The organism is Streptomyces anulatus (genome assembly GCF_000721175.1).
Classification (GTDB): Bacteria; Actinomycetota; Actinomycetes; order Streptomycetales; family Streptomycetaceae; genus Streptomyces; species Streptomyces anulatus_C.
The window spans coordinates 168,446-210,120 of the sequence record NZ_JOEZ01000005.1; the positions used below are offsets into that span (position 1 = coordinate 168,446).

Annotated in this window: 40 protein-coding genes (1 of these 40 cut by a window edge); 19 read left to right on the forward strand and 21 right to left on the reverse strand. The window is 72.3% G+C overall.

Annotated elements, in window-relative coordinates; all coding sequences use genetic code 11:
* The 4 genes from IG90_RS0107305 to IG90_RS0107320 all read right to left on the reverse strand — a co-directional run.
* A protein-coding gene (locus IG90_RS0107305) for an ATP-binding protein (RefSeq protein WP_030579311.1) crosses the window boundary here: on the reverse strand, positions 1 to 383 show its 5' portion. 115 nt of this gene lie to the left of the window's left edge; 383 of the gene's 498 nt are visible here — the first part of the coding sequence; the start codon lies at positions 381 to 383; the stop codon falls past the left edge of the window.
* 407 nt (positions 384 to 790) lie between these two features.
* On the reverse strand, positions 791 to 1,786 hold the full coding sequence (locus IG90_RS0107310; protein WP_030579314.1) for an acyl-CoA dehydrogenase family protein: 996 nt from the start codon (positions 1,784 to 1,786) through the stop codon (positions 791 to 793).
* 7 nt (positions 1,787 to 1,793) lie between these two features.
* Entirely contained in the window at positions 1,794 to 2,948 is a 1,155-nt protein-coding gene (locus IG90_RS0107315; RefSeq protein ID WP_030579316.1) for an acyl-CoA dehydrogenase family protein, read from the reverse strand.
* 11 nt (positions 2,949 to 2,959) lie between these two features.
* On the reverse strand, positions 2,960 to 4,153 hold the full coding sequence (locus tag IG90_RS0107320; protein WP_030579320.1) for an amidohydrolase family protein: 1,194 nt from the start codon (positions 4,151 to 4,153) through the stop codon (positions 2,960 to 2,962).
* Between the two features lie 179 nt (positions 4,154 to 4,332).
* On the opposite strand from IG90_RS0107320, the gene IG90_RS0107325 reads away from it, so the two are divergent.
* Entirely contained in the window at positions 4,333 to 5,886 is a 1,554-nt protein-coding gene (locus tag IG90_RS0107325) for a class I adenylate-forming enzyme family protein (protein ID WP_411572616.1), read from the forward strand.
* Between the two features lie 48 nt (positions 5,887 to 5,934).
* Here IG90_RS0107325 and IG90_RS0107330 read toward each other — a convergent pair whose 3' ends face one another.
* Entirely contained in the window at positions 5,935 to 6,456 is a 522-nt protein-coding gene (locus IG90_RS0107330) for an EF-hand domain-containing protein (RefSeq protein ID WP_030579327.1), read from the reverse strand.
* Positions 6,457 to 6,585: 129 nt separating this feature from the next.
* Entirely contained in the window at positions 6,586 to 6,960 is a 375-nt protein-coding gene (locus IG90_RS0107335; RefSeq protein WP_030579330.1) for an STAS domain-containing protein, read from the reverse strand.
* A 330-nt stretch (positions 6,961 to 7,290) separates the two neighbouring features.
* On the opposite strand from IG90_RS0107335, the gene IG90_RS0107340 reads away from it, so the two are divergent.
* Complete coding sequence (locus IG90_RS0107340) at positions 7,291 to 7,884, forward strand: sigma-70 family RNA polymerase sigma factor (protein ID WP_030579334.1); 594 nt, start codon at positions 7,291 to 7,293, stop codon at positions 7,882 to 7,884.
* Positions 7,881 to 9,248: a zf-HC2 domain-containing protein gene (locus IG90_RS0107345; RefSeq protein WP_030579337.1), complete on the forward strand. Its 1,368-nt coding sequence runs from the start codon at positions 7,881 to 7,883 to the stop codon at positions 9,246 to 9,248. The genes IG90_RS0107340 and IG90_RS0107345 overlap by 4 nt, the downstream gene beginning before the upstream one ends.
* 192 nt (positions 9,249 to 9,440) lie before the next feature.
* Here the strand turns inward: IG90_RS0107345 and purU are convergent, their stop codons facing one another.
* Together purU and IG90_RS0107355 are read right to left on the reverse strand one after the other, a co-directional pair.
* Positions 9,441 to 10,343 carry a formyltetrahydrofolate deformylase gene (gene purU, locus IG90_RS0107350; RefSeq protein ID WP_030579340.1) on the reverse strand — a complete coding sequence of 301 codons (903 nt, stop codon included), beginning with the start codon at positions 10,341 to 10,343 and terminating at the stop codon, positions 9,441 to 9,443.
* Positions 10,344 to 10,371: 28 nt separating this feature from the next.
* On the reverse strand, positions 10,372 to 10,818 hold the full coding sequence (locus IG90_RS0107355) for an SCO4402 family protein (protein WP_030579343.1): 447 nt from the start codon (positions 10,816 to 10,818) through the stop codon (positions 10,372 to 10,374).
* Between the two features lie 174 nt (positions 10,819 to 10,992).
* Here IG90_RS0107355 and IG90_RS0107360 point away from each other — a divergent pair, with 174 nt between their 5' ends.
* Positions 10,993 to 12,264 (forward strand): ABC transporter substrate-binding protein, encoded by a 1,272-nt coding sequence (locus IG90_RS0107360; RefSeq protein WP_030579347.1) that lies wholly within the window; start codon positions 10,993 to 10,995, stop codon positions 12,262 to 12,264.
* A gap of 113 nt (positions 12,265 to 12,377) precedes the next feature.
* On the opposite strand, the gene IG90_RS43350 is transcribed toward IG90_RS0107360, so the two are convergent.
* Together IG90_RS43350 and IG90_RS0107370 are read right to left on the reverse strand one after the other, a co-directional pair.
* Positions 12,378 to 13,937: a hypothetical protein gene (locus IG90_RS43350; RefSeq protein ID WP_030579350.1), complete on the reverse strand. Its 1,560-nt coding sequence runs from the start codon at positions 13,935 to 13,937 to the stop codon at positions 12,378 to 12,380.
* 188 nt (positions 13,938 to 14,125) lie between these two features.
* Complete coding sequence (locus IG90_RS0107370) at positions 14,126 to 15,508, reverse strand: NsdA family TPR-like regulatory protein (RefSeq protein WP_030579353.1); 1,383 nt, start codon at positions 15,506 to 15,508, stop codon at positions 14,126 to 14,128.
* A 290-nt stretch (positions 15,509 to 15,798) separates the two neighbouring features.
* On the opposite strand from IG90_RS0107370, the gene IG90_RS0107375 reads away from it, so the two are divergent.
* The 3 genes from IG90_RS0107375 (at position 15,799) to IG90_RS0107385 (ending at position 19,021) form a co-directional block, all read left to right on the forward strand.
* Positions 15,799 to 16,485 (forward strand): bifunctional DNA primase/polymerase, encoded by a 687-nt coding sequence (locus IG90_RS0107375; protein WP_030579355.1) that lies wholly within the window; start codon positions 15,799 to 15,801, stop codon positions 16,483 to 16,485.
* 74 nt (positions 16,486 to 16,559) lie between these two features.
* Positions 16,560 to 17,387: an ABC transporter ATP-binding protein gene (locus tag IG90_RS0107380; protein ID WP_030579357.1), complete on the forward strand. Its 828-nt coding sequence runs from the start codon at positions 16,560 to 16,562 to the stop codon at positions 17,385 to 17,387.
* Positions 17,384 to 19,021 (forward strand): hypothetical protein, encoded by a 1,638-nt coding sequence (locus IG90_RS0107385; protein ID WP_030579360.1) that lies wholly within the window; start codon positions 17,384 to 17,386, stop codon positions 19,019 to 19,021. Before IG90_RS0107380 ends, IG90_RS0107385 begins: the two co-directional genes overlap by 4 nt.
* 92 nt (positions 19,022 to 19,113) lie before the next feature.
* Here the strand turns inward: IG90_RS0107385 and IG90_RS0107390 are convergent, their stop codons facing one another.
* Complete coding sequence (locus IG90_RS0107390; protein ID WP_030579363.1) at positions 19,114 to 20,007, reverse strand: alpha/beta fold hydrolase; 894 nt, start codon at positions 20,005 to 20,007, stop codon at positions 19,114 to 19,116.
* 623 nt (positions 20,008 to 20,630) lie between these two features.
* Complete coding sequence (locus IG90_RS0107395) at positions 20,631 to 21,323, reverse strand: iron-dependent transcriptional repressor DtxR (RefSeq protein WP_030579366.1); 693 nt, start codon at positions 21,321 to 21,323, stop codon at positions 20,631 to 20,633.
* Between the two features lie 244 nt (positions 21,324 to 21,567).
* Here IG90_RS0107395 and IG90_RS0107400 point away from each other — a divergent pair, with 244 nt between their 5' ends.
* A complete protein-coding gene (locus tag IG90_RS0107400) occupies positions 21,568 to 22,323 on the forward strand; it encodes an SIS domain-containing protein (RefSeq protein WP_030579370.1) in 756 nt (251 codons plus the stop codon).
* Between the two features lie 407 nt (positions 22,324 to 22,730).
* Here IG90_RS0107400 and IG90_RS0107405 read toward each other — a convergent pair whose 3' ends face one another.
* Positions 22,731 to 24,155 (reverse strand): PAS domain-containing protein, encoded by a 1,425-nt coding sequence (locus IG90_RS0107405; RefSeq protein WP_030579373.1) that lies wholly within the window; start codon positions 24,153 to 24,155, stop codon positions 22,731 to 22,733.
* A 367-nt stretch (positions 24,156 to 24,522) separates the two neighbouring features.
* Between IG90_RS0107405 and IG90_RS0107410 the strand changes: the two genes are divergently transcribed.
* Positions 24,523 to 25,887 (forward strand): phytase, encoded by a 1,365-nt coding sequence (locus IG90_RS0107410; RefSeq protein WP_030579376.1) that lies wholly within the window; start codon positions 24,523 to 24,525, stop codon positions 25,885 to 25,887.
* Between the two features lie 271 nt (positions 25,888 to 26,158).
* Here the strand turns inward: IG90_RS0107410 and pdxH are convergent, their stop codons facing one another.
* A complete protein-coding gene (gene pdxH, locus IG90_RS0107415; protein WP_030579379.1) occupies positions 26,159 to 26,803 on the reverse strand; it encodes a pyridoxamine 5'-phosphate oxidase in 645 nt (214 codons plus the stop codon).
* Positions 26,804 to 27,201: 398 nt separating this feature from the next.
* Between pdxH and IG90_RS0107425 the strand changes: the two genes are divergently transcribed.
* Complete coding sequence (locus IG90_RS0107425) at positions 27,202 to 28,305, forward strand: citrate synthase 2 (RefSeq protein WP_030579381.1); 1,104 nt, start codon at positions 27,202 to 27,204, stop codon at positions 28,303 to 28,305.
* A gap of 93 nt (positions 28,306 to 28,398) precedes the next feature.
* A complete protein-coding gene (locus IG90_RS0107430) occupies positions 28,399 to 28,953 on the forward strand; it encodes a VOC family protein (protein WP_030579386.1) in 555 nt (184 codons plus the stop codon).
* 65 nt (positions 28,954 to 29,018) lie between these two features.
* Here the strand turns inward: IG90_RS0107430 and IG90_RS0107435 are convergent, their stop codons facing one another.
* Positions 29,019 to 30,140, reverse strand: coding sequence for a sensor histidine kinase (locus IG90_RS0107435; RefSeq protein ID WP_030579389.1), 1,122 nt, complete (start codon positions 30,138 to 30,140; stop codon positions 29,019 to 29,021).
* Positions 30,141 to 30,146: 6 nt separating this feature from the next.
* Positions 30,147 to 31,004 carry a response regulator transcription factor gene (locus tag IG90_RS0107440; protein WP_051860037.1) on the reverse strand — a complete coding sequence of 286 codons (858 nt, stop codon included), beginning with the start codon at positions 31,002 to 31,004 and terminating at the stop codon, positions 30,147 to 30,149.
* Between the two features lie 415 nt (positions 31,005 to 31,419).
* On the opposite strand from IG90_RS0107440, the gene IG90_RS0107445 reads away from it, so the two are divergent.
* Entirely contained in the window at positions 31,420 to 32,010 is a 591-nt protein-coding gene (locus IG90_RS0107445) for a DM13 domain-containing protein (RefSeq protein ID WP_063739478.1), read from the forward strand.
* 74 nt (positions 32,011 to 32,084) lie between these two features.
* Here IG90_RS0107445 and IG90_RS0107450 read toward each other — a convergent pair whose 3' ends face one another.
* Complete coding sequence (locus tag IG90_RS0107450) at positions 32,085 to 32,741, reverse strand: class I SAM-dependent methyltransferase (RefSeq protein WP_030579397.1); 657 nt, start codon at positions 32,739 to 32,741, stop codon at positions 32,085 to 32,087.
* A 119-nt stretch (positions 32,742 to 32,860) separates the two neighbouring features.
* Between IG90_RS0107450 and IG90_RS0107455 the strand changes: the two genes are divergently transcribed.
* The 3 genes from IG90_RS0107455 to IG90_RS0107470 all read left to right on the forward strand — a co-directional run bounded on the left by IG90_RS0107455 (position 32,861) and on the right by IG90_RS0107470 (position 35,715).
* Positions 32,861 to 33,499: a helix-turn-helix domain-containing protein gene (locus IG90_RS0107455; protein WP_030579400.1), complete on the forward strand. Its 639-nt coding sequence runs from the start codon at positions 32,861 to 32,863 to the stop codon at positions 33,497 to 33,499.
* Positions 33,486 to 34,214, forward strand: coding sequence for a nucleoside/nucleotide kinase family protein (locus tag IG90_RS0107460; protein ID WP_030579403.1), 729 nt, complete (start codon positions 33,486 to 33,488; stop codon positions 34,212 to 34,214). Before IG90_RS0107455 ends, IG90_RS0107460 begins: the two co-directional genes overlap by 14 nt.
* Positions 34,215 to 34,539: 325 nt before the next feature.
* Positions 34,540 to 35,715 carry an alanine--tRNA ligase-related protein gene (locus IG90_RS0107470; protein WP_030579406.1) on the forward strand — a complete coding sequence of 392 codons (1,176 nt, stop codon included), beginning with the start codon at positions 34,540 to 34,542 and terminating at the stop codon, positions 35,713 to 35,715.
* 68 nt (positions 35,716 to 35,783) lie between these two features.
* Here the strand turns inward: IG90_RS0107470 and IG90_RS0107475 are convergent, their stop codons facing one another.
* Complete coding sequence (locus IG90_RS0107475; RefSeq protein ID WP_030579409.1) at positions 35,784 to 36,905, reverse strand: NADAR family protein; 1,122 nt, start codon at positions 36,903 to 36,905, stop codon at positions 35,784 to 35,786.
* Between the two features lie 73 nt (positions 36,906 to 36,978).
* Here IG90_RS0107475 and IG90_RS0107480 point away from each other — a divergent pair, with 73 nt between their 5' ends.
* Positions 36,979 to 37,374, forward strand: coding sequence for a GNAT family N-acetyltransferase (locus IG90_RS0107480; RefSeq protein ID WP_030579411.1), 396 nt, complete (start codon positions 36,979 to 36,981; stop codon positions 37,372 to 37,374).
* Positions 37,375 to 37,446: 72 nt separating this feature from the next.
* On the opposite strand, the gene IG90_RS0107485 is transcribed toward IG90_RS0107480, so the two are convergent.
* The 3 genes from IG90_RS0107485 to IG90_RS44710 all read right to left on the reverse strand — a co-directional run bounded on the left by IG90_RS0107485 (position 37,447) and on the right by IG90_RS44710 (position 39,481).
* Complete coding sequence (locus IG90_RS0107485; RefSeq protein ID WP_030579414.1) at positions 37,447 to 38,550, reverse strand: methyltransferase domain-containing protein; 1,104 nt, start codon at positions 38,548 to 38,550, stop codon at positions 37,447 to 37,449.
* Entirely contained in the window at positions 38,547 to 38,678 is a 132-nt protein-coding gene (locus tag IG90_RS46645) for a hypothetical protein (RefSeq protein ID WP_267958688.1), read from the reverse strand. The genes IG90_RS0107485 and IG90_RS46645 overlap by 4 nt, the downstream gene beginning before the upstream one ends.
* 650 nt (positions 38,679 to 39,328) lie before the next feature.
* Entirely contained in the window at positions 39,329 to 39,481 is a 153-nt protein-coding gene (locus IG90_RS44710) for a hypothetical protein (RefSeq protein ID WP_167344986.1), read from the reverse strand.
* 172 nt (positions 39,482 to 39,653) lie between these two features.
* On the opposite strand from IG90_RS44710, the gene IG90_RS0107505 reads away from it, so the two are divergent.
* From IG90_RS0107505 to IG90_RS0107515, 3 genes are all read left to right on the forward strand, one after another.
* Entirely contained in the window at positions 39,654 to 40,232 is a 579-nt protein-coding gene (locus IG90_RS0107505; protein WP_051860036.1) for a hypothetical protein, read from the forward strand.
* A 2-nt stretch (positions 40,233 to 40,234) separates the two neighbouring features.
* Positions 40,235 to 40,549, forward strand: a complete 315-nt coding sequence (locus tag IG90_RS0107510) for a 4a-hydroxytetrahydrobiopterin dehydratase (protein WP_030579423.1) — start codon at positions 40,235 to 40,237, stop codon at positions 40,547 to 40,549.
* Between the two features lie 162 nt (positions 40,550 to 40,711).
* Positions 40,712 to 41,272, forward strand: a complete 561-nt coding sequence (locus IG90_RS0107515; protein ID WP_030579425.1) for an HD domain-containing protein — start codon at positions 40,712 to 40,714, stop codon at positions 41,270 to 41,272.
* The last annotated feature ends 403 nt before the right edge of the window (positions 41,273 to 41,675 follow it).

The window sequence follows — 41,675 nt, forward strand, 5'->3', positions numbered from 1 at the left end:
ATCTGCTTCCCGGCGCCCTCCGGCAGCCAGCCCCAGCGGTCCGCGAGGCCGTCCACCAGCTCCAGGCCCCTGCCGCCGGTCTCGTCGCCCTCCGCGTGCCGCTGGAGCGGCGGGCAGTCACTGGCGTCCGCGACCTCGACCCGGACGGTCCCGGCCGCGCCCGAGGACCCGGCCCCGCCGAAGAGCATCCGCAGCACGGCGGGACAGCCCGTGTGGACGACGGCGTTGGTGACGAGCTCCGAGATCAGCAGGATGAGCGTCTCGGCGAGCGGCTCGTCATCCTCTATCCCGGAACCGACCAGACGGGACCGCGCCCACCTACGGGCCCGCCCCACCTCCGCGGGATCCGGACCGACCTCCAGCTGAACCTGAAGCACCTGCACCGCTCACACCATCCGAACCGGCGGACACATCGCCTCGCGCCTTCTCAGGGTCACGGAACGTGATTCCCTTACATGACAGCATGGTTGACGTACAGTCACCGCAACAAGCGCTTCGGGCATATTCCATCGCGAAGGAGTACGCGTGGTGCATACTGTGCGACGCACGCTGCGGGGAGTCGAACAGGAGCGCGCAGAGACTGCGAGAATCGCTTCCCGGGCAGGCCCGGCACCTCTCCGGCGAGAGCCCTCGCCCCGGACCGGAGCCGCCGCACAGGCCGCCCCCGGATCGCCCGGTTCCAGAACCACTCGCATCCCACGGAGCGTACCGGAGCCGGGCCCCGACTCCACCCGGTGACGAATCACGCAAAGGACACAAGCCGGTATCGACGCCGCACGGCTGCGCTGTGTCACCCTCCACCCCCTGCTTCCCGGGCCCCCGGGCCGGGCGCCGCCGAGCCGCCGGGCAGCGGCCGCGCGGCCCCCAGACCGGCGGCCAGGAGCTCCTCCGCCGCCGCCCGGCCGAGCAGGCTCGCGGACCGGAGCCAGGCCCGTTTCAGGTGGAGGTGGACATCTGCCTCCCAGGTGAAGCCCATCCCACCGTGGATCTGGAGGCAGTCGCGGGCGTTGCGTACGGCAGCGTCGTCGGCGAGCAGCTTGGCCGCCGCGATCTCCACCGGGTCTCCGGTCACGGCGGCCGCGTAGACGGCGGCGCGGGCCGGTTCGGTGCGGGCGAGCATGTCGGCGCAGAGATGTTTGACCGCCTGGAACGATCCGATGGGCGATCCGAACTGCTCGCGTTCCCCGGCGTGTTGAACGGCCGTCTCGGTGGTCCGGGCGGCGCTGCCGAGCTGTTCGGCAGCAGTGAGAAGCGCCCCCTCGTACCGGAGTGCGCCGGGGTACGCCTCCGCGGCTGCCGCACGCCCCTCCACCTGGTGCAGCGGCGTGAGCGGGTCCATCGACCGTACGGGCCGGGCGGCGGCGACGAAGGCGCGCAGTTCCTCCCCGGTGAGGGCGTCGGCGCCCACCAGCACCGCGTCCGCCGCCGCCAGGTGCGCCACCGGCAGGCCCCCGTCCACGGCCGTCACCACCGCCTCGCCCTCGGCGGCGCCCCTCACCAGGCCCGCCGCGAGGTGGGTGGCGACCAGAGGGCCCGGCAGCAGGGCCCGGCCCGCCTCCTCGAAGAGCAGGACCGCCTCGGGCAGCCCGAGGCCCACCCCGCCCGCCTCCTCCGGCAGCCGCAGCGCGAAGAAGCCGGCCGCGCCCAGTTCCCGCCACAGGGCCCGGTCCGGGGCCCCGCCCCGGTCCACCGCCGCCCGCAGCCGGTCCCGGTCGAACACCGCGTCGAGCAGGTCGCGCATGCCGGACCGCAGGGCCCGCTGGTCGTCGGAGAGCTGGAAGTCCACGGCGGCCTCAGCGCCCCTTCGGCAGGCCGAGGATGCGCTCGGCGACGATGTTCCGCTGGATCTGGGAGGTGCCCGCGGCGATGGTGTAGGAGAGGGAGGAGAGCCGGTCCAGGACCCATTCCCGGTCGACGTCGAACGCGTCCGCGCCCAGCACCTCGGCCGCCGCCTCGTACAGCTCCTGGCGGGCCCCGGAGTAGCGCAGCTTGAAGACGGAGCCGCCGGTGCCGGGGACTCCGCCCGTACGCTCCGACTCCGCCACGTTCCACTGGGTGAGCCGCCACAGGGCCCGGAACTCGGCGTTGAGCCCGCCCAGCCGCCGGCGCAGCACCGCGTCGTCCCACTTCCCGTTGCGCCGGGCCTCGTCGGCGAGCGCGTCCAGGGTGCGGCGGCAGGCGACGACCTCGCCGACGAAGGCCGTACCGCGTTCGAAGGAGAGGGTGACCATGGTGACCCGCCAGCCGTCGTTCTCCGCACCCACGCGGTGGGAGACCGGCACCCGGACCTCGTCGAGGAACATCTCGGCGAACTCCGTGGACCCGGCGAGCGTGCGCAGCGGCCGGACCGTGATGCCGGGGGCGTCCATCGGCATCGCCAGCCAGCTGATCCCCCGGTGTTTCGGCGCTTCCGGATCCGTCCGCACGAGCAGCTCGCACCAGTCGGCGACCTCGGCGTGCGAGGTCCAGATCTTGCTGCCGCTGACCACGTAGCCGTCGCCGTCGCGCACGGCCCGGGTCCGTAAGCCGGCGAGGTCGGAGCCCGCGTCCGGCTCGCTGAACCCCTGGCACCAGATCTCGTCGCCGCGCAGCACCGGGGGCAGCCAGCGGGCCCGCTGGCCGGCCGTGCCCTCGGCGGCGATCGTCGGCCCGGCGTGCAGCAGTCCGACGAAGTTGGCCCCGACGTAGGGCGCCCCGGCCTTCTCCGTCTCCTCCAGGTAGATCAGGTGCTGAGTGGGGGTGGCGCCCTGCCCGCCCGCGTCGGCCGGCCAGTGCAGGCCCGCGTACCCGGCGTCGTACAGCATCCGCTGCCAGGTGGTGTCGTACTCCCGGCGCGCGGGCCAGTCGTCGGGCGGCGGCTTCGGGGGCAGGCCGGGGAGCACGGCGGCCAGCCACTCCCGCAGCCGCCGCCGGAACTCCTCCTCGGCGTCCGTGTACGCGAGGTCCACGGGTCCGCCGCCTACTTGTCCAGGTCCAGGCCGAGCATCCGGATCGCGTTTCCGCGCATCAGTTTGTGGACGGTCTCCTCGTCCAGTCCCCCGACGTGGTCGAGGGCGACCTCCTTGGTGTGCGGGAAGGTCGAGTCCACGTGCGGGTAGTCGGTCTCGAAGGTCGCGTTGTCGCGGCCGACGACGTCCAGCGACGCGATGCCGTGCTTGTCGCGGAAGAAGCAGCAGAACATCTGCCGGTAGTAGTACGTGGACGGCGGCTCCGGGATCAGATCGCGCACCCCGCCCCAGGCCCGGTGCTCCTCCCAGACGTCGTCGGCGCGCTCCAGGGCGTACGGGATCCACCCCATCTGGCCCTCGCTGTACGCCAGTTTCAGCGCCGGGAACCTCACCAGCACCCCGCTGAAGAGGAAGTCCATCATCGAGGCCATGGCGTTGTTGAAGGAGAGCGACGCCTGCACGGCGGGGGGTGCGTCCGGGGAGGCGGCGGGCATCTGGGAGCTGGAGCCGATGTGCATGTTGACGACCGTGCCGGTCTCCTGGCAGACGGCGAAGAACGGGTCCCAGTAGCCGGTGTGGATGGACGGGAGCCCCAGGTGGGTGGGGATCTCGGAGAAGGTGACCGCGCGCACGCCCCGCGCCGCGTTCCGCCTGATCTCCGCGACCGCGAGGCCGATGTCCCAGAGCGGGATGATGCAGAGCGGGATGAGCCGGCCGCCGCTGTCGCCGCACCACTCCTCGACCATCCAGTCGTTGTAGGCGCGCACGCAGGCGAGGGCGACCTCCTTGTCGTGCGCCTCGGCGAAGGTCTGCCCGCAGAAGCGCGGGAAGGTCGGGAAGCAGAGGGAGGCCTCGACGTGGTTGAGGTCCATGTCCTTGAGGCGCTCGGCCGGGTCCCAGCAGCCGGGCCGCATCTCGGCCCGGGTGATCCCTTCCAGCGTCATGTCGTCCCGGTCGAAGCCGACGGCGGCGATGTTCCGCTTGTACGGGAACTTCAGGTCCTCGTAGATCCACCAGTCGGTGGGCGGCCCGTCCGGGTCCATGGTGATGACGTACTTCCCGCCCGTGTACGCCAGCTCCCCGATGCCCGCGGTGAGCGGCTGCGGCCCGCGCTCGCGGTACCTCGCGGGCAGCCAGGTGGAGAAGAGGTGCGCGGGCTCGATCACATGGTCGTCGACGCTGACGATCCGAGGCAGTTCCGTCATGGTGTCGTCCCCTCCGGCGCACCCGGCGAGGTCCCGGGCGCGGGCACTTTCTGATGACCCGTCAGATTTGCTTGCGGGACTCAGGCTAGCCCCGCACCCCTGGACCGACAAGGCGCCGAGCCCTACGCTCTCCGCACTATCTGACTATTCGTCAGTTCGGAGGGACCGCCGTGAACGACGTGACCGCGACCGCCCACGCCCTGGGCGCCTCCCGCACCTTCTGGGAGCTGATCGAACGCCGCGCCGCCCTCACCCCCGACCGCCGGGTCCTGCTCCAGGAGGACCGGACCCTGACCTTCGGCGACCTGCGGGACCGCGCCGAGCGGGTCGCCGCCGGGCTGTACGGGATGGGCGTGCGGGCGGGCAGCGTGGTGGCCTGGCAGCTGCCGACCCGGCTGGAGACGGCCCTGCTCTCCTTCGCCCTGACCCGGCTCGGGGCCGTGCAGACGCCGGTCATCCCGTTCTACCGGGACCGCGAGGTCCGGTTCGCGCTGCGCGAGTCCGGGGCCGCGTTCTTCGCCGTGCCCGGCGTGTGGCGCGGCTTCGACCACACGGCGATGGCCGAGCGGATCGCCGGGGAACCCACCGGCCCACCCCAGGTCTTCGAGGCGTACGACACCCTCCCCGACGGCGATCCGGCGGTCCTGCCTCCCCCGCCCGCCCCCTCGACCGGCGAGGAGGTCCGCTGGATCTACTGGACCTCGGGCACGACCTCCGACCCCAAGGGCGTCCTGCACACCGACCGTTCCCTGATCGCGGGCGGCTCGTGCCTGGCCCACGCCCTGAAGCTCTCGGCCGCCGACGTGGGCTCGATGGCGTTCCCGTACGCCCATGTCGCCGGGCCCGACTACACGGTGATGCTGCTGCTGTACGGGTTCCCCGCGGTGATGTTCGAGCAGTTCGCGCTGCCGGACGCGCTGGCGGAGTACCGGCGTCACGGGGTGACCGTGGCGGGCGGGTCGACGGCGTTCTACGCGATGTTCCTGGCCGAGCAGCGCAGGGCCCCGGACCGGCCGCTCATCCCCTCCCTCCGCCTCCTCGCGGGCGGCGGGGCGCCGAAGCCGCCGGAGCTCCACCACGCGGTGGTCCGGGAGATGGGGGTCCAGCTCACTCACGGCTACGGCATGACCGAGGTCCCGATGATCACCATGGGCGCCCCGGACGACACGGCGGAGAACCTGGCCACCACGGAGGGCCGGCCGCCCGCGGGCATGGAGATCCGGATCACCGACGAGCAGGGCAGAGGGCTCCCGAACGGCGTGGAGGGCGAGGTACGGCTGCGCGGCGAGGCGGTCTGTCGCGGCTATCTGGACGCCGAGGCCTCGGCAGCCGCCTTCGACGCCGAGGGGTTCCTGATCACCGGCGACCTGGGCCGGGTCCAGGAGAGCGGGCACCTCACGCTCACCGGGCGCCTGAAGGACATCATCATCCGCAAGGGCGAGAACATCTCCGCCAAGGAGATCGAGGACCTGCTCCACACCCACCCCGCCGTCGCCGACGCGGCGGTGATCGGCCTGCCCGACCCGGAGCGCGGCGAACGGGTCTGCGCGGTGATCGAACAGCCCGCCGGGGCGACCGCGCCGACCCTGGCACAGCTCACCGACCACCTCCGCGCCCACGGCCTGTCCACGCACAAACTGCCCGAGCAACTGGAAGTGCTGGACGAGCTGCCCCGCAACGAGACGCTGCGCAAGGTGCTCAAGTACCGGCTGCGGGAACGGTTCGGCGGGTGAGGCGGGCGTCACGGGGGCGGCGCGCCGCCCCCGTGACGCCCGGGATTCCTAAGCGTCCGGCTCGATCACCGTGAAGTACACGGCGAACGCCGCCACCACATCGCTCTCCGCCACCAGCCCGTCCCGGTCCGTGTCCAGGCTCTGGGCGGCGATGCTCGCGATCTCGGCACCGGCCCCGAGGACCCGGAGCGCCCGCTCCACGTCCGCCACCGCCGCCCTGCCGCCGTTCCCGCCGTCCGCGACCGCGATAGCCGCCCGCAGGAACGGCCGGGCGATCTCGGCGAACCGCCCGGGATTGTCCCGGAGACGCTTCACCGCCCCGCCCACGAACTCCTCACGGGTGACCCGCTGGTCCCCGTCCACATCGGCGATCCCCGCCATGCCCTGCCAGAAGGCCTCGGCACCGGTGTAGAGCGCCTGGCCCTTGTCGCAGCGGGCCGTCGTACCGAACTCGGTGAGCAGGCGGGCGGCTGCGGCGTTGAAATCGGCACGATCGATGTAGCCGTTGCCGTCCTGGTCGAAGGCGGCGAAGCGGTGCGCGATCTTTCGCTCGTACTCTGCGCTGTCCATGCGGGGAGCGTACGACGCCCGGAGCGCTCACGTGTCACCGAGCAGCCCCTCCTGTGTGACAACCTCGCATCGGGGCCCGCCGCTTCAGAGCCTGTCGGGCCGCCCGGTCAGAGGTCACCCGACAGGCTTTCAGGCGCTCAGCGGCCGGCATTCCTCGTCGGTCGCGGACAGCGCGTCCGCATAGACCTCGAAGAGCCGGCGCACCCCGAGCGCCCCGAGCACCTTGTTGACGTGCGAACCGTCCTCCGCGCCCCGGGCCGGGAGGATCAGCCGCAGCCTGCCGCCGCAGGACTTCATCAGCCTGCGCGAGGCGATCAGCACGCCGACGCCGCTGGAGTCGCAGAAGAACACCTCGGACAGATCGAGCACCACATCGTGCTGCCCCTCCGCCACCGCCTCGTGGACGGACTGGCGCACGACGGGTGAGGTCACCAGATCGAGTTCACCTCTGATGCGCAGCACGGTCCAGGAGCCCTGCTCCGCCTCGTCCACCTTGAGCGTCACGCGACTGGACCTCTCGTTCCGGGGCTCCCGGCAGTCCGGAAGTTTCCGTTCCTCCACGCGGCTGCCCCACCGCACCCCCATGAAACACCGACGCGCCCACCGAGGCCCAGGAGGTTTCCGGTGGAAAGACGCACTTCGGCCTGTTTTTGCTGATCAGAGCGGCCGGGAAGGCAAACGGGCCGAAAATCGACTACCGTCGTCGGCCACGCGCCGCGGGAAGGGAGTTGCCGCAAAGGCGGGTGCGCCGCACGCCGGGCGGACTACATTCGGTCCTCACGGGCACAGGGTGCATCACGGAGCTGGGCGACAGGGCCGGGGGCTGGGGGGTTCATGGCGAAGGACACGGCACCCCGCTGGGACCGCAGGATGCAGCAGAGGCTGGCCCGCGGCGAGGCGGCGGCGCTCGGCGAGCTCTACGACCGGTTCGCGGCCCTCGTCCACAGCCAGGCGCACCGGATGCTCGACGACGAGGACGCCGCCGACCTGGTGACCCGCGAGGTCTTCGCCCAGGTCTGGGAGGACCCCGAGGCCTACGACCCGAGGCAGGGCTCGATGCGTTCCTGGGTCGCCCACCTCACCCACCGCCGGTCCGTCCAGGGGCTGCGCCGCGCCGCGGCCCGCGCGTACGAGGCGGAGCACGGCGAGGGCGCGGTGCCCGACCCGGAGGAGCTGGAGCGGCGGGTGCGCAGCGCCACGGCCGCCGCCCGCGCCGACTACATCGCCTCCTCGATGCCCGTACCGCTGCGGCAGGCCCTGGAGCTGGCGTACGTCCAGCGCCGGGACTACCGGCAGACCGCCGCCGATCTCGGGGTCACCGAGGACGAGGCGCGCCGCCGGCTGCGGCTGGGGCTGCAGTTGCTCTCCACGGCGAACGTCCGCCCGCTCGAAGGGTCGTCGCCGCCCGGTTACGGACGGGTCCGGTGAGCGGCGACGGACGCGAGAGCGAGGGTGGCGAGGAGGAGGTGCGCGGCGCTCGCCGGATACCGGGCCCGCGCGGGGCCGCGGACGACCTGGACCTTGAGTCGATGGCACTGCCCGCGCTGCCGCCGCCCGGCGGGGCCGCCGCCGACGAGCCCGTGCCGGAACAGTCGCGGTCCGCGGCGGGCGACGCGCCGGAAGCACCCGAGGCACCGGAGACCCCCGAGCCGGCGGCCCACGGTGACCCGGAGCCGCTCACGACCTCCCCGGTCCTCCCCCACCGGGTCCTCAAGGCTCTGCTCGGCGCCTGGGCGCTGTCCGCCTGCTCGGCCGAGGAGACCGCCGCCGTGGAGGACCACCTCACCGAGTGCGCCCCGTGCGCGGACGAGGCGCTGCGGCTGCGGGACGCGGTGGGGCTGCTGCACACCGACGGCTCCCTGGACCTCGACCCGAAGCTGCGGTCACGGGTGATGGACGGCTGCCTGAGCCGCCGCCCGGCCCGGATCCCGGTGCCGGAGTGGGCCGCCCCGTACGACGCCGAGACCGCCCGGCTCGACGCGCTGCTCCGCGACATCGGGAACGCCGAGTGGCACGCGCCGGTGCGCCTGCGGTGGTTCGAGGCGGAGCGCGAGGTCAGCCGCAGGACCACGGTCGCCGGCGTGATCAACCATCTGACCGCGGTCGACGGGCTGCTGTCCGCCGCGCTCGGCCTCGACGACCCGCTCGGCTACGGCGAGGCGCCGCTGGACCCCACCGAGCGCACCGAGTCGTACTGGTCGTCGACGGTTCCGCCGCCCACCCGGGCCGTCCGCGAGCCCTGGCGGGCCCAGAGCCACGAGCTGATCCGTACGGCGTCCTTCGCCGGGCGGAACGTCGCCGAGGCCTCCGTCTCCTACGGGACCTTCGCCCTGCCGCTCCAGGACGCCCTGCTGGACCGGGCCTTCGAGTGCTGGGTGCACGGCGGGGACATCGCGGAGGCCGTCGACTACCCCTACCCCTCGCCGTCGGCGGCCCATCTGCACAAGATGATCGACCTGGCGGCCCGGATGCTTCCGGCCGCCCTCGCGGGACGCCGTGGCGCCGGACTGGCCGGACCGGCGAAGGACCTGGTCACGGCCGGGGCGCCGGGCCGCTCGCTCCATCTGGAGATCGAGGGCCATGGCGGGGGCGACTGGTACATCGCCCTGGACTCGCCGGCCGCCGTCGGCTCGCCCGAGCGCGCGGTGGCACAGGTGGCCCTGGACGGGGTCGAGTTCTGCCGGCTCGTCGCGGGCCGCATCTCGCCGGTGGAAGCGGCGGGGGGCCAGGAGGGCGACCGCGAGGCCATCCGCGACGTACTGTTCGCGACGGCCTCGCTCAGCCGGCTCTGACGCCGGGCCCGACGGTCAGGGCGTGTTTCGAAAGTAGCGCCGTCCGCCCGGAGGGCGGGCTCGGCGGCGTCTGGTGCGTGCGATCGCAAGGCGGAGGGCCGCCCCGATACTGGATGTACCGGGGCGATCCCGACAACGCGGCGAGCGTGCGTGCCGGACGTCGCCGAGCAGGCGGGACTTTCGAAACACGCCCTAGGCGAAGATCACCGTACGGCGGCCGTTGAGCAGGATGCGCCGCTCCGCGTGCCACTTCACCGCGCGCGCCAGCGCCTGGCACTCCACGTCCCGGCCGATGGCGACGAGCTGATCGGGCGTCACGTCGTGGCCGACGCGCTCGACCTCCTGCTCGATGATCGGGCCCTCGTCGAGGTCGGCGGTGACGTAGTGCGCGGTCGCGCCGATCAGCTTCACACCCCGCGCGTGCGCCTGGTGGTAGGGCTTGGCGCCCTTGAAGCTCGGCAGGAAGGAGTGGTGGATGTTGATGATCCGGCCGCTCAGCTGCTTGCACAGGTCGTCGGAGAGGACCTGCATGTAGCGGGCCAGGACGACCAGCTCGACGTCCTCCTCGCGGACCAGCTCCAGCAGCTGCGCCTCGGCCTCCGGCTTGTTGTCCTTCGTCACCGGCAGGTGCCGGAAGGGGATGCCGTACGAGGCGGTGAGCTCGGCGAAGTCCGTGTGGTTGGAGACGACGGCCGCGATCTCGACCGGCAGCGCGCCGGTACGGGAGCGGAACAGCAGGTCGTTGAGGCAGTGGCCGAACTTGCTGACCATCAGCACGATCCGCATGCGCTCCGCGGACCGGTGGATCTGCCACTCCATCCGGAAGGCCTCCCCGATCGCGGCGAAACTGGCGCGCAGCTTGTCCACCGTCACGGTGGCGTCCGCCGAGAAGTGGACGCGCATGAAGAACAGGCCCGTGTCGTGGTCCCCGAACTGCTGACTGTCCTCGATGTTGCAGCCGGTCATGAAGAGGTAGCTCGACACGGCGTGCACGATGCCCTGTTTGTCGGGGCAGGAGAGCGTGAGGACGTACTGCTCGGTCGCGGCGGCGTCCGAGGCGGCGGAGGGGGCGGTGGCGGGCTGCGGCGCGGTCATCCCCGTAGCGTGCCACACCCGCCGCCCGCTAGGCGGCCCTGGTCATGATGCGGATGACGTCCAGCGAGCGGGGCGGTATGTCCGGATCCTCCGCGTCGTTGGTGGCGAGCATCACATGGGCCTCGCGGGCCGCCTGGACGGCCTCGGGCCAGCCGTGGTGCTCCAGATAGGCGGAGACGGGGGCGTCCGCGCCGACCTGGTGCATGATCCGCAGCACCCGCAGGGCGGCGGCGTCCACGGCAGCGGCCTCGGCGGAGTCCCTGAACATGGTGCCGACGTACTTCTCGGCGGACCAGTTGTCGAGCCAGGTGTCCTCGACCAGGCGGTACACGGCGTCGGTGACGTCCCCGTACCCCTCCCGGCCGGCGAGCCAGCACTCGTGGTGGAAGACGGGGTCGGAGAGCATGTGCAGCGCCGAGCGCACGTTGGTGCGCCAACGCCACCACGGCATGTCAGTGAGCGGCATGCCGCCCATGGTGGAGGAGCGACGGCCGCGACGGGAAGAGTTCTCCGAACCTTGCTGCACGGTGCTCGATCGTACGTTCCTTCACCGCACCTCCGCACGGGCCCCCGTAATTCACCGGGCCGTCACCGTGCGTTGAGAACGGCACACCGCGCCGTTACCCGGCGCCCGGAAGTGTCCTGGTCCATGACCGGACGGCGACGCCCCACCTTTCCCCGCCCCTTCCCGGGCGTCATCAGCGCGGCGGCGGCGGGGGCGATGCTGCTGTCCGGCTGCGGGGTGCTCCCTGGGGCCTCGGGGGGATCCAGGGAGCCCGTCACCGTGATGACCTGGGCGCCCGACCGGTCCGAGGACATCAACGCGGTGAAGATGGCCGGGGTGCCCGCGATGGCCGAGACGTACGCCCGCTGGGTCAACGACACCGGCGGCATCGACGGGCGCGAGCTGCGGGTGATCGTCTGCGACGAGGCCGACACCGCGATCGGCGCCGAGCGGTGCGCGCGGGAGGCCGTCGACAAGGACGTGGCCGCCGTCGTCGGTTCGTACAGCCGCCACGGGCAGAGCTTCATGCCCGCGCTGGAGGCGGGCGGCGTCCCGTACATCGGCGGTTACGGCGCCTCCACCGAGGAGTTCAGCAGCTACCTCTCGTACCCCGTCAACGGCGGCCAGCCGGCGCTGCTGGCCGGTCACGGGCGGCAGTTGGGCGGCAGCTGCGAGCGGGTCTCACTGGTGCGCCCCGACTCGATCGGCGGCGACGGCATGCCGCCGCTCCTGAACAACGGGCTGCTGGCCGCCGACCGGCCCGCCTCCACCGACATCCTCGCCCCCGAGGACGCCACGTCCTACGACGACCAGGCCGCGAAGGCCCTGGAGCGGTCCGCGGGCAGCTGTGTGACCGCGGTGCTCGGCGCCCGTACGGAGACGTTCTTCGACTCCTTCCGCCGCCTGGAGCCGGACGGCGAGCGGGTCAGGATCTCCTCCGTGCTGGGCAGTGTCAGCCAGCCGCTCATCGACCGTACGGGCGGCCGGAACAGCCCCTTCGAGGGCGCCTACGTCACCGGCTGGTACCCGGACGTGAGGAACGCGCGCTGGAAGGAGATGCGCGAGGTGATCGGGAAGTACGCCTTCGGGGACAGCCGCATCGACCCGGACGACACCGCCGTGCAGACGACGTGGATCGCGTACACGGCGCTGCGGGCAGCGGTCCGGGCGGTCGGCGACGAGGACGTCACGTCGGGGCGGGTCGTGGCCGCCCTCAACCGGGGCGTCGAGGTCGACACCGGCGGCCTGACCCCGACGCTCCGCTGGCGCTTCAGGGACCTGGTCGGCACGTTGGGCTACCCGCGCATCGTCAACACGAAGGTGACGTTCCAGGTGGTCCGCGAGGGCCGCCTCACCGCCCAGAAGAAGGGCTTCGTGGACGTCTCGGAAGCCCTGACGGACGCCCCGCGCCGCTAAGGGCTGTCCCGCAGGGCCTGCCGCTTGGATCAGGCCGGGTCAGCGAGCCCCGCTCGCTGACCCGGCCTGATCCGGACCAAGGGCGCGGGCGCGTCCGCCGGTCCGGGCCCGGCTCAGAGCTCGACGTAGGTGTGCTCGGTCAGGCCGTACTTCACCGCGATCGCGTTCCACAGCTCGGACGCCTCGCGCTTGGCCTCGGTGGCCACCCCGCTCTGCTGGTTGGCCTTGGCCGTCTCGTTCGTCGACCGGGCCTGACCGCCCTTGCAGACGGACTTGTTCTTCTTGGCCTGCCGCGCCCAGGTGGCGTAGTGCTCGTCGGCAGCGGCCGAGGCCTTCCACGCGCGGTTCAGCGAGGCGGTCAGCTCCTCGTTCCGCGGGAGCTTGTCCACGGTCAGTCCTTCGAGCCGGGTCACCAGGTCACGGCGCTGCTGGGCGGCGCCCTTGAGGTCGGTGTTCGCCTGGTCCAGTTCCTTGCAGGACTTGATCTTCTCGACCGCGCTGATCACCGCGGCCCGGCTGTCGTTGCTGTCGGCCAGCAATTCGTCCAGCGCCTCGGCCTGCGGCTTCGCCGGGTCGGGCGCGGCCTTGGTGGTGGGCTCGGCGACCGGTGAGCTCTGCGCGGCGACCGGCTGCTTGTCGTCCTCGCCGGAATCGTCGCCGAGGCTCCACAGCGCGCCCGCGCCGAGACCGATGACGGCGCAGGCGACGACGACCGCGGCGATCAGCGGAACGTGCGCGGACCGCCGGCGCGGAGCCTCGTCGCCCTGCCACGGGGGCGGCGCGTCCTGCTCCGCACGGCCCTGGAGTCCCTGGAGGCCGGACTGGTGGCCCCCCGGGTCCTGCGGCGGCAACTGGCCGCCCTGGGGCTGCTGCTGGGACTGGTAGCCCTGCTGCTGGTACGGGGCCGGGGGCTGCTGCCCCGCGTCGAACTGCGGCATCTGCTGCGTGGCGCCCGCCGGTTCCTCCGTACGGAACAGGTTGTCGAACTCCGCGGGCGGCTGCCGGTCCCCCGGCGCACCCGGCCTGATCCCGTACGGGGCCCCTCCGGGCACCGGGGGTATGTACTGGGTCGCGTCGGCGTCCCCGCCGCCCGGCGCGGGCCCCACGGGGCCGGGGCCGCCCGGGACGGGCGCGATGAACTGCGTGGCGTCCGCGTCACCGCCGGGAGCGCCCTGAGCACCGGGAGCGCCATGACCGCCCGGCCCGGCCTCCGGCGGCAGCGGCTGCGCGTACGGCTGGTGCTGTTGCTCGTGCTGCTGGGGCTGATGCTGCTGCTGGGGGTACTGCTGCTGGTACCCACCGGGCTGCTGGGACTGCTGCTGCGGCGGCTGCTGGTAGGAGCCGGGCTGCCCCTGGGACTGCTGGTACACCCCGGGCTGCTGGTACGCCTCCGGGCCCGGCGGCTGCTGCGCGGGCGGCAGGGGCTGCGCCGGCGGGTAGCCGTAGTGCCCCTGCGCCTGCTGGTCCGGCTCCGGCTGCGCGCCCGGCGGCCCCCAGAGCTGCCCCCACGGCTGACCACCGGCGGGCGCCCCCTGCTCGCCCTGTCCGGCCTCGGGCGCCCCCGGGGTCCAGGGGGCGCCGCCGTCGGCGGGCAGTACGACACCCTCGTGCGCGGGTCGTGCGGCGGGGAGCTGTTGCTCGCCGCTCTGTCCGCCCTGTCCGCTCTGCGTCACCGGGACTCCTACGTGTGAACCTACGGAATCGTCGGCTCACGCTATCGGGTGGTCACCCGCCTCCGCCAAGCGCGTGGTGCCCCTCACGACCCCTTCACAGGGCGGGTAACATCCCGGGTCCCCGCGACGCTGTTAACGACCGGACCGCACCGGACGCGGCCCCGGACCGCGTCGACGGCCACGTGCCCTCACGCCGCCTGGAGCTCCAGCCGTTCGCCGAACTCCCGCACCGCGGGCTCCTCTCCGTAGGGCGTGAGCCGTTGCTGGAGGTCGTCGAGGTATTCGGCGCCCCGGCTGGAGCGCACCGTCGACAGCAGCTCCATCGCCCGGGTCCCCGTGTGGCACGCCCGCTCCACCTCGCGCTGCTGCACCTGGGCCGAGGCCAGCAGCACCAGCGCGATGCCCCGGCGCCGGGCCCGGGTCTCCGGCAGCGCGGCCAGCGCCTCCTTGGCCCGACGGGCGGCCTCGTGCGCCTGCCCCAGGTCCCGGTGGCAGTGGGCCAGTTCGTCCGCGAGGTAGCCCGCGTCGAAGTGCGCGATCCAGACCGGGTCGTCGCCGGTGTCCGGGTCGGCCTGCTCCAGCGCGGCGACCGCCCGCCCCGCCACCGTGTGGCAGGTCCGGGCGTCCCCGAGCAGCGCGTGCCCCCGGGCCTCCGCCGCGTAGAACATCGCCTGGGCGCGGGGGGTGACCTGCCCCCGGGCCCCTTCCTGGGCGGCGCGGGCCAGTTGGGCGATCTCGCGGGGGTTGCCGAGCTGGGCGGCGAGATGGCTCATCGACGCGGCGAGCACATAGCCGCCGTACGCCCGGTCGCCCGCCGCCTGCGCGAGCCGCAGCGCCTGGATGTAGTAGCGCTGGGCGAGTCCGGGCTGGCCGGTGTCGACCGCCATGTAGCCGCCGAGCTCGGTGAGCCGGGCCACCGCGCCGAACAGCCGGCGCCCCACCTGTTCGCGGTACGCCCCCGAAAGCAGCCCGGAGACCACGCTGTTGAGGTAGTGCACGAGCACCGGCCGCACATGGCCGCTGCCGAAGCGGTGGTCGAGGTCGGTCAGCGCGGCGGTCATCGCCCGCACCGCCTCGACGTCGGACATCCCGACCCGGGCCCCGGCCCCCCGCTCGACCTGGGCGTCCGGCCCCGAGATCAGCCAGTCCCGGCTGGGCTCGACGAGCGCGGATGCGGCGACCGCCGACCCGGTGAGCAGATCGCGGCGGCCCACGTCGCTGCGCCACAGCTCGCAGACCTGCTCGATGGCCCCGGCGGCGGTCGGAGCGTACTGGAGGCCGACGCCGGAGGCCAGGTTCTTGCCGCTGGCCATGCCGATCTCGTCGATCGTGACCGTACGGCCGAGCTTGCGGCCCAGCGCCTCGGCGATGATGCCCGGGGCCCGGCCCCGGGGCTGCTGTCCGCGCAGCCAACGGGCCACGGAGGTCTTGTCGTAGCGCAGATCGAGCCCCCGCTCGGCCCCGACCATGTTCACGCGGCGGGCGAGGCCCGCGTTGGAACAGGCGGCTTCCTGGATGAGTGTCTGGAGCCGTTCGTTGGGCTGGCGGGCTACGAGAGGCCTTGCAGCCATATGTCCCCCTGAAGCATCGGTTATGTGCAGTGATCGGTGGAAGGGATCACTGCCCGGCACATACACAAGAAATGCGCATATTCCATCGGCATTCGGTACGGACGTGGCGCGTTGCACCGTCGCGGGGGTCCGAGCGCGGTCCCGGGCGGCGGTCCTGGAGGTGGTTACCCGCCCTTCGCTGCGACGCCTCACGCGCGCCCCCGCTCGTGCACCGATGCGCCCCGCGTGCGGGATCGATGCGCCGGGCCCCGGTTCAGGGGAGGCCGTAACCCCTGGTGACGGCGGGAGTTGTGCTGGGCGTGGAAGAGCCCATCGGAGTCACGGAAGCCGCACAGGTCCCTCAGCAGCGGGGCGAGCACCTGCTCGCCGCCGCGGTGCGGTATGCGGAAGAGCGTCACTGGGACGTGTTCCCCGGCACCTGGCTGGAGGCGGTGGGCGGCAAGGAACGGTGTTCGTGCGGCGACGCCGACTGCCCCCTGCCCGGGGCCCATGCGGACCGGCCCGGCTGGGCGGGCCGGGCGACCGGCAGCGGGGCGGCGGCCCGGCGCATGTGGAGCAGGCAGCCCCGTGCCTCGGTGCTGCTGCCGACCGGGCGGACGTTCGACGCGCTGGAGGTGCCGGAGGCCGCGGGCTTCCTGGCGCTGGCCCGGATGGAGCGGATGGACCTGACGCTGGGCCCGGTCACCCGCACGCCCGACCGCCGGATGCTGTTCCTCGTGCTGCCGGGGGCCGCCGCCAAGACCGCAGAGCTGGTGCGCGCGCTGGGCTGGAACGCCGGGGCGATCGACCTGACCGGCCGGGGCGAGGGCCACTACATCGCCGCCCCGCCCACCCGGGTGGGCGCCCGGGGGGCCGTGCAGTGGGCCCGCAGGCCCACCCACACCAACCGCTGGCTGCCCGATGTGGACGAGCTGATCAGCCCGCTGGCGTACGCCTGCGCCCGTGAGGCGGCCGACGCCCGCGCCCAAACCTCGTAGGACGCCGGAGGCCCTTCCCGGGGCGCCTTTCGTAGGGTGGTCCCCACCACGTGGGGATATCGAAAGGCTGTGCCATGCCGGACCGGACAGATACGCGTAAGGAAACGGTCGCGGCGACGGGTGGTGCCCACGAGGCACGGCCCGCCGTCCGCGTACAGGGGCTGTGGAAGCGGTTCGGGGAGCAGGTCGCCGTCGCGGGGATCGATCTGGAGCTGCCGGCGGGGAAGTTCATCGGTCTGGTGGGGCCCAACGGGGCGGGCAAGACGACGACGCTCTCGATGGTCACCGGGCTGCTGCGGCCCGACATGGGGAAGATCGAGGTCGCGGGCCACGACGTGTGGACGGACCCGGTCGAGGTGAAGTCCCGGATCGGCGTCCTGCCGGAGGGGCTGCGGCTCTTCGAGCGGCTCTCGGGACGTGAACTGCTGGCGTACAACGGCCGGTTGCGCGGCCTGCCGGGCGCCGAGGTCGACAAGCGGGCCACCCAGCTGCTGGACGTGCTGGATCTCGCGGGCGCGCAGCACAAGCTGGTCGTCGACTACTCCACCGGTATGCGGAAGAAGATCGGGCTCGCGGCGGCCCTGCTCCACAACCCCGAAGTGCTTTTCCTGGACGAGCCGTTCGAGGGCGTCGACCCGGTCTCGGCGCAGATCATCCGGGGCGTGCTGGAGCGCTACACCCGGTCCGGGGCGACCGTGGTCTTCTCCAGCCATGTGATGGAGCTGGTCGAGTCGCTGTGCGACTGGGTCGCCGTGATGGCGGCGGGCCGGATCAAGGCGCAGGGCACGCTGGCCGAGGTGCGCGGCGACGCCCCCTCGCTGCAGAGCGCCTTCCTCGAACTGGTCGGCGCGAGCGGCCGGGACACCGGCGACTCCCTCGACTGGCTGGGCGGCGCCCGATGAGCGTGCTGGACACCCCGGTCTCGGCGGCCGCCCCGGCGGCGCCGACGACGGGCCTGATCCCGGTCTTCGTCACACTCAAGCTGACGCTGCTGCGCAACGGGCTGCGGCAGTCGTCCGGACGCAGGGCGGCGTTCATCGCCTCCTTGGTCTTCACCCTGCTGCTCGCCGCGGGCCAGGTGCTCGGTCTGGTGCTGCTGCGCGGCAACGAGCACGCGGACACCGTCGTGGTGCTGCTCACGGGGATCGTGGCGCTCGGCTGGGCGGTGCTGCCGCTGTTCTTCCCCAGCGGTGACGACACCCTCGACCCGACCCGGCTGGTGATGCTGCCGTTGCGGCCCGAGCCACTGATCCGGGCCCTGTTGGTGTCCTCGATGATCGGCATCGGACCGCTGTTCACCCTGTGCCTGGTGGTCGGCTCGGTCCTGGCGCTCGCGCACGGAGCGGCGGGCGTGGTGTTCGCGGTGCTCGCGGTCCCGCTGACGATGCTGCTGTGCGTGGCGCTGTCCCGGGCGGTGGCCACGGCCAACGTACGGCTGCTGAACTCCCGCAAGGGCCGCGACCTCGCGGTGCTCAGCGGGCTGGTGATCGCGGTGGGCATCCAGTTCGTCAACTTCGGCGCGCAGCGGCTCGGCCAGGCCGGCGGGCTCTCCGCGCTGGACCCGGCGGCGGGCGTGGTGCGCTGGCTGCCCGGCGCCTCCGCCGTGGGGGCGGTGGAGACGGCCTCGGACGGTGCGTACGGGGTCGCCGTCCTCCAGGTGCTGATCACGGTGGCGGCCCTGGTGGCGCTGATGTGGATGTGGCAGCGGAGCCTGGTGAGGCTGATGACCTCGCCGGACGGTTCGACCCTGGCTGCGGCGGAGCCGGCCCGTGAGGAGTCCGGGCGGGGCGGCCTGGCGGCGCTGCTGCCGGAGGGCCGTACGGCGACGGTGATGCAGCGCGGGCTGCGGTACGTGGCACGGGACCCGAAGACCAAGGCGGCCTGGGTGACGGCGCTGGCGGTGGGGGCGATCATGCCGCTGCTCAACGCCGTCCAGGGCACCGGCTCGGTCTACTTCGCGTGCTTCGCCGCCGGGATGCTCGGCATGCTGATGTACAACCAGTTCGGCCAGGACACCTCGGCCTTCTGGATGGTGGCGCTGACGATCTCCACGCCCCGGGACGCGTATGTCGAGCTGCGGGCGCGGGCGCTGGTCCTGCTGCTGCTCACGGTGCCGTTCACGCTGGTCGTGTGTGTGGTGACGGCGGCGATGATCGGGGACTGGCGGTCGCTGCCGGGGGCACTGGGCCTGTCCTTCGCGCTGCTGAGCTCGATGGTGGCGACGGGGGCGGTGGCCTCGGCGCTGTTCCCGTACTCGATTCCGCAGGAGGGCGCGTTCAAGAACGTGGTGCCGGGGCAGGGCGGTCTGGCCTGGATCTCGATCCTCGGCGGCATGGTGGCCGTAGCGCTGCTCTCGGCGCCGGTGATCGTGCCGACCATCTGGATGCACCTCACGGACCACCACGACGCGCTGTGGCTCATGGTGCCGGGCGGGCTCGTGTACGGGGCGCTCATCGGGTGGGCGGGGCTGCGGTTCGCCGCGGTGCGCACGGCGAACCGGCTGCCGGAGATCCTGGCGGCGGTCAGCAAGGGCTAAGCCACCGCCGACGCCTTCGGCTACGGCTACGGCTACGGCTACGGCTACGGCTACGGCTACGGCTACGGCTACGGCTACGGCTACGGCTACGGCTACGGCGAAACCGGTTCGCGGTCGTCGCGGTTGTCCTCGGCGAGCTGTTCCAGGAACGGTTCCACCGCGGCCCGCCAGCCCTCCGGCTGGTCGTAGTGGACGAGGTGGCCCGCGTCCGCCACTTCCGCGTACTGCCCGCGCGGAAGGACGCGGACCATCTCCTGGGCCTCGGCGCGGCCCAGCTCCCCGTCGAGGCCGCGCAGCACCAGCGCGGGGCACCGGACCTGGGCCAGCTCCTCCCAGTGGGCGTCGAAGACCCACGTGGCGCGGGAGCGGAGCATCTGGCGGCGGGAGAAGACGGGGCGCCAGCCGTCCTCGCTCTCGGCCATCACCTCGGCGTAGAAGTCCCCGCGCGAGGGGTTCGGCCGCTCGACCCAGGGGTCGTCCTCGCCGAACCACTTCCGTACGTCGGCGAGGGTGGCGAAGGGCAGCGGCCAGGAGTCGAACCAGTCGCTCCACTCACGCTGGGAGGCCGCCCCGAGGGCGGAGGCCCGCATGTCGCAGACGACGAGGGCGCGGACGAGGTCGGGGCGCTTGGCGGCGAGCTGCCAGCCGGTGAGCGCTCCCATGGCGTGGCCGACGACGGTGACGGGACCGAGCCCGAGCTGCTCGATCGCGGCCTCGGCGTCGGAGACGTAGGCGTCGCGGGTGTACGGGCCGTCGGCGGGCTTGTCACTGCGGCCGTGGCCCCGCTGGTCGAGGCCGACCGCACGGTGCCGTTCGGCGAGCCAGCGGGCGGTCGGGGCCCAGTGCGAGGCCCGGCCCATCAGCCCGTGCAGCAGTAAGACCCCGGGAGCGCCGTCCGCTTCCGCGCGCCCCTTGGGCGGGTCGGCGAACTCCCATGCCGCGAGGCGTACGCCGTCGGTTCCGGTCACGTCGATGCGCCGCACCATAGTTCTGGCACCCCCTTCTGGTCCTCGATCACCGTGTGGTCGCACCCCGCCAGGCTATCGAACTCTTATTCGAAAACGGCCTCCGCCACCCAAGACCCCACGTTCGAGTGACACCCGTCAAGGATTGACGTCGGCCGGCCTGGGGAGATCTTCAACGGGAGGCGGGCCGCTCGGGGACAGGGGCCCGCGGGGGCTGACCTTGAGAGCTCGGGGCTCCGGGTCAGCACAGGGGAGGAACGGCCCCGGCGTCTTCGGACGCCGGGGCCGCCCCCTGTCCGGGGACGGCTCTCGGGACGGCCCTCGGCCGCCCCGACAACGATGGCAGGCGGCGGCGCGAACCGCCCCGCACCGGCCGGGACCAGGGCGTTGCGAAGTGCGACGGGCACCGTGCGGTGCGTGTGGTGGTACGACGGGCGCATCCCCTGCTCCCTCCCCGACCGTGCCGGCCGACACCCTCAGGTCCTCTGCCCGGCTTCAGCCTGGCATGTGACGCGTCCGGCCGCTGCCATTCCGGACGGAAATCGGAAAGCGCACATCACGGTTGTGTTGCCGTGACCGACAACCGGGCAGACCGGCGCGTCGACGCCGGGCGACGAACACGTCGGCGCCGGACGGCCTTCGGCTCAGCGCTTGGCGACGAAGACGTGCGAGGCGACCTCGGAGTTGAGTTCGGCCGCCTCCCCGCTGGAGCCGACCAGCACCCCGCCGGGCGACTCGGTCACGCTGACGACGGACCCGGGCTGCACCCCGGCCCTGCGCAGCGTGTACATCAGCTGGGCGTCGGTCTGGATCGGCTCCCCGATCCTCCGCACCACCACGGTCTTGCCCTCGGAGCCCGGGTCCAGGTCGGCCAGGCTCACCATGGAGTCGTCCAGGAACGGGTCGGCCTCGGCCTTCTCGCCCAGCTCCTCCAGGCCCGGGATGGGATTCCCGTACGGCGACTCCGTCGGGTGGCGCAGCAGCTCCAGCACCCGCCGCTCCACCGCCTCGCTCATCACGTGCTCCCAGCGGCAGGCCTCGGCGTGGACCTGCTCCCACTCCAGGCCGATCACATCCACGAGCAGACACTCGGCGAGCCGGTGCTTGCGCATGACGCGGGTGGCGAGGCGGCGGCCCTCCTCGGTCAGCTCCAGGTGGCGGTCCCCCGCGACCTGGACCAGTCCGTCGCGCTCCATGCGGGCCACCGTCTGACTGACGGTCGGACCGCTCTGGTCCAGCCGTTCGGCGATGCGGGCGCGCATGGGGACCACGCCTTCCTCTTCCAGTTCGAGGATGGTGCGGAGATACATCTCCGTGGTGTCGATCAGTCCGGACATACGTGCCCCTCGATGCTGTGACTAGAAAACGTCGTGCGATGGCCCTGCACCAATTCTGACCCATAGTGCCGACAACCGTGCCGCCCCGGCGGAAGACCGGTGGAAGTGCGTACGCACGGGGTCGCAGGGCGCTATTGACAGGCCAGTGGTCCAGACCGCAACGTGATCGGCGGCACGGGCGTTCCCGCCTGCCCGACGCCCCTTCGCACCACCCTCCCGTCCCCCGCCGAAAGGGCTCTCCCCGATGAGCGACAGCAAGCTGGCCGGTCAGTTCCTCGATGCGGCGATCGGCCTGCTGACGCGGGTGCGGGACGAGGAGGCGGACAGCATCGCCGCCGCCGGCGCGGCCGTCGCGGACACCGTCGAATCGGGCGGCCGGCTCTTCGCCTTCGGTGCGGGCCACTCCTCGCTGGCCGCCCAGGACGTCGTCTACCGCGCGGGCGGCCTCGCGCTGATGAACCTGCTCACCGTGCCCGGCGCGGTCGGCGTGGACGTCATGCCCGCCACGCTCGGCTCGGCGCTGGAGCGGGTGGACGGGCTCGCCTCGGCCGTCCTGGACTCCAGCCCCGCCACCGCCGGGGACCTCCTGGTGATCGTCTCGCTCTCCGGGCGCAACGCCCTGCCGGTCGAGATGGCGCAGAACGCCCGCGCCCTCGGGCTGAAGGTCATCGGCGTCACCTCGGTCGCGTACGCGGAGAACACCCGCTCCCGGCACGCCTCGGGCGGCTTCCTGCGGGACCACTGCGACATCGTCCTCGACAGCAAGATCGCGATCGGGGACGCGGAGCTGACGGTCCCCGGCGTCGATGCCCCCTTCGCCCCCGCCTCGACCGTGGTGACCAGCGCGATCATGCAGGCGATGCTGGCGGCCGCCGTCGAGCGGCTGGTGGCCCGGGGCGTCGAGCCGCCGATGCTGCGCTCGGGAAACGTCGACGGCGGCCACGAGTGGAACGGCCGGGTCATGACGGAGTACCGGGAGCGGATCTTCTACCGCCACTGAGCCACGCGCCGCACTGTTGTGGACGGGGGCCCGCTGTTGTGGACGGGTCCGCACCGTCGTGGGCCGGGTCTCACCGTCGTGGACAGGCCGGCGGCGTGACCCGGGCCGTCAGCCCGGGTTGGCGGGAGCCGGCACCACACCGGGCGACACCCCGCCGGCCGGCACCTCTTCGGCTGAGGCCTTTCCTTCGGATCATGCCGGGCTCGCGGGCCCGGCATGATCCGAACGAGAGACCCCAGGCCCTGGTCCGACGATTCCCGTCTGCCTCACGACGCCCTGCACGCACTCGCGCCGCACCGACCCCGGACCCGAGTGCGTCCAGTAGGAGGGCCTGGGGCCGGCACGCCGAGAGCACCTGCCGCCGCGCGGCCGCCCTGCCGGCGACGACGGGAATAGCCAGACACGCCCTAACGGCCCGCCGTCACCTGGGCCAGGTCGACCGCCCCCGCGACCCGGGCCGCGACCGTCTCCGCGTACGCCGTGTCCGGGCGTTCGAAGGCGGCCCGGTTCGCCGCGCGGAGGAACGTCAGCACGCCCAGCGTCCGGCCCCGGCTGCGGAGCACCGCGCAGAGCGCGTGCGCCGCGTCCGGGGGCCAGCGGCGGTCCGTGGCCCAGGCCGCCGCCGCCCCCGCGTCGTCGGCGCCCGCGCTCGTACGGACGGTGCCGGTGCGCTCGACGGACCGGAGGGCCGGGTGGCCGGGATCGTAGCGGGCCGGGATGGAGCCCCCCGCGACCGGCAGACACGGGCCGGGCGCGTCGAAGGGTGTGGCGGCCGTACGTACCAGGCGCTCGCCCGCCACCAGGTCGACCAGGACGTGGTCGGCGAACCCGGCGAGCGCGAAGTCCAGCAGGGAGGTCGCCGCCTCCATCGGGTCCTCGCACTCGGAGGCCGTACGGGCGGCCCGGTGCAGCTGGCTCGTCCGGAACCGCAACCGGTCGGCCTCCTGCTCCGCGAGCTTGGCGGCGGTGACGTCCCGGAACAGCCAGCCCACGCCGAGCGGGACCGGTTCCTCCGTCAGCGGCGAGGCCAGCCGCAGGAATCCGCTGCGCCAGCAGCGGCGGCGCTCGCCCTTGGCCGTCCGCAGGGTCACCCACAGCTCTGCCGGGGCGCTCGGGGCGCCTTCGGCGAGCACATGGTGCAGGGCCGCCTCCAGCTCCTCGACGCCCTGGGTCACCAGCTCGCCCAGCGGGCGGCCGAGGAGCGTGGTGCGGCCACCGCCGAGCGCGCGGGAGGCGCAGGCGTTGACGACCGTCGGGCGCAGGTCGACGTCGACGAGGACCACGCCCCAGGACGCGTCCTCCAGCAGCGCCTCGCTCAGCGCGATGGCCCGCTCCAGGTCGATCTGGGCGTGCACCTCGCTGAACGCGCAGTAGACCCCTGCCGGTTTCCCGTCCGCGCCGCGCACCCCGGCGGACTGGGTCCGCACCAGCACCCGGCCGCCGTCCTTGCGCAGCAGCGCGAACTCGTGCACCTGCCGTCCCGGCGCGTCCATGGCGGACATCAGCCGCGCCCGCACCTCGTCGGCGTCGGCCCGGCGCACCGCCCAGCCCGCGAAGCCGGCCCGGCCCACGGCCTCCCGCGCCGACCAGCCGAGGATGCGTTCGGCCTCGCGGTTCCAGTGGGTGACCGTGCCTTCGGCGTCGAAGGCACAGAGCGCCGCGTCCATGCCGTCGAGCAGCGCCGCCAGCAGCTCGGACCCGTCGGGCGCACCGGGGATCCCGTCCTCGCCGGCTGGGGGCCCGGGGTTCGCGGAGCGCCCCGGCGACCCGCCGCCGGAATCCTCGTCCGGTCCGAGCTCGTCGGTGGTCCCGCTGCTCCTGGAAGCACCCACTCCGCACCCCCCGCAGAACGTGTCGGCTGTTCTCCCACGCTTCGCCGCGTGTATTGCTGCACGTCAGACCATTCAACTCGAACGTGACTGAGCACACATCAACTTCACCGAAATCATTTGTCCCGCCGGCGGATTCCTGGCGGCTTCCCGATGGTTTCGCGCCACGCGCCGCGAACGCGCCGGGGCCCACCGAGCCCGCCGGTGCGGGGAGTTCACCGGCGGCACGGCCTTACGTGGCGACGACGTCATACGGAGTCCACCGCGCGCACCCAGCCTTGGGGCGCCCTCGTCCGCCTCGGCCCCGGCCGCTCGCGGCCCCTCTCCTCCGGCCTCCGGCCTTCGTCCTTCGACCGCAAGGAGCCCTTCCGTGACGCCCTTCCGCACCGCACGTCCGGCGGCCGCGACCGCCGTGGCCGTCTGCGCCGCGCTCGCGACGCTCACCGCCGCGGCCCCCGCCCCCGCATCCGTGGCCCCCGCCCGGCAGGACGCCCCCCGGCCGCTCCCCGCCGTCACCCCGCGCGCCGAGACCGCCACGCTGTACGACGACGAGCAGGGCGGCAACGCCAACGCGGACGACCCCGCGATCTGGCGCAACCCCGCCGACCCGGACCGCAGCCTGGTGATCGCCACCGCCAAGGAGGGCGGGCTGCGGGTCTACGACCTGGACGCCCGCCTCGTACAGTCGCTGCCCGCCCCCGCCGCGCCCGGCCCCGACCACGCCCCGGGCCGCTTCAACAACGTCGACCTGGTGCACGGCCTGCGCCTGCCCTCGGGACGGGCGCCGGGCCGGGCGACGGACCTCGCCGTCACCTCCGACCGGGGCCACGACCGCCTGCGCATCCACCGCATCGACCCGTCCCGCCCCGGCGGTCCGCTGACGGACGTCACCGACCCGGCCGCGCCCCGGGTGTTCTCCGCCGGGCAGGACGAGGTCGACGAGCAGGCGACGGCGTACGGTCTGGCCACCTGGACGGACCGCCGCAGCGGCCGTTCGTACGCGCTGGCCAGCCGGCGCGACCGCACGTCGATCGCGCTGCTGGAGCTGCTGCCGACCCGGTCCGGCACCGTCACCTACCGCAAGGTCCGGAGCCTCGACCTGCCCTCCGCGTTCCGGCTGCCCGACGGCACGGCCTGGACGCCCTGCGGCGAACCGGGCGAGCTGCCCCAGGTGGAGGGGATGGTGGTCGACCCGGCCGACGGCGCTCTCTACGCCGGCCAGGAGGACGTGGGCATCTGGCGGATGCCCGCCGACCTGCGGGGGAAGCCGGTGCTGGTCGACAAGGTCCGCGAGTACGGCGTGCCGGGGACGTACGACGAGGAGAGCGAGGAGTGCGCCCCCGGCACGGACCCGGGCTTCGGCGGCACCCGCATCTCGGCCGACGTGGAGGGGCTGACCCTGCTCCCCGAGCGGAACGGCGGCCGGTACCTGCTGGCCTCCAGCCAGGGCGACGACACCTTCGCCGCGTACGCCCTCCGGTCCGGGCGAGGTGCCAGGGCCGGGTACGCGGGCGGCTTCCGCGTCACGGCTGCCTCGGCGACGCTGGACGGCTCCGAGTTCTGCGACGGCGCGGCGGTGCTGAACGAACCGCTCGGCAGCCGGTACCCGGGAGGCCTGCTCGTCGTCCAGGACGGCAACGCCACCCCGGCGCAGGAGGGACGGGAGGCCACCGGCTTCAAGTTCGTGGACCTGCGGAAGGTCCGGGGCGCGCTGGGCCTCACCCGTACCGAATAAAGGGGTTGAACCGCGATCCGGGACGCTCCTAGGCTGTGGGCAGCGAAGAAAGGAGGTGTTCCGGAAGTGATTTCTTCTCGGACTCGTGAGGTGACTGCGGGCTGACGCCCGTCGTCGCGCTCTTTGCAGTGCAATGGCCGGACGCCGGCCAATCCCGAGCAGTCACCGACCCGCAGGCTCGCCGGTAAGTCCGGCCGGCTCCTCTGTGCACGGAGGAACCAGAGCCTGCGGGTTTCTGCGTCTGCCCGGCGACGCGGATGACGATCGGGATCTACGGGCAGAGCCGCTCCACCCGCCACCCGCCCAACGCCCCTTCGTCCTCGCCCTCCCTGACGTACCGCAGCCGGTCGTGCAGCCGGTTCGCGTGCCCCTGCCAGAACTCGATCGTCTCGGGCACCACCCGGAAGCCGCCCCAGTGCGGCGGGGCCGGGACCTTCTCGCCTTCCGGATAGCGCGTGGCCAGCTCCTCGTACCGCGTGATCAGCTCCTCGCGGGAGCCGACGACGGTGGACTGGTCGCTGGCCCACGCGCCGAGCTGGGAGCCGTGCGGGCGGGTGCGGAAGTAGCCGACGGTCTCCTCGCGGGAGGTGCGGGAGGCGGTGCCGGTGACGATGACCTGCCGGGCCATCGGGTGCCAGGGGAAGAGCAGCGAGACGTGACTGTTGGCGGCCAGCTCGCGGCCCTTGCGGGAGTCGTAGTTCGTGAAGAAGACGAAGCCCCGGTCGTCGTACTGCTTGAGCAGCACGGTGCGCGAGGACGGGCGGCCGTCCGGGGTGGCGGTGGAGACGATCATCGCGTTGGGCTCGTGCAGCACCCCGCCGGCGGCGACCTGGCGGAACCAGCGGGCGAACTGGTCCATCGGGTCGGGGCTGAGGTCACGCTCGGTGAAGTCCTCCGAGCGGTACTGCTCGCGCATGGCCGCCGGATCGGTGGTGGAATCGGTACGGGAGGACCCTGCGGAGTCACGGGAGGTCCCGGCGGAAGGAGCCTGATGGGCGGCATGATCCGGTGCGGGCACAGCGTGATCCGGAGTCGGCACGGAGTGATCTGGTGTGGGCACGGGTCCATCCTGCCGCAGCGGCCGAGTGTGCCCGGCGGGGAGGGCCCGTAACCACGGGCCGTCGAAAGGGGCCCTGTGCCGGATGTCACGCTTCCCCGTTCCGTGGGTACCCGCCAATATCTTGGGGCAGGCCACTGTGGTCCTCGTACAGCGCGGCGTTCCCGCACCTGCTCCACGTACGTACGCCACGTACGCCACGGCAGCCGACCACAGCACCGCCCGCCCGCCGCCCGCCGAACTGAGGGAGCCGCCTGATGTCCGACTTCGTACCCGGTCTTGAGGGAGTCGTCGCGTTCGAAACGGAGATCGCCGAACCGGACAAGGAAGGCGGTTCGCTCCGTTATCGAGGGGTCGACATCGAGGACCTCGTCGGCCATGTCTCGTTCGGGAACGTGTGGGGTCTGCTGGTGGACGGGGCGTTCAACCCCGGGCTGCCGCCGGCCGAGCCGTTCCCGATCCCCGTGCACTCCGGTGACATCCGGGTCGACGTGCAGTCGGCGCTGGCGATGCTGGCGCCCGTCTGGGGCCTGAAACCGCTGCTGGACATCGACGAGGCGACCGCCAGGGACGACCTGGCACGGGCGGCCGTGATGGCGCTGTCGTACGTCGCCCAGTCGGCGCGCGGCCAGGGGCGGCCGATGGTGCCGCAGAGCGAGATCGACAAGGCGCAGTCGGTGGTGGAGCGGTTCATGATCCGCTGGCGCGGCGAGCCGGACCCGAAGCACGTCAAGGCGGTCGACGCTTACTGGACGTCGGCGGCCGAGCACGGCATGAACGCCTCCACGTTCACCGCCCGGGTCATCGCCTCGACCGGGGCGGACGTCGCTGCGGCCCTGTCCGGCGCGGTGGGCGCGATGTCGGGCCCGCTGCACGGCGGCGCCCCGTCCCGGGTCCTCGGCATGATCGAGGAGATCGAGCGCACGGGCGACGCGACCGCGTACGTGAAGCAGGCCCTGGACCGGGGCGAGCGGCTGATGGGTTTCGGCCACCGCGTCTACCGCGCCGAGGACCCGCGCGCCCGTGTCCTGCGCCGCACGGCCCGCGAGCTGGCCGCGCCGCGCTTCGAGGTGGCGGAGGCGCTGGAGAAGGCCGCGCTGGAGGAGTTGCACGCGCGGCGTCCGGACCGTGTCCTGGCGACGAACGTGGAGTTCTGGGCGGCGATCGTCCTGGACTTCGCGGAGGTCCCGGCGCACATGTTCACGTCGATGTTCACGTGCGCCCGGACGGCGGGCTGGTCGGCGCACATCCTGGAGCAGAAGCGCACGGGCCGCCTGGTGCGCCCGTCGGCGACGTACATCGGCCCGGGGACGCGCGACCCGCGCGAGATCGGCGGGTACGAGGACATCGTCGCGGGCTGAGGCGGGGGCGCGGGGTGAGCCGGGCGCGGGGGCTGGTGAAGGCGCCGGCCCAGGGTATGAGTACCGGCACAGCTCCGCCCCGAGGAGGCAACCGTGACCACCACCCCACGACCGCCGCGACCGTCCCTGACCCTGTCCTGCACGGTGCTCGACGCCCCGGACGCGGCGGAGCTGGCGGACTTCTACCGCCGTCTCCTGGGATGGGGGACCGTGCAGGAGGAGCCGGGCTGGGTGCGGCTCGCCCCACCCGGCGGGGGTTCCGGTCTGGGCTTCCAGACGGAGGAGGCGTACGTGCCCCCGGTCTGGCCCGCCCCCTCCGCCTCCCCCGGCGACCAGCTGATGATGCTGCACCTGGACTTCGAGGTGACGGACATGGAGGCGGGCGTGGCCCACGCGGTGGCGGAGGGCGCGACACCCGCGGAGTTCCAGCCCCAGGACGACGTACGGGTGCTCCTCGACCCGGTGGGCCACCCGTTCTGCCTGGTCATGAGCGGTAAGGTCCCGGGTCACCCTCCGGCGGTCAGCCCCGGGTGGGTGGCGGAGCAGACCCGCGACCTCAGGGCGCGGGACCGGGTGACGGCGGCGGAGGCGATGGAGCCGGACAGGCGGGAGGCGGCGGGTACGGCGGAGCCGGAGGGGGCGCCGTAGCGGTCCGGGGCGGGGCCGGCGGCCCCGGACGGAGCGCCCCCGCGCCCGCCGGGAAGGTTCCGCCGTCACCCCGCCCGAGCACCCGCCGTGGGCAGGGTGACTTCGAAGCGGCAACCGCCCATCACATTGCGCACGGCTGCCCGCCCTTGGTGGGCCTCGACGATGCCCGCCACGATGGCCAGGCCGAGCCCTGCTCCGGCCGGCGGTGTACGGGCGTGGTTACCGCGCCAGCCGGTGTCGAAGACGCGCGGCAGGTCCTCCTCGGGGATGCCGCCGCAACTGTCGGTGACGGACAGGACGACACCGCCCTCGGTGCGCTGTGCGGCCACCGCGACGGTGCCGTCGGAGGGAGTGCGATGGATCGCGTTCACGAGGAGGTTCCCCAGGACGCGGCTCATCTCCTTGCTGTCGACCTCCACCGGCACCCGGTCGACCGCTTCGCCCACCAGGCGTACCCCGTGCTCCCGGGCGAGCGGGTCCGCCCCGGCCATGGCGTCGGCGACCAGGTCGTACACGGAGATCCGGGCGCGGCTCAGGGCGAGGGCGCCCGCGTGGATGCGGGACAGCTCGAATAGGTCACCGACCAGGGTGTCGAGGCGTTCGACCTCGGTGCGGATCTGGCGCAGATAGCGGTCGGGATCGGCGGCCACACCGTCCTCCAGGGCCTCGGACATGGCGCGCAGTCCTGCGAGCGGGGTACGCAGGTCGTGCGAGATCCAGGCCACCAGCTCTCGCCGTGATGCCTCCAGGGCCCGTTCCCGGCGCCTGGACTCCGCCAGCTTGGCACTGCTGGACTCCAGCTCCGCGCTCAGCGCCGTCAGTTCCGCGGTCGCCGCCCGCGCGGGCGCGGCGAAGCTGCCCCCGTCACCGAACGATCGGGCCGCCTCGGTCAGGGCCACGCTGCGGGCGACCACCCAGCGGCCGAGCAGCAGGGCGGTGGCCAGCGAGACCACGGCGGCCATCGCCACGACGATCACGATCACGTTCAGGTCGTGCGGCGACAGGAACATCTCCCAGGCCACGGCCAGGGTTCCGAGCAGCATGGCGAGGACCGCGACGGCCGCGACGACGGTCAGAGTGACCACGAGGGAACGGTGCCGCAGGAGCCGCAGCGCCAGGGCGCCGAGCAGACCGGCGACCGCGGCGCCCAGGAAGGCCAGCAGGGCGATGACGAGGATGTCCAGCATGGGTGCTCAGCCCCCGGTCGAGGTGGAGTGCCCCGGCCGGCCGGACTGCGCGGGTCCGCCGGACTGTCCGGGCCGGTCGGACGGCCGGCCGGGCTCCGCGGGTCCGCCGGACTGCGCAGTCCGGTCGGGCTGTCCGGGCCCGCCCTCGCATGCGTCATCCGGCAGGTCGAGGCGGTAGCCCATGCCCCACACCGTCTGGATCAGCCGCGGCCTGGCCGGGTCGTCCTCGACCTTTCCGCGCAGCCTGCGGATGTGGACCGTGACGGTCGACAGGTCGCCGAACTCCCAGCCCCACACCTCGCGCATCAGTTCCTCACGGCCGACCGCCCGGCCCGGGTTCCGCAGGAGGAAGACCAGCAGATCGAACTCCCGCATGGTCAGAGCCAGATCGGTCCCGCTCTTGGACGCGTGGCGTGCCACCGGGTCCACCCGGAGGCCGTCCGCCAGCAGCGGTGCGCCCGGGCCGGGGGCCGGAGCGGTGCGGCTGCGGCGCAGGACCGACTCGACGCGCAGGACGAGTTCGCGAGGGCTGAACGGCTTGGTGACGTAGTCGTCGGCCCCCACCTCCAGGCCGAGGATCCGGTCGTCCTCGTCACCGCGTGCCGTCAGCATGATGACCGGTACGGGCGCCTCCGCACGCAGTCGGCGGCAGACCTCCAGACCGTCCATGCCGGGCAGCATCAGGTCCAGGACGACCAGGTCGGGCCGGTGCCGCGCGGCGCACTCCAGGGCCGCCGGTCCGTCGTCGGCGCGGGTGACCTCGTACCCGGCGCGGCCCAGGTACCCCGCGACGACCTCGGCCACGGTCAGGTCGTCGTCCACGACGAGCACGCGGAGCCCGGCGTCCAGCGGTGGTGTCTGCATGGGCCCAGCCTCGCACCGGTCGGCGCCGACCGGCGCGTCCGGCCCCGGTCCAGCCGCCGACGTTCCGCTTTCGTAAGAACCTGAAGTCCCTTATGTCCACTGCGCCTTCGTAGGGTGAAGGCCATGTCCCTCACCCTGGCCGGCGGCGCCGCCGCCCCTGCCGCAACACCTCCCGGGGGGCCCGCACTCCGGTGCCGGGGGCGTCCGGTCCCGTCGCGTCACGGGTCGGGGACACGGTGTTCCACCACCGCGAAGGCGACAACCCGGGAACCGTCGTCGGCATACGAAGACCCTGGTGGGCCCTGTTCGGGCGCGTCTACTGGGTCCAGTGGCGCGAGGGCGTCCTTCCCGTTCCGATGCACACCGGGTTACGGCCCGTGCCCGACACCCGGCAGGCCCGAAGAGAGGCAGGACCATGACCACGCACGATCCGCAGCAGGCGGACGCTCCGAAGCGACGGCGATCGCGCGGGCCCGTGCTCGCCGGCGGGCTGATCGCCGCCACGCTGGTCGTGAGCGCGGGGCTGTACTGGTTCCAGCCCTGGAAGCTGTGGCAGGACAGGACCGTACGCGAGGAACTGGCCGTCCCCACCGCCCCGCCGGAGGCCGCGCCGCCTTCCCCCGGCGCCTCCCGGTCCACGGCGCCGCCGGAACCGAAGACGCTGGCGACCGGTGAGCTGATCAGCCACGAGCACCGCACGACCGGCACGGTCAAGGTGGTCCGCCTGCCCGACGGCTCGCGGACTCTGCGCCTGGAGGGCCTGGACACCAGCAACGGCCCCGATCTGTACGTCTGGATCACCGACGCTCCGGTCAAGGAGGGCAAGGAGGGCTGGAAGGTGTTCGACGACGGCGCGTACGAGAGCCTCGGCAAGCTCAAGGGCAACAAGGGCGACCAGAACTACGCCCTGCCGGCCGGCATCGACCTCGACGAGTTCACCGGCGTGAGCATCTGGTGTGCCCGGTTCGGCGTTTCCTTCGGGGCAGCCGAACTCACCCCCGCCTGAGCCCGGCCCGGCGGACGTCCGCCCGCAACGCCCGAAGGCGGCCGCTTGGTCGAGGCGGCCCGCGGGCGGGCGGCTCAGTCCCGGATCCCGGCGCGGCGGACGGCGACGACGTTGTCGGTCACGGTCGCCGTCTCGCCGCCGGGCCCGGTGGCGGTCCGCCGGGGCGCGTGGCACCGCTCGGTCCGCCATCCGTCGCCGAGCCGCAGGGAAGCGAGTACGTCCTCGGGTGCGGGGAACCGCACGTCCTCGTTGCCGTCCCGCCAGGACCAGGGGGCATGCGAGGCGTGCTCGACCAGCACCAGGAGGCCGCCGGGGGCGACGGCGCCGGCCGCGCGCCGGAGCACCTGCTCGCGGGGGATCTCCACGGGGGTGTGGAAGTAGCTGGCGGCCACCAGGCCGAACATCCCGTCGGGGAAGGACCGTGCCAGATCGTGCCGGCTCGGGTGGACCAGGTCGGCCAGCCCGGCCGCGTCCGCCCCGGCGGCGACCCGGCCCAGTGCGGTCGCCGAGACGTCGACGGCGGTGACGTCCCAGCCGAGCGAGGCGAGCCAGAGCGCGTCACCGCCGTGCCCGCAGCCGAGATCCAGCGCCCGGCCTCCGCCGCCCGGTTCGGGGGCCAGGGCGGTGACGACCTCGGCGAGGACGACGTTGGGCCGGGTGCCCCACCGCGCGTCGACGGCGGCGTAATGGCTCTCCCAGAAGGCGGCGGACTCGGTGGCGTCGCTGCTCATCGCGGTTCCCTTTCATGCACGTGGAGGCCGCTCCGGACGAGCACCCCGCTGGAACAGGAAGATGCGCCGCGGCCTGCCACCCTTGCAAGCTCCCATGCCGTTTCGGCAACCTGACGGACATGGCAGCCATGGAAGCAGCGGCAGGGCACACCCCCAGGGGCGGCAAGGACGGCGTACTGGCCGCAGTAGGCCCCCGGCTGCGGGAGTTGCGGCGCAGGCACGGAATGACGCTGGCCGAGCTGGCGGAGCGGACCGGGATCAACGAGAGCACGCTGTCCCGCCTGGAGGGCGGCACGCGCAAGCCCACGCTGGAACTGCTGCTTCCGCTGGCGGAGGTCCACGCGGTGCCGCTGGACGAACTGGTGGGCGCACCGCGCACGGGCGACCCGCGCATCCACCTCCGCCCGGTCACCCGGGAAGGCCTCACGTACGTACCGCTGAGCCGCCCCGGCGGGGTCCAGGCCCACAAGCTGCTGATCCCTCCGAGGCCGACGGGCACCGAGCCGACCCTGCGCACCCACGAGGGCTTCGAGTGGCTGTACGTGCTGGCCGGGCGGCTCCGGCTGATCCTGGGCGAACGGACGCTGGTCCTGAAGCCGGGCGAGGCGGCCGAGTTCGACACGCACGTGCCGCACTGGCTCGGCCCCGACGACGACCGGACCGTGGAACTGCTGGTCCTCTTCGGCCACCAGGGCGAACGGGCCCACCTGAGGGCCCGCCAGGAGCCTTTGCGAGGATCAGCCGATGGGACCCATTGACGCGGCATCCGTACGGCACTCGCCCTCGACCTGGCAACAGCCCTGCCCCGCACCGGCGTCGGTCGAGCGCAGCGCCCTGACCGAAGCACTCGCGGAACGCGTCCTGGCCGTCGGTCCGGGCCGGCTGCTCGTGGGCATCGACGGCTTCACGGCGGCGGGGAAGACGAGCTTCGGCCACGAACTGGCCGAGCGCATAGCGGCGTCGGGCCGCCCGGTGCTCCGCGCCACGCTGGACGACTTCAAGAACCCGTGGAAGGACCGCCACCTGTACGACCGGGAGTCGGGCGAGGGCTACTACCGCAACGCGTACGACTACGACGCGGCCAAGCGCCTCCTGCTGGACCCCGCCCGCTCCCCGGAGGCGGCGTCCTGCGCACTGTGCTCCATCGACCCGCTGACGCAGGAGAACCACGCGGCCGACACGGCCCCCCTCGCCCCGGACTCGGTGCTGATCGTGGACGGCGTCTTCGCGTTCCGCCCCGAGATCGACGCGTACTGGGACTTCCGCGTCTGGATGGACGTGGACGCCGAACTCTCCGTGAGCCGGGGTGCGGAACGCGACCGGAACTGGGCGGGCTCGGACGCTGAGGCGATCCACCGCGACCGCTACCTGGTGGCGGAGCGCCTGTATCTCGATGAGGTGGACCCGCTGCCGAGGATGGACGCCGTCGTGGACAACACGGACTTCGCACGGCCGCGGCTGATCACGGGCTGAGCCCGCCGCGCTCCTTCGCGGGCAGGCGCGTCGGCGGGCGCAGGGCCGGCGAATTCGTGTGCTCGGGCGGGCCGGGCCGGAAAATCCACGTGCTCGGGCGGGAAGGGCCGCGTTATGGTCATTCACATGAACGTCACCGGCCTGAGCACCACCGCGACCGCGCGAGCGACCAGCTCGCCGGTTGCCGCCGCCTGACCTTCTTTCTTTCCCCCGGCGACCGGAAACGGTCCGTCGGCAGTGCCGTGGAGCCTCTGACCCCGGCCGGGTGACCGAACGGTCCCGTTCTCCGGTGCCTCCCCCGCCGCAACGCGAAGGAGCCACTCCCATGCATTCGGACCAGCTGGTCAGGACGTTCGTCGAGTACTACGAAGAGCGCGGCCACCGCCGGATCACCGGCTCGACCCTGCTGCCACCACCCGGCGACTCCGTGCTCTTCACCACCTCCGGCATGCACCCGCTCACCCCGTACCTGGAGGGCCGCCCCCATCCGCTGGGCAAGCGGCTCGTCAACGTACAGCGCTGTCTGCGCACCACGGACCTGGACGAGGTCGGAGACGCCACCCACCTCACCGTCTTCGAGATGCTCGGCACCTGGTCGCTGGGCGACTACGAGGGCCCGGTCAGTCTCGACTGGGGGTACGGGCTGCTCACCGAGGGCCTGGGCGTCGACCCCGGCCTGCTGCACGCCACCGCCTTCGCCGGCGACGGCCGGACAGGGCCGGACACCGCTTCTGTCGAGCTGTGGCAGCGCCTCGGCGTCCCCGTGGAACTCACCGTGGAGGACAACTGGTGGCCCAACGGATCCGGCGGACCTGTCGGACCGTGCGGCCCCGACTCGGAGATCTTCCTGTGGAGCGGTGACGGCCCGCCGCAGTCGACGCCCACCCGCGACGACCGCTGGGTGGAGGTGTGGAACCACGTGACGATGACCCACCGCCGGCTCGACGACGGCTCCCTCGTACCGCTTCCGCAGCGCAACGTCGACACCGGACTCGGCCTGGAGCGGCTGGCCTCACTGCTCCAGGGCACGTCGTCCGTCTTCGAGTGCGACGTCTTCGAGCCCTGGCGCCGCCTCGTGCCGGCCCTGTGGACCCTGGAAGAACCTTCGCTGCGCCTGGTCTGCGACCATCTGCGCTCGGCCGTCGTGCTGTTCGGCGACGGCGTGCGCCCGGCCAGCACGGGCCAGGGCTACGTGCTGCGCCGCCTGCTACGACGCGTACTCACCGTGCTCCGGCGGGAGGACGCCTCGCACGGCATCGAAGACCTGCCGGAAGAGCTGGTCGGGCACTCCTCGGACCACTTCCGGCAGGACATGCGCCCGGGCGACGTGCTGCGGATGCTGCGCGAAGAGGAGCACCGGTTCGACCGGCTCCTGGAACGTGGCCGACGGGTGCTCACCCGGCCCCGGTTCCAAGGCCCTCTGAGCGAGGAGGACTTCCACCACCTCCACGACACCCATGGACTGCCGCGCGATCTGATCACGGGCCTGCGTGAGGAGTGATGGAGCGCGGCGGTCCGCGCCCGTACTCGGCGATCGACTGCCCGGCCGGGGTGGGCCGCTTTCCGGCATCAGAGGCCGGAGAACCCAACTCGCCGCAGGTGGAGTTCGGAGCGCACGAGTTCGAGAAGGCGGCCCGCCCAGTTGCGGCCCCGGCCGCCGCTGTCGCCCCAGTAGGTCGAGTCCACGTCCTCGTAGATCAGGGTGGCGTCGTCCGTCTCCAGCAGGATCTCGGCCAGCTCGGGATGCTGGTCGTACTTGGCGCGCAGCAGGCTCGTCATGACGGCGGTGCGGACGTGGGTCCAGTCCTCGCGGCGCGATGGTCCGGCCGCCAGCTTGCGTGCTGCGGCAGAGGTGTCCGCTGCGGCGACCGCGTCGTGGGCCTCCGGATCGGCGACTGACAGAGCCCAGTAGGCGTGGGCGACGGAGGGGTAGACGATCTTCTTCACGGTGATCGGGGCTGGGTAGTCGTTGCGCAGGCCGCCCTGGCCGGGGTGGGCCTCGGGCTCGCGTGGAAAGGTGTGGTGGAGAGTGATCGCCGGGTTGTGGGGAGCCGTCGGTCCGTCCGCGCGGGCCCGCGTGTCCCGTTCGGCCATCCAACGGGCCCGGTCCTCGAAGTACGCGAGAGCCCGTTCGTACGAGTCCTGGGTGACCGGCGGGTCGGGCGGCAGGTACGTCGTGCCGCCGGGGCCCGCCACCAGCACGCGCAGCGGCCAGTCCTTGCTGTCCATGTCCCCCAGGGCGTAACGGCGTTGCGATACCGGGATGGACAGGAAGGCGTTACGGGCCGCCGTCCGGTTTTCCTCCGTCCGGTCGGCGAGGAAGACGTCCACGGCGGCCAGGCAGCGGTCGGTCGAATCGGGGCGGCCGTTCAGCTGGTCGATGGCGTCGCGGACCTCGGTGGCGAACAACTCGGGCGTGAGCTGACTCCGGGGCTCGCCGAACGTCCAGCGCGCCAGACCGTGTGCGGACGCCTCGGCGCCTTCCGGGAACGTGGTGGCCACCCAGCCGGTCCGGAGTTTCTCCTCGAACTCCTCGAAGGTCACCAGACCCCAGCAGTCGATGAGCCCGTCGGCGTAGATGACGAGGTCGGTGAGGAAGTAGGAGCTTCCGTTGCGGATGAAGGCGTGGCGCCAGGTTCCGGGTATGCGGACGCCGTCCGCTGTGCGATGGGTGATCCGTCTGGCGGTCATCCGGCCATTGTGCCGCGAGCGAGCCCGTCGGCACGCTCCGTAGTCCGACTCCGGTGCTTACTAGGTTTGGATCATGGAGATCACGTACGAGTGGCGGGGCGACGTCGACAACGCGGCGCTCAATGAGCTGCATGCCAAAGGGTTCGATCATCCGGTCGGGCAGACGGACTGGCGCGCAAGGCTGGAACGTCACAGCCTCGGCTGGGTCTGCGCCCGGGAAGGTGATCGTTTGGTGGGCTTCGTCAACGTCGCCTGGGACGGCGGCGTTCATGCGTTCATCCTGGACACGGTCGTGGCTCAGAGCAACCGATCGAACGGAGTCGGATCCGCGCTGATCGCGGCAGCAGCTGACGGATGCCGTGCTGCGGGCTGTGAGTGGCTGCATGTCGACTTCGAAGAACACTTGCGACCGTTCTACTTCGATGCATGCGGTTTCAGCGAAACGGTGGCAGGACTGATCGCTCTGTGACCTGAGGGCCCCCGGCCGGGCGTGGCCCCCCTGTTGACCCGCTCGGTGCGCACGAGCGGAAACCGGCACGGGTCACGCCCGGCTCGGCCGGATGACCTCGCTCGGATCCCGCAGCCACACCTGTTGGCCTCGGTCGGTGACGGTCAGCCCGAACTGGTCGGCGTCGGGCCGGCCTTCCGTTTCGTACTCCCACCAGGTCTGCTCGATCTCCTCCCAGAGGAACCCGGGGCCGTACTGCCACACCTCTTCTCCGGTGGCGGCTGTCGCGGCGCTTCCGTTCTCGCGGGTCGCCCAGACCTGGACGCCGTCAGCGATGTCTTGGTGGATGAGCCGTACGCCGGGCAGCCGCGCCCCCGCGTACAGGGCGAACCCGAGGTCGAGGAGTTGGGCGGGGTCCAGGCCGGCCGCGCGGGCTCTTCCCTTGCCTTGGACGTCGTGGAGGTCGGGGAGGCGGTGTGCTCGCATCGGCATGTACGTGGCCCCGCCGCAGAACGGGCCGGTCGCGGTGCCGTCGTCCTGAACGTGGAGCTGGACCATGGCACCGGACCAGAACTCGCGGGCGAGCGGAGCAACGACCACTCCGCCGGGCCGGACCTGTCGGAGCAGCGCGTACGGAACGTACCGCAGGGCGCAGGTGGCGATCAGCCGGTCCACCGGTCCCAGGCCGGGCCAGGGCTGCTCACCGTCGCCGACGCGCAGGTGCGGCCGGTACCCGGCCTGCGCCAAGGCCTCGGCCGCCTGCCATGCCACGACCGGATCCAGCTCGACGCTATGGACCAGGTCGTCACCGAGGCGTTCGCAGAGCAACGCGGATACGTACCCGGTGCCGGTGCCGATCTCCACCACCCGCTGACCGTCCTGGACTTCGAGCAGCCCGAGCATCCGGGCGACCATCGAGGGCATCGAGTTCGACGACGTCGCAATGCCGGGCCCGTCCTCGGTCCCGTCGTCGAGTTGCGTGACGACCGGCTCGTCGCTGTTCACCAACGCCAGCCACGCATCCGTCCGCACCACCGGCTCACACCGGTCCGGGAGTTGCCGCCAGACATCGGCCGGGACGAACCGGCTGCGCGGCACAGCATCGAACACCTGCCTCCAACGGCCCGTGAGCAACCCGCGATCAGCGAGATCCCGCACCAGATGCGGGTACGTAGGTGCCTGCGGTGCGCCGCTCACGACTGCTGCATGAACTGGGGCCGGCTGCCGTCGGGGGACGGCTTCGGCTCCTGGGGCGGTGTCCACGGCTTGTCCAACGGCGGCCCACCATGCTTACCGGCCTCGACCGGAACGGGGGTGCTGGTCATCGTTCATCTCCTCTGATCGGTGCAGCTGACTGGTTGAGAGGGTGGTGCAGTCGGTAGATCCCGTACGGCGGGAAGATGTCGACCCTGCGCGGACAGCCACCCTCTGCACACGCCCGGCACAACAGGTCCCGGCCGTTGGCGGTGTGCCGGACGGCCGTCACCGGGGCTCGCCAGCACGCCTCACACGTACGGACATCCGTCAACGAGAAGTTGATGCTCATCCGGCCTCCCGGAGAGCAGTGGCAGCCGCATGACACTGGCAAGCACAGTCCTCCCGCAGACAGAGAGCGTGCACGCTGGCCAGGTCCTTCACCAACGCACTGCGGCAGACAACGCCGCACGGACCGTCCGCCCCCGCCGACAACACGTCCAGGGCAACGACCGCCCCTCCGGTCGCATCGGCGACGGTGATCGGATCACCCCGCCAGAGCAACGTCACCTCATGCTCCGGACAGTAGGCCCCCGTCTCGTCCTCAACCGGGAAATCGTGCGCTTCCCCCTCCGCGTAGCACCTCGTCCGCGCCGCGCCTCCCGCCATGCACGGCCCAATCGCACGGCCGCCGAACAGGAGACTCCCGCTCGACACGTGGCGCAGCGCTGGGTGTGACCGAGCCAAGTCTTGTAGACGGTGTCGCCCAGGACGACGGTCTTCACGACGCGACCTCGGCGCAAATGGGGCACTCGCAGGCGGGGAAGTCGCGCGACGTCTCCGGCCTTTCGAACGGGATCACCTCGGTCTCTTCCCGCAGGACACGGACAGTGCCTGTGCGGTTCACCTCGTACACCTTCAGTGTCATCGGCATGGCCGTCTCCCTGACCAATCGTCGGGCTCTCAGCCGTTCCGCCGCATGGCCCGCTGTCACACCCTGATGATGTGCGAGTACGTCGAGTAAGGAATAGGCCGTCCGATGGCCACATGCGGCCATCCGGCGGCCACGGCCAGGAGCGCGGACGATGACACCCCACACTGAACGCATGGGCCGCAACGATGCGCTACGAGCCGCCCGACTGCGCCGTGGATGGCGGAGCCTTGAGGCAGCTGCTGGAGCACTCACCGAGCACGGACAGCAGCTGCTGGACGACCGCCAGTTCACCGTGTCCGCGCGGACGTGGCGTCGCTGGGAAGGAGAGCGTCCCGGCTGGCCGGCAGAAGAGACCGCGGTCGTTCTCCACGACGCCCTCGGCCGTTGGCCTGAGGACCTGGGCTTCACGACCCCGCCGGGCTGGATCCGGCCCGAGCATCACGAGGAGGAACAGGTGAACCGCCGAGCCTTCACCTCCGTCACTGCAGCTGCGCTAGTCGCCGGTCCGATGGCCCCGCAGCACGTCGATCCCGCCCTGGTCGATTACTTCCAGCAGCAGTCCGCCACAGCGCGGGAGCCGGACCAGGCGGTGGAGATCGCCCGTAACGTGGCAACGATCGCCATCGAGACCCGTTCCGCCCGCATGTACAGGGAACTTGCCACGCTGGAAAGGGAGATGCGCCCGTGGCACGATGCCCCGGTCGGCCGGGACCTTGCAGAGATCCTGGCACCAGTGTCCGAGGGGAACTGACGATGAGCAAGAATCCACTGCCGGACGAGGAAATCGGCGTGCGCTTGGCTGAGTTGCCAGGCTGGGTTCGCGAAGAAGACGCGATCACACGCACCTTCGGGATCCGGTACCACGGTGGCGTTGCCATGATCGTGAACGTCGCAGATGTCGAGCGCCTCATCGGACACCACGCGGACATCGACCTGCGATGGGATCACGTACGGTTCGCGATCACGACGCACGATGCCGGGCATCGGCTGACAGCAGCCGACTTCGACCTGGCTGCACGAATCGACCGGATCGCGGCGGCGCACCAGGCACAGCATCACAACGCCTGACCAGGACACGCGGATATGTCGCCGCCGGGCGGTGGCAGTGGCACGAACCGTGCTCATTTCGCTCCGCCATGGTGGACACGCCGTAGCCGAAGGGCATCCGGTATGCGATCCGCCTCAGCGAGGCGTGAGAGGAGAGGGTCGTGAGCGACGACCTGTCCCGCGGTGGGCCGCTTCCTGTACGAGGCGGGCACGCTCAAGCAGACGCGGCGCACCGGTTGGTGGATGGCCGGAGTGCGTGATCCGGAGAGTGTGGCCGAGCATTCATGGCGTACGGCGTTGATCGCCACAGTCATCGCGAAGCTGGAGGGCGCGGACCCCGCCCGGGCCATCTACCTCGCGGTGTGGCACGACACGCAGGAGACCCGCACCGGGGACGTGAACCACCTCGGGAAGAAGTACGCGCCCGTCGGCGACCCGCAGGAAGTCACCGCCGATCAGACGGCGGGCATGCCCGAGGTGCTGGCCTCGGCGGTCCGCGAGTTGGTCGCGGAGTACGAGGCGAAGGAGTCGCCGGAGGCGGTCTGCGCCCGGGACGCGGACAAGCTGGAGTGCATGATCCAGGGCATCGAGTACAAGGCCCAGGGCTACGAGAACGCCCAGCGCTGGATCGACAACAGCCGAGGCCGCCTCGTCACCGACACCGCCAACCGCCTGGCCGACGAACTCCTGGCGCAGGGAAGCCTCGACTGGCTGCGGACCGCCCTGGGCGAAGGCAAGCCGTAGGCCCCGAAGCTCAGGTCCCGAGCCGCAAGACTCGGGCTTCGGGGACGGTTCAGTCACTCTTCCGGGGGTATGTGAACAGCGCTCCGGCCCGAAGCCCGGGACCCGGGATTCGCGTGTCGGGATACGAGACCCGTGACACGAGCGCCTTCTTTAACCGGCAGGTAGATGAAGGGGAGGTTGGGAAAACCTCCCCACCTCCCTACCCCGTCACGGCCAGGAAGTATGACTAATCGTGACAGCTTGCGGCGCAGCGTCACGACTGCTTACGGTTCGAGAACCGAACGACCCCGACGCGGTGTTGCCACACCAGGCCGGGGTCTCACCGCAAGATCGACACCCTAGAAAGACGATCCCTTGGCTACACAGCACACTAGCTCCGCCCTGCCCGCCCCCGCACGCTCCG

Excerpts from the sequence above, each read along its gene's own strand:
- IG90_RS0107320 (WP_030579320.1), bottom strand. The coding sequence starts at position 4,153 with ATGACGGAACTGCCTCGGATCGTCAGCGTCGACGACCATGTGATCGAG.
- IG90_RS0107330 (WP_030579327.1), bottom strand. The coding sequence starts at position 6,456 with ATGGACAGCGCAGAGTACGAGCGAAAGATCGCGCACCGCTTCGCCGCC.
- IG90_RS0107340 (WP_030579334.1), top strand. The coding sequence starts at position 7,291 with ATGGCGAAGGACACGGCACCCCGCTGGGACCGCAGGATGCAGCAGAGG.
- purU (WP_030579340.1), bottom strand. The coding sequence starts at position 10,343 with ATGACCGCGCCGCAGCCCGCCACCGCCCCCTCCGCCGCCTCGGACGCC.
- IG90_RS0107355 (WP_030579343.1), bottom strand. The coding sequence starts at position 10,818 with ATGGGCGGCATGCCGCTCACTGACATGCCGTGGTGGCGTTGGCGCACC.
- IG90_RS0107360 (WP_030579347.1), top strand. The coding sequence starts at position 10,993 with ATGACCGGACGGCGACGCCCCACCTTTCCCCGCCCCTTCCCGGGCGTC.
- IG90_RS0107370 (WP_030579353.1), bottom strand. The coding sequence starts at position 15,508 with ATGGCTGCAAGGCCTCTCGTAGCCCGCCAGCCCAACGAACGGCTCCAG.
- IG90_RS0107380 (WP_030579357.1), top strand. The coding sequence starts at position 16,560 with ATGCCGGACCGGACAGATACGCGTAAGGAAACGGTCGCGGCGACGGGT.
- IG90_RS0107385 (WP_030579360.1), top strand. The coding sequence starts at position 17,384 with ATGAGCGTGCTGGACACCCCGGTCTCGGCGGCCGCCCCGGCGGCGCCG.
- IG90_RS0107390 (WP_030579363.1), bottom strand. The coding sequence starts at position 20,007 with ATGGTGCGGCGCATCGACGTGACCGGAACCGACGGCGTACGCCTCGCG.
- IG90_RS0107395 (WP_030579366.1), bottom strand. The coding sequence starts at position 21,323 with ATGTCCGGACTGATCGACACCACGGAGATGTATCTCCGCACCATCCTC.
- IG90_RS0107400 (WP_030579370.1), top strand. The coding sequence starts at position 21,568 with ATGAGCGACAGCAAGCTGGCCGGTCAGTTCCTCGATGCGGCGATCGGC.
- pdxH (WP_030579379.1), bottom strand. The coding sequence starts at position 26,803 with ATGCGCGAGCAGTACCGCTCGGAGGACTTCACCGAGCGTGACCTCAGC.
- IG90_RS0107425 (WP_030579381.1), top strand. The coding sequence starts at position 27,202 with ATGTCCGACTTCGTACCCGGTCTTGAGGGAGTCGTCGCGTTCGAAACG.
- IG90_RS0107435 (WP_030579389.1), bottom strand. The coding sequence starts at position 30,140 with ATGCTGGACATCCTCGTCATCGCCCTGCTGGCCTTCCTGGGCGCCGCG.
- IG90_RS0107440 (WP_051860037.1), bottom strand. The coding sequence starts at position 31,004 with ATGCAGACACCACCGCTGGACGCCGGGCTCCGCGTGCTCGTCGTGGAC.
- IG90_RS0107445 (WP_063739478.1), top strand. The coding sequence starts at position 31,420 with ATGACCACGCACGATCCGCAGCAGGCGGACGCTCCGAAGCGACGGCGA.
- IG90_RS0107450 (WP_030579397.1), bottom strand. The coding sequence starts at position 32,741 with ATGAGCAGCGACGCCACCGAGTCCGCCGCCTTCTGGGAGAGCCATTAC.
- IG90_RS0107455 (WP_030579400.1), top strand. The coding sequence starts at position 32,861 with ATGGCAGCCATGGAAGCAGCGGCAGGGCACACCCCCAGGGGCGGCAAG.
- IG90_RS0107460 (WP_030579403.1), top strand. The coding sequence starts at position 33,486 with ATGGGACCCATTGACGCGGCATCCGTACGGCACTCGCCCTCGACCTGG.
- IG90_RS0107470 (WP_030579406.1), top strand. The coding sequence starts at position 34,540 with ATGCATTCGGACCAGCTGGTCAGGACGTTCGTCGAGTACTACGAAGAG.
- IG90_RS0107475 (WP_030579409.1), bottom strand. The coding sequence starts at position 36,905 with ATGACCGCCAGACGGATCACCCATCGCACAGCGGACGGCGTCCGCATA.
- IG90_RS0107480 (WP_030579411.1), top strand. The coding sequence starts at position 36,979 with ATGGAGATCACGTACGAGTGGCGGGGCGACGTCGACAACGCGGCGCTC.
- IG90_RS46645 (WP_267958688.1), bottom strand. The coding sequence starts at position 38,678 with ATGACCAGCACCCCCGTTCCGGTCGAGGCCGGTAAGCATGGTGGGCCG.
- IG90_RS44710 (WP_167344986.1), bottom strand. The coding sequence starts at position 39,481 with ATGCCGATGACACTGAAGGTGTACGAGGTGAACCGCACAGGCACTGTC.
- IG90_RS0107505 (WP_051860036.1), top strand. The coding sequence starts at position 39,654 with ATGGGCCGCAACGATGCGCTACGAGCCGCCCGACTGCGCCGTGGATGG.
- IG90_RS0107510 (WP_030579423.1), top strand. The coding sequence starts at position 40,235 with ATGAGCAAGAATCCACTGCCGGACGAGGAAATCGGCGTGCGCTTGGCT.